28 protein-coding genes and 2 tRNA genes are annotated in these 41,693 nt (G+C 50.8%); 18 read left to right on the top strand and 12 right to left on the bottom strand.

Features of this window, described 5'->3' with window-relative positions:
• Nucleotides 1-709 (bottom strand): CocE/NonD family hydrolase (locus AACZ40_RS09730; RefSeq protein ID WP_339674256.1); only part of this gene is annotated, 709 nt, incomplete at its 3' end.
• Nucleotides 710-1,087: 378 nt separating this feature from the next.
• Here AACZ40_RS09730 and AACZ40_RS09725 point away from each other — a divergent pair.
• The 5 genes from AACZ40_RS09725 (at nucleotide 1,088) to AACZ40_RS09705 (ending at nucleotide 7,919) form a co-directional block, all read left to right on the top strand.
• A tRNA-Thr gene (locus AACZ40_RS09725) sits at nucleotides 1,088-1,160 on the top strand.
• Between the two features lie 869 nt (nucleotides 1,161-2,029).
• Nucleotides 2,030-3,469: an efflux RND transporter periplasmic adaptor subunit gene (locus AACZ40_RS09720; protein ID WP_291168741.1), complete on the top strand. Its 1,440-nt coding sequence runs from the start codon at nucleotides 2,030-2,032 to the stop codon at nucleotides 3,467-3,469.
• Nucleotides 3,470-3,478: 9 nt separating this feature from the next.
• Nucleotides 3,479-6,919, top strand: a complete 3,441-nt coding sequence (locus tag AACZ40_RS09715; RefSeq protein WP_339674252.1) for an efflux RND transporter permease subunit — start codon at nucleotides 3,479-3,481, stop codon at nucleotides 6,917-6,919.
• Nucleotides 6,920-6,951: 32 nt separating this feature from the next.
• The gene (locus AACZ40_RS09710; RefSeq protein ID WP_291168739.1) at nucleotides 6,952-7,449 is read left to right on the top strand and encodes a hypothetical protein; all 498 of its coding nucleotides are present in this window, start codon (nucleotides 6,952-6,954) and stop codon (nucleotides 7,447-7,449) included.
• Between the two features lie 125 nt (nucleotides 7,450-7,574).
• Nucleotides 7,575-7,919, top strand: a complete 345-nt coding sequence (locus AACZ40_RS09705) for a DUF3147 family protein (RefSeq protein WP_291168738.1) — start codon at nucleotides 7,575-7,577, stop codon at nucleotides 7,917-7,919.
• A 228-nt stretch (nucleotides 7,920-8,147) separates the two neighbouring features.
• Here AACZ40_RS09705 and AACZ40_RS09700 read toward each other — a convergent pair whose 3' ends face one another.
• Together AACZ40_RS09700 and mgtE are read right to left on the bottom strand one after the other, a co-directional pair.
• Complete coding sequence (locus AACZ40_RS09700) at nucleotides 8,148-8,528, bottom strand: hypothetical protein (protein WP_291168736.1); 381 nt, start codon at nucleotides 8,526-8,528, stop codon at nucleotides 8,148-8,150.
• A gap of 175 nt (nucleotides 8,529-8,703) precedes the next feature.
• Nucleotides 8,704-10,095, bottom strand: a complete 1,392-nt coding sequence (mgtE, locus tag AACZ40_RS09695; protein ID WP_291168734.1) for a magnesium transporter — start codon at nucleotides 10,093-10,095, stop codon at nucleotides 8,704-8,706.
• A 703-nt stretch (nucleotides 10,096-10,798) separates the two neighbouring features.
• Here mgtE and AACZ40_RS09690 point away from each other — a divergent pair.
• The gene (locus AACZ40_RS09690; RefSeq protein ID WP_291168732.1) at nucleotides 10,799-14,554 is read left to right on the top strand and encodes a chemotaxis protein CheB; all 3,756 of its coding nucleotides are present in this window, start codon (nucleotides 10,799-10,801) and stop codon (nucleotides 14,552-14,554) included.
• Nucleotides 14,555-14,756: 202 nt separating this feature from the next.
• On the opposite strand, the gene AACZ40_RS09685 is transcribed toward AACZ40_RS09690, so the two are convergent.
• The 3 genes from AACZ40_RS09685 to AACZ40_RS09675 form a co-directional block, all read right to left on the bottom strand.
• Entirely contained in the window at nucleotides 14,757-15,509 is a 753-nt protein-coding gene (locus tag AACZ40_RS09685) for a response regulator (RefSeq protein WP_291168731.1), read from the bottom strand.
• A gap of 379 nt (nucleotides 15,510-15,888) precedes the next feature.
• On the bottom strand, nucleotides 15,889-18,987 hold the full coding sequence (locus tag AACZ40_RS09680) for a redoxin domain-containing protein (RefSeq protein WP_291168728.1): 3,099 nt from the start codon (nucleotides 18,985-18,987) through the stop codon (nucleotides 15,889-15,891).
• A 137-nt stretch (nucleotides 18,988-19,124) separates the two neighbouring features.
• On the bottom strand, nucleotides 19,125-22,172 hold the full coding sequence (locus tag AACZ40_RS09675) for a hypothetical protein (RefSeq protein ID WP_291168727.1): 3,048 nt from the start codon (nucleotides 22,170-22,172) through the stop codon (nucleotides 19,125-19,127).
• A 414-nt stretch (nucleotides 22,173-22,586) separates the two neighbouring features.
• Here AACZ40_RS09675 and AACZ40_RS09670 point away from each other — a divergent pair, with 414 nt between their 5' ends.
• From AACZ40_RS09670 to AACZ40_RS09655, 4 genes are all read left to right on the top strand, one after another.
• Nucleotides 22,587-23,510 carry a DUF1559 domain-containing protein gene (locus AACZ40_RS09670; protein WP_291168725.1) on the top strand — a complete coding sequence of 308 codons (924 nt, stop codon included), beginning with the start codon at nucleotides 22,587-22,589 and terminating at the stop codon, nucleotides 23,508-23,510.
• Nucleotides 23,511-23,567: 57 nt separating this feature from the next.
• On the top strand, nucleotides 23,568-23,981 hold the full coding sequence (locus tag AACZ40_RS09665) for a hypothetical protein (RefSeq protein ID WP_291168723.1): 414 nt from the start codon (nucleotides 23,568-23,570) through the stop codon (nucleotides 23,979-23,981).
• A gap of 92 nt (nucleotides 23,982-24,073) precedes the next feature.
• Nucleotides 24,074-25,684 carry a hypothetical protein gene (locus tag AACZ40_RS09660; protein ID WP_291168722.1) on the top strand — a complete coding sequence of 537 codons (1,611 nt, stop codon included), beginning with the start codon at nucleotides 24,074-24,076 and terminating at the stop codon, nucleotides 25,682-25,684.
• 118 nt (nucleotides 25,685-25,802) lie between these two features.
• Nucleotides 25,803-26,906: a GntR family transcriptional regulator gene (locus AACZ40_RS09655; RefSeq protein ID WP_291168721.1), complete on the top strand. Its 1,104-nt coding sequence runs from the start codon at nucleotides 25,803-25,805 to the stop codon at nucleotides 26,904-26,906.
• A gap of 26 nt (nucleotides 26,907-26,932) precedes the next feature.
• On the opposite strand, the gene AACZ40_RS09650 is transcribed toward AACZ40_RS09655, so the two are convergent.
• Nucleotides 26,933-27,424: a hypothetical protein gene (locus AACZ40_RS09650; RefSeq protein ID WP_291168720.1), complete on the bottom strand. Its 492-nt coding sequence runs from the start codon at nucleotides 27,422-27,424 to the stop codon at nucleotides 26,933-26,935.
• Between the two features lie 471 nt (nucleotides 27,425-27,895).
• Between AACZ40_RS09650 and AACZ40_RS09645 the strand changes: the two genes are divergently transcribed.
• A complete protein-coding gene (locus AACZ40_RS09645) occupies nucleotides 27,896-28,963 on the top strand; it encodes a DUF1559 domain-containing protein (protein ID WP_339674243.1) in 1,068 nt (355 codons plus the stop codon).
• A gap of 232 nt (nucleotides 28,964-29,195) precedes the next feature.
• Here AACZ40_RS09645 and AACZ40_RS09640 read toward each other — a convergent pair whose 3' ends face one another.
• Nucleotides 29,196-30,041, bottom strand: coding sequence for a DUF4062 domain-containing protein (locus AACZ40_RS09640; protein WP_291168716.1), 846 nt, complete (start codon nucleotides 30,039-30,041; stop codon nucleotides 29,196-29,198).
• Nucleotides 30,042-30,356: 315 nt separating this feature from the next.
• Here AACZ40_RS09640 and AACZ40_RS09635 point away from each other — a divergent pair, with 315 nt between their 5' ends.
• From AACZ40_RS09635 to AACZ40_RS09625, 3 genes are all read left to right on the top strand, one after another.
• Nucleotides 30,357-30,695: a hypothetical protein gene (locus AACZ40_RS09635; RefSeq protein ID WP_291168714.1), complete on the top strand. Its 339-nt coding sequence runs from the start codon at nucleotides 30,357-30,359 to the stop codon at nucleotides 30,693-30,695.
• A 444-nt stretch (nucleotides 30,696-31,139) separates the two neighbouring features.
• Nucleotides 31,140-31,337, top strand: a complete 198-nt coding sequence (locus AACZ40_RS09630; RefSeq protein ID WP_291168712.1) for a cold shock domain-containing protein — start codon at nucleotides 31,140-31,142, stop codon at nucleotides 31,335-31,337.
• A gap of 320 nt (nucleotides 31,338-31,657) precedes the next feature.
• Entirely contained in the window at nucleotides 31,658-32,002 is a 345-nt protein-coding gene (locus AACZ40_RS09625; protein WP_291168710.1) for a cupin domain-containing protein, read from the top strand.
• A 294-nt stretch (nucleotides 32,003-32,296) separates the two neighbouring features.
• On the opposite strand, the gene AACZ40_RS09620 is transcribed toward AACZ40_RS09625, so the two are convergent.
• Nucleotides 32,297-32,370, bottom strand: a tRNA-Val gene (locus AACZ40_RS09620).
• A gap of 275 nt (nucleotides 32,371-32,645) precedes the next feature.
• On the opposite strand from AACZ40_RS09620, the gene AACZ40_RS09615 reads away from it, so the two are divergent.
• The 4 genes from AACZ40_RS09615 to AACZ40_RS09600 all read left to right on the top strand — a co-directional run bounded on the left by AACZ40_RS09615 (nucleotide 32,646) and on the right by AACZ40_RS09600 (nucleotide 39,234).
• A complete protein-coding gene (locus AACZ40_RS09615) occupies nucleotides 32,646-33,623 on the top strand; it encodes a GDP-mannose 4,6-dehydratase (RefSeq protein WP_291168708.1) in 978 nt (325 codons plus the stop codon).
• Nucleotides 33,624-33,811: 188 nt separating this feature from the next.
• Nucleotides 33,812-34,141: a hypothetical protein gene (locus AACZ40_RS09610; RefSeq protein ID WP_291168706.1), complete on the top strand. Its 330-nt coding sequence runs from the start codon at nucleotides 33,812-33,814 to the stop codon at nucleotides 34,139-34,141.
• A 373-nt stretch (nucleotides 34,142-34,514) separates the two neighbouring features.
• A complete protein-coding gene (serS, locus tag AACZ40_RS09605) occupies nucleotides 34,515-35,795 on the top strand; it encodes a serine--tRNA ligase (RefSeq protein ID WP_339674236.1) in 1,281 nt (426 codons plus the stop codon).
• A gap of 301 nt (nucleotides 35,796-36,096) precedes the next feature.
• On the top strand, nucleotides 36,097-39,234 hold the full coding sequence (locus AACZ40_RS09600) for a hypothetical protein (RefSeq protein WP_291168702.1): 3,138 nt from the start codon (nucleotides 36,097-36,099) through the stop codon (nucleotides 39,232-39,234).
• Nucleotides 39,235-39,241: 7 nt separating this feature from the next.
• Here the strand turns inward: AACZ40_RS09600 and AACZ40_RS09595 are convergent, their stop codons facing one another.
• The 3 genes from AACZ40_RS09595 to AACZ40_RS09585 all read right to left on the bottom strand — a co-directional run.
• Complete coding sequence (locus AACZ40_RS09595) at nucleotides 39,242-39,550, bottom strand: putative quinol monooxygenase (RefSeq protein WP_291168701.1); 309 nt, start codon at nucleotides 39,548-39,550, stop codon at nucleotides 39,242-39,244.
• Nucleotides 39,551-39,555: 5 nt separating this feature from the next.
• Nucleotides 39,556-39,966 carry a hypothetical protein gene (locus AACZ40_RS09590; protein ID WP_291168699.1) on the bottom strand — a complete coding sequence of 137 codons (411 nt, stop codon included), beginning with the start codon at nucleotides 39,964-39,966 and terminating at the stop codon, nucleotides 39,556-39,558.
• Nucleotides 39,967-40,001: 35 nt separating this feature from the next.
• Nucleotides 40,002-41,693: hypothetical protein (locus tag AACZ40_RS09585; RefSeq protein WP_339674231.1), on the bottom strand; the 1,692-nt coding region annotated here is incomplete at its 5' end.

Genomic DNA, 41,693 nt, shown 5'->3' with positions numbered 1-41,693 from the left:
CGGTAAAGCAGGGAACATTCATCTTGTCGAAATGCAGAGAAGCATCTTCCGCTCTCCAGTAGTCATCGTAGTCGGGATGCGAGAACCATTCTTTCATCAGCGCCCGGTTGTGGGCGGGTACGCGGCTGACCGCATCCATCCCTTTGAAGCGATTCGGTTTCGCAGCGCCGCCGATGAAATAACCTTCATCGTACAGACTGAGGCCGGTATCGATCATGAACTGACAGACCAGGTGAGGTGGCTGGGTGACCGCCAGATAATTCTGTGCATAACCGGCCTGCGAACTGCCGAAGGTGCCGATCTTACCGGTCGACCAGGGCTGTTCTGCCAGCCACTCGACGACATCGTAGCCGTCCCGTTTCTCGCCCCACTGCAGATCGCGATAGCCGACCCAGGTTCCTTCAGACAACTGCGAGCCACGGAAGTTGACGCCACACACGACATAACCGTGCGAGGCCATTTCAGCAAAAGAGAGCCGCCCCCCTTTACTCCGCAGGCTGGCATACCGTTGTTCCATCAACACCGGCCAGGGGCCTTTCCCGTCGGGAAAATACAGATACGCTGAGAGCTTGACGCCATCCCGCATGGGGATCATCACATGTTTTTCGGTGACGCCTTCAAATTCGAGCGGGGGATCGGCGGCTGACAGGAGGGCAGGGGACAGAAGCAGTGCAGTCAGTAGCAGGCAGGCAGTCGCCAGTTTGTGCATGGGTTTTCTCCGGCTGGATAATCTGGGTAGGAATCATTCTCCTTCGATTGTGGCTAACCCCCGCGCAGACAGCAAGGATAAACACGCATCGATCTGAAGTCTTGTCCCTGAACCGATTTCAGTTGCTGACAGCATTGACAGACTTTGCGGTCGCTCTCACAGCAGGCTGGCAGTCATTACAGGCGTCAAACCTGCCTGAGAATTCAGGTTTTCGGAGACGAAAAACGGGTCGAATCCTTTCGTAAACCGAAAAAAGGGGGTATGCTACCGCCAGAGCCCGGTTCGGGAACCCATTTCCGGAACCGGCTCCCCACGATTCCCGCCCGGCGAACCTCTGCCGAGGCTGAGGAATCTATCAGTGACAAGCTGAATCTCAACGCCGCCGTAGCTCAGTTGGCAGAGCAACGCATTCGTAATGCGTAGGTCAGGAGTTCGACTCTCCTCGGCGGCTCTTTTTCTTCCCCCGAATTGTTTGCTGTCAGCCCTTCTTTTCAATTCCGCCACAGCTTAAGTGTGTTTAGATTGTTGTGACTGGATCTGGACTTTACTGATCTGAATGCTAGAATCAGTGTAAAGTCTCGTCTTTCTCGGAATCCATGAATATGTATCGTAGAATCGTGTCCCTGCTCCTGATGCCGTTTGTGTTGCTGACGCAGTCAGTTACATTCGGGCACTCGCACGCTGGTAACGAACCTGCAGGGCACAACTTACGCCCTCATATTCATATTAATACACCTTCCGCTGAGGGACAGCATGGGCATGTTCATTCACATGGAGGTCACTGCCACGCACATGAGAATCACTCTCAGCAGAATCGTGACAGGCAAACTTCCGATCAATTGGAATCCCCGTTTCATCACGATTCCTCTGCCGTTTATCTGAACAGTTCGGATCTCACGACTGGAACACGATCCAACATCAGGATAGATATGATCGTCCCGTTCCAGTGGAACGAAACCGGGACCGATCTATTTTCAGAAACGCTTCCCGCTTCCGGACCGGATTGGCTTGGGCAGGACTGCGCGCCTCCCGATCCCGATTCGCCACTCTTTCTCCGCCATCATGCAATTCTGATCTAAGCATGACTTAACAGGCGGCAACAGTCTTAATCCAGAGACTGGTTGTCCTGCCTCTGCTTCTGGCGTCAAGTCTTTTTCACTGCTATCCGGGGCATTTTTCCCGTAAAGCAGCGAAAAGTTCTCACAATCCATTGTCCACTCTGTCGTCGGAAAATATCTCATTTTCTGATGCCAGCTGATCTCGCGACACGGAGAAAACGGAAAATAACCGTACCGAGCCGCGAACGCATTAAGGACAGTCATGAAGATATCTGGTCAGTCGATAAAGCCCACTCTGGGGATCGCTCTCGTTGTGTTGATCGTAGCAGGATTTCTATTGCGCGATCACTGGATGCCGCTGCTAATGCAAAAACCGTCTGATAATTCGCGCCGTCAGGCAGCGGCTACGAAACAGGCCGATAATAAAAAAGCTCCAGATCAGGAAAAGATCGTCCTCTCCGATCAGGCGATTTCCAATCTGGGGCTGCAGGTCAAATCTGTTCTGCCCGAGACCTACTGGAAAACACTACAGGTTCCGGGAATGGTTGTGGATCGGCCCGGGCGCAGTGATCGGGGAGTCATTTCACCCGTCGACGGTGTTCTGGAAAAAATGAATTATTACCCGGGTGATACCGTCCTCCCAGGAGAAGTGCTTTATACCATCCGTATTCTCAGTGAAACGTTACAGCAGACTCAGACCAATCTGTTTAAAGACACTCAGAACATCACGTTGGCGGAAGCCAAAAAGAAGCGGCTGGAAGCTTCCGCAGGGGCTGTTCCCGGCTCGTTGATTATTGAAGTCGCCAATGAGATAAAGCGACTGAATGCAGCCATCAAAGGCTATCGACAGGAATTGCTGAGCCGGGGGTTTACAACTCAGCAGTTGAGCGAAATCGCGACGGGAAAATTCGTCAAAGAGCTAAATATTATTGTTCCCGATCAAACTGATAAAACCGGCTCTCCGAAAGCTTCTGTCGAGATGCAGTCAACAGGGGATACAGTCAAACGGGAAGAGTCTCTGACCTTCGAGGTCCAGGAGTGCAAGGTTGATCTGGGACAGCAGGTCAGAACAGGCCAGATGTTGTGTCTGTTGGCAAACCATCGGATGTTAGCGATCGAAGGGCGTGCATTTCGGGATGAAACGCAACTGCTGGAACGAAGTGTGGAAGAAGGATGGCTGGTTGAAGTCGACTTCCAGGAACACGCTTCTTCTGACTGGCCCGCCGTCAATCAGCGGTTTCCGATTCAATACCTCTCGAATGTGATCGATCCGGTAAATCGTACTTTTTCATTCCGCATGCCATTGGAAAATCAGTCCCGCGTTGTGAATCAGGATGGACAGACTCAGGTTCTCTGGCGTTTTCGTCCCGGTCAGAAAGTCCGTCTGTTGATACGTATAGAAAAACTGGACAACGTATTCGTTCTTCCGGCAGACGCCGTTGCCCGGGAAGGCGCAGAGGCCTATGTCTTCACCCAGAATGTCAACACCTTCAATCGGAAACCGGTACGGGTGCTGGAGCGAGATCGACGGCATACCGTTATTGCCAATGATGGCTCGCTCACTCCCGGTTCGTTTGTTGTCCAGGGATCTGCCGAACAGTTGAACCGCATGCTGAAATCATCTTCCGGGGATGACCTGCCGGAAGGCTACCACATCCACGCGGACGGCAGTCTTCATAAAAACGAAGATGAAGGGAAATAGGGGAACGCCGTGCTTAATTCCATTATCCGACTTTCGTTGACCCATCGCAGCCTGGTGCTGGCTGCCTGTATTGTCATCCTGGCATACGGCGGTTACCTGACCACCACATTGCCCATCGACGTTTTTCCCGATCTTGATCGCCCGCGCGTCGTTATTCTGACAGAGTGCCCCGGCATGTCGTCGGAAGAGGTCGAAACCCTGATCACTTATCCCATCGAAACAGCCATCCTGGGAGCAAACGGAGTCGAAGATGTTCGCAGCCAGTCCAGCCAGGGCATGAACGTCATTTATATTGAGTTCAGCTGGCAGACTGAACCACGCTATGCCCGGCAGATTGTCTCGGAACGCCTGGCAAACGTCCCCATGCCACCGGGCATCCGCCCGATCATGACTCCCCAGGCCTCCATTATGGGGCAGATTCTACATGTAGGAGTTCATCGTCGCAAAGGACCGCAAGGAGGAACGCTGACGCCGATTGGACAGACAGGCTTATTGGCGGAACGTACCGGTAAAGAGGGAAAGCCTGTCCTGACTGTCTGGAATCCAGTGAATCGCAACGATCCCGACTTGTGGCAGAAAGTGCAGGTTCAGAATCCAGATTGGGAACCGGCAGATCTCGGCAGGCAGGTTTCATTTGTCTGGAATAAACGATCCTATGACGTCGTGTTCCCGACTCCCCTGGAAGAACGGATGGACCTGCGTACCACGGCAGACTGGCTCATCAGACCGCGATTACTCAAATTGAGCGGCATTGCAGAAGTCATAGTCATGGGAGGCGATGAAAAACAGTATCAGGTTCTGGTAGACCCCATCAAGCTGCAGGAATATAACGTTTCGCTGCAGCAGGTAGAGGCTGCGGTCCAGGCAAACAATCTGAATACCAGTGGCGGATTTATCCTTAGCGGCCAGACAGAACGTCCGGTAAGGGTCATTGGACGCTTGGGGGCGCTGACGAATGATGTGCTGGAAGAATTGCGCAAGGCTCCCGTCAAAATGAACGGGGATCGTGCCGTATTGCTGAATGACGTGGCGCGAATCGAAGAAGGACCTGCTCCGAAACGGGGTGATGCGAGTATTGATGGACAGGCAGGAGTCGTCATTACGATTGTCAAACAGCCCCACGCAGACACCAGAAAACTGACTGACGACGTGATGGCTGCGTTACAGGATGCGGAGGTGTCACTGCCCGCTGACATCGTCATCAATACGAAGCTGTTCAAACTCAAAAGCTTTATTGACCGGGGCATTTACTATGTCGAAGAAGCCCTGGTGATTGGTGCTGTGCTCGTGGTGATCGTGCTGTTCCTGTTTCTGCTGAATCTGCGTACGACGTTCATCACACTGACGGCCATCCCTTTATCGCTGGTTATCACAACTCTCGTTTTCCGGATCGTCGGTCTGATCACGGGCGTCGAACTCTCGATCAATGTGATGACTCTGGGAGGAATTGCGGTCGCCATTGGTGAACTCGTCGACGATGCGATTGTAGACGTAGAAAATATTTTTCGCCGCCTGGGAGAAAACAACTTAAGTCCTGATCCGAAACCTGCCATTGTTGTCGTTTTTGACGCCAGCCGGGAAATCCGTTCTGCGATTATCTTTGGAACCGCAGTAGTAGTGCTCGCTTTCATGCCCCTGTTTGCCTTATCGGGAGTGGAAGGGCGTCTGTTTGTCCCTTTGGGAGTGGCCTATATTGTTTCCATCCTGGCATCTCTGCTGGTCTCGCTGAGTGTGACACCCGTGCTGTCCTATTACCTGCTGCCCCAGGCCAAAGCTACCCACGATCATCAGGATGGGCGTCTGTTGCGAATACTGAAATGGGGCGCCGGTTTTCTGATCCGGTTCAGTATGCGGCGGGCAGGAGTCTTACTGATTCTGACCTGGGCCCTGGTTGGCGTCAGTGTCTGGGAACTCTCCAAACTGGGAGCAGACTTTCTTCCGAAATTCGATGAAGGCAGTGTGCAGATCAACGTTACCCTGCCGGGAGGATCTTCGTTGAAAGCTTCAAATGAAGCGTCTTCACTGATCGATGCCCAACTGGTGAAAATGCAGAAGTCAAAGAACAATCCCAGCGGTCCGATTTTACACTTTTTCCGCCGCACCGGTCGTGCTGAACGTGATGAGCATGCCCAACCGGTCAACGTCGGAGAATATATCCTGACAATGAATCCGGAGGCAGATTACCAGCGGGACAAATTTCTGGAGACGCTGCTCTCCGATCTGAAAACGAATGTCCCCGGAGTGGGGATTGAAGCGGAACAGCCGCTGTCTCACCTCATCAGTCATATGCTGTCCGGAGTCAAAGCACAGGTCGGAATCAAGCTGTATGGAGACGATCTGGATAAACTCCGCGATCTGGCAGGAGACGTCCGCGATGCGATCACCGACATTCCCGGTGTGACACCGCCCATTATCGATCCCCAGGAACGGGTCGATGAACTGCATGTCGTTCTGAGGCCGGACGAGCTGGCCTTCTTTGGGCTGAGTCGCGAATATGTTGCTGATTTTGTGGAGACCGCATTAAAGGGGGAAGCGGTCTCGCAGGTACTGGAGGGACAGCGGCGATTCGACCTGGTCATCAAACTCGACGAACCGTATCGATCTGACCCGTATAATCTGGGGGAGTTGCGACTCGAACTTCCCGATAACAGAGGACAGATCCGTTTGCGGGAACTGGCAGACTTCCCTGCTTCCGCCAGTGGACCCAATCTGATCAACCGCGAAAATGTCCGCAGGCGACAAACAATCCGCTGTAATGTATCAGGACGCGATCTGGCCAGCACCGTGGTTGAGATTGAAAAACAGGTGCGTGAACAGGTTAACTTGCCCACCGGCTATTTTGTGGAGTTCGGGGGGCAGTTTGAAGCACAGCGTTCTGCCACACTCCTGATTACGATTCTGGCTGCCGTCTCTGTTGCCGGTATCTTTATTGTACTGATGATGCTCTATCCCTCTGCCCGGATCACGTTTCAGATCCTGAATGCCATACCCATGGCTTTCATTGGAGGGGTCTTCGCGCTGGTCATAACAGACCAGACTCTCACGGTTGCCAGCATGGTCGGCTTTGTGTCGCTGGGCGGCATTGCCGTCCGTAACGGTATTCTGCTGGTAACACATTATTTCCATTTAATGGAAGCAGAAGGCGAAGCATTCTCACCCGAAATGGTACTGCGGGGCAGCCTGGAGAGGTTAGCTCCGGTGCTGATGACTGCATTGACAGCCGGGATCGCACTCATCCCGCTGGTGGTTGGTGGCAATAAACCGGGACTGGAAATACTCTACCCGGTAGCGACCGTCATCCTGGGAGGACTGGTGACCTCTACTTTCTGTGAATTTTTTATCCACCCCGGACTGTTCTGGAAATTCTCGGGCAAGGACGCCGAACGACTGGTCCGCAGTGAATGTTCTGACGAAGAACTGCTGCTGGCTGCTTCACAACAAAACTCTTGATTGATTTCTCTGAAGAAGAAAAGGAAAACAAAATGAAGAACTTGAAAATCTCTGGCTTACTGTTTGCTGCTCTGTTTGTGACAGGCTGTGCAGATAAAGGCAGCACAGACTCTGCTTCGAAGGAGACAACTCCACCGCCAGCAGCACAGACAGAAGAGAGCCATGCCGATGCTCATTCGCATGGGACCGGCCCGAATGGCGGGGTCGTCTTTGATCTGGGTAAGTACCATGCGGAATTCACAGTCGATCACCCCAGGCATGAATGTACGATTCTCTTTCTGGGAGCAGATGAGAAATCTCCTGCACCGGTTGCCGCGAAAGAGCTGACACTGTCGATCAAGGAAACAAAGACCGCAGAAGGAAAAGTAGTGCCTGCGATGACCGTGAAAATGGTCCCTCAGGATCCGACAGATGGGAAAGCTGCCAAATTTGTCGGAACTGACCCCGGGATTGGCAATGTCGCTGACTTTGCCGGAACCGTGCTGGGCGAAATTGATGGTAAACCCTCACAGGGCGAGTTCCAGGAATAATTTGCCCCGTAAGTATCTGGTCTCCTGGCTGGTCATCGCTTTTGTAAATCACTCTAGCGGTGGCCAGAGGGGGCACAGAAGGACTTGAGCGCCACGCATCAACAACTGAAAGGGGATAGCAGGCCATGTATTATTTTTTTAAGATTGCTTTAACAGCGTTACTGGTGGTCGCGGTATCCGAAATCTCCAAACGCAGTTCTCTAGTAGGCGGTGCCCTCGCTTCTCTGCCGCTGGTCTCCTTCCTGGGCATGATCTGGCTCTACATCGATACGGGGAATACTGACAAAGTCTCTGAACTGTCCCGAAATATCTTCTGGCTGGTCCTGCCTTCGCTCTCCTTCTTTGTTTTACTGCCGATCCTATTGAAAAAAGGCGTCGGCTTTAGTGCGAGCTTCGGGATTTCGACTGTGGTGATGGTCGGATTTTACCTGGGAATGATATTCTGTCTGAAGAAAATCGGCATTCAATAATTAAAATAGTTGTGTGAATAGTGAGTGTCTCCAAAAACGTCACCTGCACCCGCATCCAAATGCCAATCAACCACTCATTAACAGTCAGCCGGACAAAAAGAAAAGACACCAAACGCCTGTATAATTAGCGGTTGGTGTCTGGTTGGTTTATAGTTGGCGCGTCTTCATCCATTCGTAATGCGCAGGTCAGGAGTTCGACTCTCCTCGGCGGCTCTTTTTCTCTGCTGTTTATGAACCCTGGTTGCGGTGCTCCAGGAACATCAGTTCGCTCTCAAGAAAAATTTGGGCCATGGAGAGGGCTTCGGGCCAGTTGTTTTCAATAGGGTGCTTTTCCAGATCGAGTTGAAAATACAGGACCCAATATGCCTGGTAGGCGGGAGGAACAAAATCTTCCCGGCATGGATTGGGAATGCCATTGGGACGCCGAACCGCTTTACCTGCTTTGGCGTCTATTTCCAGATCGATCAGCAGGCTCCTGGTCAACTTACGGATGTGATCAACTTCAGCTTCGGAATTGCTGAAACGGGTTCCCAGCAGATCCAGGATTTCTGTGATCCGCTGATTGCGATCGTTCAATTCCTGAATGGCTTTCCGGACTTCTTCGTTCACACTGGTGATCCAGATTTAAAACCGCGATGTTTTGGATTCGTTATGTTCTCGAGAACATTCAGAACAACAGAACAAATTTTATCTGGACTCAGAACGAAAAACAAATCTTTCTGGATGTTGAGATTGTGATCGGGATTTCTTCCGACTTGCTTGTATTCAGCCTTTCTTCTGCTTCTCAAATCAGCCAGGGGAGCAGGGCCTGGGCGAAGGAGAGGACGAGGAAGAAGCCGCACATGTCGGTGAGGGTGGTCAGGATCGGGCCGGAGGCGAGGGCGGGATCCATTTTGAAGCCTTTCAGCAGCAGGGGAATCAACGCACCCAGGCAGACCGCCATCAGCGTGTTTAACGCCAGCGCGCCGCCGATGACCAGGCCCAGGTAGGCATTGCCTTTCCAGATATAAGCGACCCCTCCCAGTAAAATGCCGAGTGCGAGGCCGTTGACAATTCCCAGTCCGAATTCCTTGCGGAAGACGTGCAGCCAGTCGCTGGGGCGAATGACGCCGAGCACGAGTTCGCGCGTGCTGACCGCGATGGCCTGGTTACCGCTGCAGCCACTCATGTCGGATACGATGGGCAGGAACACCGCCAGCGCGATCACGCTGGAGAGCGTCTCTTCGTACATGGCGATGATACTCGCGGCGACGATATTCAACAGGATATTAATACTGAGCCACGACAGACGCCGCGCGCTGCGCGTTTTGAGAGGCAGACTGCGGAGTTCTTCCCCGCCCATAATCCCCGCGAATCGCAGGAACGTTTTTCCAGCCAGTTCTTCGCTGGCGGCTTCGACATCTTCGCGACGGACGACGCCGACCAGGACCTTGTTTTCATCGACGACAGGCAGACCAAACAGCGGGTGGGCATCGAAAAAATGCAACAGGTCCTGAAGCGGGGTCATATCGGGAAAACTGTGTGGATTGGCGATCATCATTCTGGAAAGCTTGCGGCCCGGCGGTGCCATCAGCAGATCGCGGAGTCGCAGTACGCCCACCAGTTGCAGATCGGCGTTGATGACATAAATATATTGCACGTTGTACTCGGCGTACTTCTCGGCATTCTTACGGAGATCGGAAACGACATCGTCCACCGTTTCCGTCTCCTGGAAGGAGAGCAGTTCGGTGATCATCAAGCCCCCGGCACAAAGCCGATTGTACTTGGACAGAAAACGAACGTTCTCGGCTTCTTCCGGATCCATCTCTTCCAGGATGGCTTCCGACTGGGCTTCGGTGAGCTGATCCAGCAGGTCGACCTGCTCGTCACTGTTCATCTCGTCAAAGATGTGAGCGGCCTGTTCGGGAGGCAAGCTGGAAAGCAGTTGACCGGCCTGCATCTCCGGCAGCGACTCCATCAGCCGTGCGGCGTTTTCATCATCCAGCAAAGCGATAAACTCATGCTGCTCCGTCTCCGACAGCTGCGCCATGATTCGCGCATCTTCGCCGGGAGGGAGTTCCTTCAGAAACGTATGGGCGGCATCCGGGTCTCCGGCGGCGACGATCTGCTCCAGCTGTTCCCAGGCATCAGGCTGTTCGACTGCCAGGTTTTCTGTTGGTTCATCCGGCTGATTCATCTGATTGTATCCATTCCATTCAACGGAATTCAGATGCGCGGGGATCTGTTTCCGGCTGATAAACAGTTAATTTCGTCTGGTGTTCGCTGTCATCCCGGAGTGAAAAACGAGGCACTCTCCCGGGATTCTGCACGCAGTCTACACTATTTAAGTAGAAGCGACAAATCCTGCGGAACGGGATTCTGTTACAGAATCGTGTTAAGTCAACGGTTGCATTCCAGTTCCTGTTCGGTTGTTTCATGATCAGCGGAATGTTGCACTTGCATGAAATCTCAGTGCGTTGTTGCACCTGTGAGGTATGAGAACAGAGAGAAATCAGTTCCGCGGTGACATCTTAGAACGCATCGCATTTGACCTTCGTGTTTCTCGAACGAATGTATTCGGTCCAAATGGCTTTGGACATATTCCCGTAAAACGGCCAGTCTCATTGTCGTGATCAGACTCTGGTTGTTCGCAAAATCAGGATACGGTGCAGTGCTGAATACAGGGACTAAACTGAATCGAAGGGGCTTTCTCTCTACGGGTGCGACAAAACTGCATAACGATCCGACAGATTGGCCTGCTATATGTGGAAATGATCTGATTTGCTGAATGAATCAGAATATTTACATGACAAATGGTCGGCTTGACGCTTGGGGAGTCAGTGTAACAATCATAACAGAGCGGGTTTATATCATCGACTCAGAGAGATGGGACAGAGGTTATGGATATCGAAGACAGTTCCAGGCTGGAAGAGGGTGTCAGGGATGCGAAACCAATCAATGAAACTCTCGGATTTCCCATTGTCGGTGTAGGCGCTTCGGCAGGCGGTCTGGAGTCGCTCGAAGAATTATTTGCAAAAGTCCCGGTCGACAGCGGGATGGCTTTTGTGGTAGTGCAGCATCTGTCTCCCGATTTCAAGAGTGTAATGGATGAACTGCTGGCCCGCCGCACGCAGATCCCCATTCAGCAGGCGGAAGATGGCCTGGCAATTTCGCCGGATCGGATTTACCTGATCCCCCCGAAGAAAGAAGCGATTCTCGCCGATGGTCGTTTCCGCTTGCGTGATAAAGAGCCAAAAGAAACGCTGACGTTACCCATCGATCATTTTTTTCGTTCCCTGGCACAGGAAGCGGGAGCACAGGCAATCGCGGTGGTTCTCTCCGGCAGTGGCAGCGACGGATCGCGGGGAATTCGCAATGTGCATGAAGCCGGTGGCCTGGTGATCTGTGAAAGTGCCGAAACAGCGAAGTTCGATGGAATGCCCCTTTCCGCGCGAGAAACGGGAGTGGTGGATCTGATTCTGAAACCCGGTGAAATTTCCGATGCGATCCTGCAGCATGTGACGTTTAAAGATGGAAGTGGCAATTCAGACTCCACGAAGATGAAGCCGATTGATGAAGGCGTGGAGCTGATCTTCGGTTTGTTGCACAGTGAATATGGTATCGATTTTTCCCACTATAAAGCGAGTACCGTGGGCCGGCGGATTCAGCGTCGACTGCTGATGCAGCAGTTCGATTCCATTAATGAATACGCAGAACATCTTCGCAGCGATCCGCAGGAATTGAATTCGCTGTACCTGGATCTGCTGATCGGAGTCACACGGTTTTTTCGGGACCCGGAAGCCTACGAAAAGCTGGAGAAAACAATCATCCCGGATATCATCAGCAAGCGGGGGCGGGATGAAGAAATTCGCATCTGGGTCGCCGGCTGTGCAACCGGGGAAGAAGCTTATTCACTGGCGATCCTGTTTCATGAGCAACTGGAAGCGTTGAATCGCCCGGTGAATGTCAAGATTTTTGCAACGGATGTGCATAAGGCATCATTAGAACTGGCAGGAGCGGGGAAGTACAAGGAAGAGTCTTTTAAAGAGGTGTCCGAGTCGCGTCTCAATCGTTATTTCATGCGGACCCGGAACGGTTTTGCCGTGGATCCGGATCTGCGTAAAATGATCGTCTTTGCCCCGCATAACGTGTTGCGGGATGCCCCCTTTACAAAACTGGATCTGATTTCCTGCCGAAACCTGCTGATCTACTTTCAGCCCCGCGCACAGAAACGGGCATTGTCGCTGTTTCATTTTGGATTGAAAACCGGGGGGATTCTGCTGCTGGGGCCCAGTGAATCCCCGGGAGAACTGATCGATGAATTCGATGTGATTGATGGTCACTGGAAGCTGTATCATAAGCGGCGGGATATCCGTTTGCCGGCGGACATTCGAGGTCCTTTGACGCACACCCATCTGACCTCCACCAAAATTGATGGCATGCAGGGAAACGGCAATCCACTGAAGTCACGAGACCTGCCGGATGCCAGTCTGATGGGGGCTTATGACTGGGTTCTGGCGAATCATATGCCGGCGGCGATCCTGTTTAATGATCGACACGAATTACTGCATGTCTTTGGTGAGGCCGAGCAGTTCATGAAGATCCGCAAAGGTCGCCCGAGCCATGATGTGCTGGATCTGTTTGAAGATGATTTACGGACGGCCCTGCTGGGAGCCATTCAGAGCACTAAAAATGAACTGGTCCCGGTGCGTTATCGAGGTCTGCGAGTCAATTCAGGAAGTGCAGAGGGGATTTATAACGTCACGGTCGAGCCCGTGGAAAACAAACATGCCAGTAGTCAGCAGTTACTGGTGACATTTCAACGCATGGGTGTTACGAGTAGTACACAACAGCCCGTCCAGGAAGTCTCGGCGGAAGAGATTGGTTCGCAGCGTCTTTCACAGGATCGAATCAATACTCTTGAAATCGAACTGCAACACAGCAAGGAGAATCTTCAGGCCACGGTGGAAGAGCTGGAGACGTCCAATGAAGAACTGCAGGCGGCTAATGAAGAGCTGATTGCCTCCAACGAGGAACTTCAAAGTACCAATGAGGAATTGCATTCCGTCAATGAAGAGTTATACACGGTCAATGCAGAATACCAGAATAAGATCAATGATCTGACGGATATGACTTCGGATATGGACAGCCTGATGGAGAGCACCGACGTGGCGACCATCTTTCTGGACCAGGAGCTGTGTATTCGTAAATTTACGCCGCAAATCGGTCAGGTGTTTAAACTGATGTCCCAGGATACAGGGCGATGTATTGACAGTTTTGCGCATCATATTGATCGGCCAGGGCTGATTCGTGACATCCGTGGTGTGCTGAAGACCGGAGAAGTCCTGGAGGAAGAGGTTCAGGATCATACAGGTCGCTGGATGTATATGCGTGTCCTGCCCTACCGCTCAAAGCGGGAAATGAAAGGGGTGGTGCTGACATTAATTGACATCAACGTCATTAAGCAGGCCCAGCATTCCCTTTCAAAGGCGGTGAAAAATCGAGAGCAGTTCCTGGCCATGTTGTCGCACGAATTGCGCAACCCGATCAGCGCGGTCTATAGTGCATCGCATTTACTGAGCACAAAGCAGAATGATCCGGAGGTCGTCAAGAAGACAATCTCGGTGATCTTAAGGCAGGCTGCCCACATGGCTCATCTGCTGGATGATTTGCTGGATGTTTCACGGATGACGCAGGACAAACTGGAGCTGCGCCGACAGAGAATGAACCTGCGCAATTCCATACAGGAAGCAATTGAATCCATGCAGCCTCTGATTGATCGTCAGGGACAGAACCTGGTCGTGGAACTGGATCAGGGGCCGTTTCCCGTTTATGGAGATCCTGATCGCCTGCGACAGGTCATCATTAATCTGCTGGACAATGCGATCAAGTATTCGAATCCGAATGGAGAAATCAGGTTGAAAGTCTCGTCCGAAGGTGATTCCGCCTTGTTGCAGTTATCTGATGAAGGGGAAGGGATTTCCGAGGAGATGATGAAAACCATTTTCGAACCCTTCAAACAGTCGCATCAAACGCGGGTCCATCATGATGGCGGCATGGGCGTGGGGCTGTCGCTGGTCAAATTTATCATTGATGGCCACGATGGTCGGATTCAGGTGAAAAGCGAGGGGATCGGAAAGGGGAGTGAGTTTACTATCTGGCTCCCTTTACTTTCCGGTAGTCCGAAAAAAACGGTGGATGAGGAAGTCGAATCCGAGGTCCAACTTCCCGGCGGTTCAAAAACGCTCAAGCAGAAACCGTATAAAAAAATTGAGCAGGTAGTCGTCATCGAAGATCAGCAGGACAATCGTGAGATGTTACAATCACTGTTGAAGGTAGAAGGCTACGATGTGAGGACAGCCGAAGATGGTGAAGCAGGTTTGCGGGCGATATTGCAGTCTCCCCCTGATGCCGCGGTGATTGATCTCGGCTTGCCAATCATGCATGGCTACGATATTGCCCGTCAGGTGAGGAGCAAACTGGGTGAGGAAATATTTCTGATTGCGCTCACCGGCTATGGTCAGACCGACGACATCGAGGAGGCCTGTCAGGCAGGTTTCAACGAGTACCTGGTCAAACCGCTCAATCTGGATCGACTGCTAAGTCTTCTGCAGGGGACACCAGACGATGAAGACAAAGACAGCGATCAGGATTGAATCCACGCGGATTATCGCACAACTTCAGGATCCCTGAGACGCAGGTTCCCTGTTCCCTGCGTTGATTTCCGGCTCGCTTTCAAGAGCGTTGCCAGTGCTTTGCCTATATATAAGTTGAGGGTTGGGGTTGTTGTTTACGTGCTCCGTTGTCGCACGCTCGTGATAGCTATCAACCCAAAATTTAAAATGCCACTCCACCAGGTTAGAGTGTGACCGATGCGGAAAGATTGGCAGACCGGATACAGCCCAGCAGTTCTTCCGGATCGAGGGGTTTCATGAACCAGCCATCCACGCCTGCAGGACCGACTGACACACCAGAGTCTCTCGGTTCTGTGCCACTGACTCCAAAGACTTTCAGTTCCCGCATTTTAGGAGTCTCGCGAATCGACTTGATCGCAGTGGCACCATCGCAGACAGGCATCACCATATCCATCAGGACGACATCAGGTAATGCATGGTTTTCCAGGTAAGCTAACGCTTCCGATCCATTGCCCACTGTCTCAACCTGAAAGCCGAATGTTTTCAGATATGCTGCCAGCAGTTCTCGTTCGTTGCAGTCGTCATCTACCAGCAGGGCTGATTGGCGTCGGGTCTGCATGGCGTACATCAGATCGTCTGCTTTGCGAAAGCCGTCGATCACGAAGTCGAGTGTATCAGCTGCTTTCTCAGTATCGCCGGAATGAAGTTGACGACGTGCGAGATGCACGCCCAGTTTGGCTGCATTCAAACGGTTTCGTAATTCATGGCGGTCTGAAGCCCTGGTCGAACCAGCCGAGGCATCAGCATGCGGCGATGGTAATTTGGTGTGAGGGATTTCTTCACGAAGAATCTGAAGATCGCGTGGGGCGTCAATTCCGACTTTAGCGACTCCCCGATTGATTTTGAGCAGTTTGACTGTGACACCGATTGAGGGGAACACAATTTTCTGATCTGCGCGGCGTGATAACACAAGCATTCTGGGTTTCCTTTCCCAAATGTGAAATCTGAATCCGATCCTCTCGCGATTCCGATTTCGATTGAAGCCTGGTTCACCGATGGTAGATATCGAGGCAAGTGGCGACGTCCTGTCGGCTTACTCGATCTCAGTGAGATAATTTGTAAAGGCATCCATGCCATAGCACTTACCTTCGGTGCGATCTTATTCGTCAGAAATGGATTGTCAACCGGGATCAATCGAGAAAAAACCAGAACGACAGAATGGCTCTGTATCGACTCGAATCGGGATGAGAAATTGCGAAATCAGTTGAAGGTTACATGAAATCTACCGGACCTGTATGTCGGCTTCATGCACATCACGCCACATGATTCCCGGGTAAGGTCATGTCACCGTTAGATTATTTCTGTTCGCCCTTTTTGAGCAGACGATCCACGGTGCGCAGCGCTTCTGAAAAATATCCTACATAGGAGAGGTTTCCCTGCTGGTCGATGACCGCAGCATGGGGGATGCCACGGACACCGAAATTGAGCATGGTCTGACCAAACCAGCCTTTCTCGGTTGATGGCTGGTCGATGGCGAGTTGATAATTGATGTTTTCTTTCTTTGCAAATTTCTGTAAGTCAGAAACAGAAGCATAACTGTCATGTATACCGATGAGAACAAGGGGGGCGTCAGCATAGTAGCGGGCAGCGGTGCGGACTTCAGGCAGTTGTGCAATGCAGGGGCCACAGCGAGTTCCCCAGAATTCGATGAGTACGACTTTATCTTTTAAGTCGGGTGCTTCAGTCTCCCCATTTGAAGTGAACCATCGTGATACTTTTAACTCGGGGGCCGGTTTTCCATATTCGATAATACTTTCCTGTTTGGGGATCCGGGGAGGATGACGTTGCATATAGGCAGCGAAGTCACTCACAGGTCCATTCAGGACAGACTGAATTCTTCGTACGGGCCTTGATCGGGATGCATTACGTGTAATGTGACGAGAATCGACAATCATTGTTCCCGGCAGTAATGGAATGGAGAAAGCGTCTGCAGCCAGTTGAAGGGGGATTTCGACTTTTTCAATTTTAAATATTCTCAGAAGACGCAGTTTACCGTTTGAAGTGGTCCAACTGAGAAACATGCGTGGTAGTATCAGCCCGTTTGCGTATTTTTGAGGTGCAAAAGATAGCGAGACACGTTGATAGTTGGATGAACGAATATCAGTGGAGTCCTCAAAGATGAAGCCAGTCTCCTGATCGCAGACACGACGTTGGGAATACCGCTCTGACTTGATTTCATAAATGGTCCGCTGGCCTTTCTGGTGAATATTAAATTCAGGCTTTTCTGTTTCACCGGATTCAGTATGCCGACGCCGGAGAGCGGGCCAGTTACAGAGATCGTACGGCGAATCGATGTGAATCATACTATGGCGAGAGATGTTTGCCTGACTGTTGTTGATATTATATCTCTGGGTGTTCCAGCCATCCGTCAGGTTGATGGATTGGGGCAATGGAGTTCCGTCTCGACTGGAGAGTATCGTTGGAGTGACTTCAGGCGAATAATAGTTTTCCTCCCGATAAATCTTTCCCTGGGCTGTTAACCGTTTCTTAGACCAGTTCACATTTTCCACCTGGTGTTGCTTCAGCAGTTTTTCAATCTCAGGCAACTGGTAAGAATCCAGGGCACGCAGATCTTTCAGTAGCGAGTCAGGGTCGATCGGTTTTCGAACGATCAGAGTATATTGCGTGGCAATCTGCAGATTAGAATTTCGGAGTAATTCAGATTGATGATGCCATTTAAGTTGCAGGTCTGGAGTGTAGATAGAGTCCTGGTCGGGCTCTGGTTCACCCGCAAATACGTGGTCAGGCAGAAACTGAGGTGGAGTCAGCTTGAACACGACTTCGACAACTTCGCCTCCGGTAAGATCCAAAATCGCTCCACGACTGTTTTCCGCCTGTGCCAGCGTGAGCGGTTCCGCGACAATAAACCGTTTCCTGCCGGGAGCAACAAATGCCTGCAGTTCACCGGCTGAGTTGGTTTGAGGGTAGTCAATGAAAACGGTTTGGGTGGAAAGCGGAAACTGCTGGCTGGATGAATCGGTTTCATAGAGAAAGCGTATGCCGGAAATCGGTTTCCCGGTTTCTGCATTGACGGTTTTGAGTTTCACAATCGCCGCGGATTTTAATTTGAGCGTCAGCTGTACTTCACCTGGATCTTCCGGGATTGAAATCTTCTGCTCCTGAAAGCAAAAAGGTTGAATCGGAGTTGGCTCTGCGATGAGCGTATATTCGCCTGTTCCGAGTTGCAGCAAGGCATTCCCCTGGCTGTCCGAACGTGCCTGCAGTCCGCCTCGTCGAATCTGGCGAAGGGGAGAGGCTGTCACCAGTACATCCGCAACAGGCCTTCCTGTTTTTTCCTCAACGACCTGCACTGTGATCTGTCGAGGTGCATCGAACTCTTTGTTTAAAATACCGTCATATTCCACGTAGATTGTTCTACTGTTATCGATCTTCTGTTCCCCGGTAGTTGCCAGTCGAAGCTGCCAGGGGGTGAAAGTGGGACCGGGGTCAATGTTTGTCAGATAGCTGGTATCACGACGAAGCCCGGTTAATTCGTAATAGCCTTCCGCATCGGTCCTGGTTTCCCGGAATTCTGCAGGGAGCATATGAACTGCAGCAAAGGTAACAGGTTTACCGACGGGTTGATTTTCATTTCCGAGAAAACGACAGGAACGGATTCCTGAGCTATTGGGGTTGCGCAGGCTATCGACCAGCCCCAGTTGGACTTTAGTATTGGCCAGGGGATTCCCCTGTTTGTCTGTGATGCGACCTTTGATTTGAGCGGGAGGTTCAAACAGCAGATCCACTTTAATTGGTTCCCCCTTGTAAAACGCCTGGTCCGTCACGTTAGCGTTTTTATCTCCCAGTTCTGTTCCCTGCGGTCGTACGTCGGGACGATACTGGCATGTTGCGTGCCAGGTGAAGCCATATCCATTACAGGTACCAAACACCACAAAGCCTCCTTCCGCCTGCCTGGGGATCGGGTTAGGCCGCTCTCGGTTGACGAGCAACTGGATATCTTTCAGTTCATAATATCCAGTTTCATCTGTGCGAGTCTGACCTCGCAATAATTCAAAATTACTGGGGTGGTGGCTGGCAGAGGTCCCTATATAAATCTCAGCGTTTTTGACTGGCTCTCCCGCCGTATTTCGAGCGGTTCCCGTGATTGTGACTCGATGTAATTCAGTGCCGTGCCCGGCTCCATCCTCTAACGATCTTAGAATTTCGACTTCTGGTGGCCGTGAAGCCGGTGGCTGCTGCTGCCGGGAGTTTTCTGTTTTGACTTTTTCAGGAGCCAGGGCCACTTGATTTATGGAAATCTTCTTCGGGTTATATTGCTCTGCAGCCGCAAGATGAGAGGAAAAGCAGAAAACCAGATTCAGTCCTGCCAGCAGGTATATTGTTCTTTGAAAGTTGATGAGCGATCCCATCCCAGTGGTGAAAAGTTGAATCATTCCAGATCTCCTCGAAGTCACTTCAATTAGACTTTGTGCAGTTTTACTGTAGCGTCTCCAGGGTCATCAGGACCAGGTATAATAAATTGAAAGACGCTATGGTTCATTGTGATGTGCTATAGAATCTGGTAGTGCGCTCAATCGCGTTCCAGCAGCTGCTCTACTTTCTGCAGAGCCTGTGGAAGATCGCCGATGAAAGTCAGATTCCCCTGTTGATCAATGACTGCAGCCTGGGGCAAGGCTCGTATGCGAAAGTGCTGCATGGTTTTGCCGAACCAGCCTGCTTCTTCAGGACGTTGATCAATGGCCAGTATGTATTTCAGGTCCTGCTGTTCCGCAACAGCCTGCAGTTGAGAGGTTGAGGTAAAGGAGTCATGCAGGCCGATGAGAACCACAGGTTGATCTACATATTTTTTATATGCGGTTTTCATTTCAGACAACTGGTCCAGGCTGTTGGCATTCCGGGTTCCCCAGAAGTGAATCAGAGCTACTTTTCCATTTAAGATGGGTGCTGCTGATTTTCCTTCCGCCGTCAACCAGAGTGCTGGTTCCAGAGTGGGGGTGTGTCTGCCGAGTTGCGGCTCCGTTTCCATTTCGTGGCTGTAGTAGGGATTCCGTAGCAGGTAAGCGGCGAAATCGCTGACCGGTCCATACAAGATCTTCTTAGAAGCATGATTGCCTGCGATATAGCTGATATTGTCAGGCAGGTGGCGGGAATCAACGACCTCCACTCCCGCGGGCAAGGCAATCGAAAAGGCGTCGACGGGAACCGGCGAGAGGATTTCTGCCTTTTCGATCAGAGTTGCATCCAGGTGCTGTAATTTTCCCTGATACGTCTTCCAGTTGATATGCATTCCAGGCAGGATCAGGCCGTTGGCCAGCGTCTTCGGGGCGAAGGACAGTTTGACTTGTTCGAACTGATGAGACGGGGACCCGTGAAACGTTTCGAAAATAAAACCGGTTTCCTCATCCAGCACGCGACGGTAAACGGTTTTCTCGCTTTCTCCACTATAAAAGATTCTCTGTCCTTCGCGGCGAATATCGGCCTCGGGTTTTTTGCTGTTGGGCGGGGCAGGAATCCGATTGCGCAGGGAAGGCCAGTCGCATATATCGTAGGGAGATTCAACATGGAAATGGATTTTTCCTTTTCTGATCGGGTTAATCCGTGCCTGATTACTCATGCTCTGGTGGTGAATGGTTTTCCAGCCGTCGGTCATGCTGGTGATACTGGGCAACGGCTGACCTGACAGATTGAAGTAATGTGGGGGCTTTGAATCTGTGTTCGTATAGCGGGCTTCATGTTTGAGAGTGCCATGGGCTGTGAGCACCTGTTTGTTCCAGGCTGTTTCACCAGAGTAATACCTGTTAAGCAACGCTTTGATATCGGGAACTTCGTAAGGATCCAGTGCGCGTAAATCTTTGAGCAGGTTATCTGTATCCACGGAGCCTCGATAGATTGAGGCTTTGCGTGTGGTGATCCGCAGGGGAGTGAGCCGCAGCAGTTCTGACTGAATGTGCCACTTCTTCTGAATCTCGGGAGCGTAGAGCGAATTTTTACGAGGCTGTATCTCGCTGGCGACCAGATGTGTGGGCAGAAAATCTGCTGGCGTCAATTTGACTGTGACTTCCGTGACCTGACCCGCTGTTAGTTTGACGCGTTCAGAGCGACTGCCTTCTGCCTGTGCCAGCGAGAACGGTTCGGTGACAACAAAACGTCGCATGCCCGGTTCCATGAAAGCCTGGATTTCTCCGGCAGCGTTTGTAAAAGGATAATCGACATAAACGGTCTGTGTGGAGACCGGGGTCTGTTCTCCCGCGTCATAAGTCTCGTAATTGAAGCGGACTCCCGGAATGGGGGCACCCGTTTTGGCATTGATGGCTTTCAGTTTGACAATCGCCGCCGGGTTGAGTTTCATAGTGACGTTGGGGGTGTCTTTCCCTCCAGAAGCTTCTCGTTTCGGAACAAAATACTGCTGGCTCAAATACAGAAAGGGCTGGTCCGGATTGGGCTCGGCCACCAGTTTGTATTCATCGGGGATGAGCCTGAGCTGTGCGTTTCCCTGGCTGTCTGTGCGTGCCTGGATGCCACTGCGTAGTACTTCTCCGATATGATGTGCTGTTACCAGGACATTTGAAAGCGGTCGCCCTGAATCACTTTGAACAACGTGAACAGTGACATCGCGGGGAGAAGTAAACTGATGGTTCAATTCACCATCATAACCAGTGGCGACTGTATCCGGGGAGGTGCGAGATTGATCAGCCGTCATCAGGGTGAATTGCCAGGGAGCAAATTCAAGCCCCGGATCAATATTCGCTGCATAACTGGTGTCGCGGCGGAGTTGTGTGAATTCGTAGCGTCCTTGTGCGTCGGTATAGGTTTCACGCACTGAGGAAGGGACTACGGAAAAGTTGAGGAATGAATCGATCTGTTTTAAATAAGGGTTTTCCTGTTTGAGATATCGGCAGAAACCTGTTCTGTTCGGAGTGGGAGTGAGTGAGCGATCAACGTGTCCCAACTGCACTTTCGCGTTTGCCAGGGGATGTCCCTGCTTGTCGGTGATGACGCCTCTCAGTTTTGCCGGCGCATCAAACTGCAGATCGATGACAATGGGTTCATTCTGATAGAAGGCATTTCTCGCGGCGTGACTGTTTCGATCCCGACCATCGATTTTTTCAGGACGCGCGGCGGGGCGATAATTGCGGGCAGGATGCCAGGTGAGGCCATAATTCTCTTTCGTGCCGAAGACGATGAAGTCACTCTCGTCGGGTCGCGAGTGGGGATCGCGATTGTTGATGACAAACAGTTGAACGTCTTTGAGTTCATAATGTCCGTTCGCATCGCTGCGGGTATGACCGCGCAGCTGTTCAAAATCGCCTGGGGTAATCCAGCCTCGACTGGCAACATAAATGTCAGCATCTTTGAGCGGTTTACCGTCCGTATTCCGCGCCGTGCCTGTAATCGTGACGCGATGCAGCGAGGCACCATGTCCGCCCAGCCTTCCCGGCTCATACAGCGTTATGACTTCGGGGGGGCGACTGGTCTCTGGCTGTTCTGGTTCCGCTGCCGTCAGGGGAATCAGGCAGAGACTCAACTGGAGAAATCCACTGAGAGAAAGCAGTCTCCCTCTGTGCCATAAACCCTCGTCATTCCCTGTTACCGAATCACAGGCACATACCATCGCCATTCCCCCGCTTCCTTTTCCTTCCATTGTTCATGTCTGAAGCAATGGATGATGCAGATGTATATTTGTGGGTGTGAAGGAAGTATACACGATTGCAGTTTGGCATTGCAAAGAGAAACTCCGGGAGGCGAGCAGATCCCAATGCAAAGGCATGTTTCCGAATTTCAATCCCGGTGATGTGAACCGACAAGATCCGCCTGAAAATCGAAATTGATAAAATCAGTTGATATAAAATTCTATATAAGTAAAATTATTTCTTGTTATTAGAAATTAAATAGGTATGCTGAGGAAACAGTGTGCTGGCCTGTGAGGGCTTTAATACAGAAATATTACGTAAGTGTTAATTATATAGAGGGATGCGTTTTTGGGTCTGTTGCTGTTTTCGTGTACTTATCTTTAATCTTTCCGGGAGTGCAAATGTCTGCTCATAAAAAACAAGGTAGGAATCGTGGCTTTACTCTGATTGAGTTGCTGGTGGTGATTGCCATTATTGCCATATTAGTCGCCTTATTATTGCCGGCCGTGCAGCAGGCGCGTGAGGCTGCCCGTCGCTCTTCATGTAAGAACAATTTCAAGCAGGTCGGACTGGCATTTCACAATTATCATGAGACGCATGGCGTGTTTCCTTTTGGATGCTCGCTCCCTCGCGGCGGCTGCTCGGGAACGATCCCAGGCAATCCGGCCAAATTTTCCTGGGGCACGCATCTGCTGCCTTATCTTGATCTGGCGAATGTTTACAACGGATTTAATTTTTCACTCAACTACAATGTTGCTCCCAATGGCGGTTTACAACAGGGCGGTTACAAGGTTCAAACATTTCAATGTCCGAGTGATCCGCAGGGCGATGATCGCACGAATCATACGGGAGGCATTACCAATCCAGGACCAGCTGGAGGTAAGGACGATATTGGAAAAACCAACATGGCCGGGGTTGCGGATTCCGTGAACTGGCTCTGCGATATTTCTAATTACCGACCGACGGTTGCCGGTGACGGTGTTCTGTTTAATCATTCCCGCGTCAAGATTCGTGATATCATCGACGGCACAAGCAATACGCTGATGGTTGGCGAAGTTACCGGAGGCAGGACAGGCTCTTATGATGGGCAGGGATATACCATCTGGAATGTTCTGGATACGGCAGGTGGCATCAATGGACCGAATTCCATTCCAGGCGGTGGTTACTGGGATAAATGGGATATGGAATTCTCCAGTTATCATACGGGTGGTTGCCACTTTCTCATGGGCGATGGTGCCGTCCGGTTCTTCTCTGAAAACATGGATCAACAGACACTTTCAAAACTGACCACCCGCCAGGGGGGAGAAGTGGTTGGCGAGTTTTAAACTGAAACGCGTTATGAATCACCCGTCAGAAAAATGTGCTAACCAGGGATTTCGATTATGAATCGACTGCGGTTTTTACTGATACTATCAGTCTGTATGTTGAATGGCTGCGGCGGAACTGACGATGGGCCCGCGCGGCGTTTCGTGACAGGGAAGGTGCTCTATCAAAATCAACCCGTCGAGAACGGGATGATTCGTTTTATTCCCCAGCCCAGCGGTCCTGTTGCCTCAGCGCGGATTATTGATGGTACGTACCGGGTTGAAAATAAAGGAGGCGTGCCGCTGGGAGAACACCGCGTTGAAATCACTTCTACTGCCGGCGGTACGGAGTTAGTGGAAGCCGAAGTCATGCCGGATAAAAACGCTGCGCCGGTGATTGAGATTCCTGAAAAGTACAATACGAACAGTGGGTTAACAGCCGACATCGAAGCCGGAGAGTCCGCACAGAAAGTGGATTTTTCTTTAGACTGAGTTGATTGAATACACTATCCTGAATAGTTTGAAATTGATATGACGAAAACAAGCCGCAACGGATCAACAGCGCTTCAAAGGACATGCCCTGGATGAAAAACATAAATCTGCGAACTCAAGTCGTATTAACAGTCCTGACTCTGTTGCTGCTGGAAAATTCTGTCTGTCCGGCTGCTGAGAAAGCTGCGGAGGCAAAGCAGGATCAACAGCAGGCCATGAAAGCGGCGCGCCAGAAAGCGGCCTGGAAAAAACGACGAATCATTTTCAATAACGATGGAAATGAACCCGTGTATTCTCTGAAGGAAGCCACGCCTCAGGCACTGCTGGATGTCCGCACGAGCCCCTTGAAGGGGAGCCAGGTCGACACGATTTTTTATTGCACGTGGTCTTCGGGGTTCAGTTATTTTACACATGACACCAAAGTAGGCAACGTATTTACGGAAACCGCAGATAAGCTTTCGAATAATAAAACGGCGGAATTGATAAAGAAGGGACATGATCCTCTGACCGTGATGTCCGACTGGTGTCAGGAAAATGACGTCGAACTGTTCTGGTCGTTTCGAATGAATGACACGCACGATGCCTCGACTGCCTGGTACGGTCCCTTACTGTTCCCGCCTTTGAAAAAAGAGCATCCGGAGTGGCTGGTTGGATCTGCAGAGCAGAAGCCCAAAAACGGTCGCTGGACTGCCGTCGATTTCACGCATGAGGAAATCTGTGATCTGGCCTATCGCTATGTGGAAGAAGTCTGTCGGAATTATGATGTGGATGGTGTCGAACTCGATTTCTTTCGTCATCTGAATTATTTCAAACGCGTTTCCCAGGGAGAGCCAGCCGGCGAACTGGAGCTGAGTCGACTGAACGATCTGATGCGGCGGATTCGTGCCATGGCGGATGAAGTGGCTCGGCAGCGGGGACGTCCGATCCTGGTTGCGATTCGTGTGCCTGATTCGGTGGAGTACGCGCGGGTGCTGGGCCTGGATGTAGAGACCTGGCTCAAAGAGGACCTGGTCGACATCATGACGGTCACTGGTTACTTCCGCTTGAACCCCTGGAAAGAATCCGTGAAGCTGGGACACAAATACGATGTGCCTGTCTATGCGGGGCTGAGTGAATCGCGTGAGAAAGATCAACTGGCGCGTAAAGTGTATGCCTCGACTGAAGGGTCTCGAGGCCGTGCGATGAATGCCTGGTCTCAAGGCGTTGATGGCATCTATTTATTCAACTCGTTCAATCCGCGACATCCTCTCTGGCGCGAGCTGGGTGAACCAACGCAATTGAAAACACTGCCGAAGGTCTATTTCACTTCAGCCCGCGGCTATGCCAGTGTGAATGCCTGGTGGAAACAGGGGAGTTCCTATATGAATCGTGATATTCTGACGCCGAAGCATCCCCGCGTCGTTTCACCGGGCAAAAGTGTCAGCGTGACGTTACCTGTAGGCGAGAACCCGCAGGAAACCGGCGCCGCGCTGGAACTGAAGGTTCGCTTGAAGACAGAGCCGCAAAACAAAGAGGTTTTGCTCGTTAAGGTGAATGGAGAAGCCGTTCAACTGGATTTGAACGAGAATCATTTTCTCTCCGGCAGGATCAATCCGGACCTGGTGACTGAAGGAGAAAACAGGATAGAATTCGCACTCGCTGCCACAGCAACCAGGCCTGCCGTCGTTGAGGATTTACAATTGTGGGTGACTTATCAAGAATAGTGTCTGGTCCTGGTATGCCAAACTCAGTTGAAACGACATGCTATCGGGTTGAGAGGGGCGCAGGATGGTTCGCGTGTCTGCATTCAGTCAGGTTTGAGGAACATGAAAACCGAACAACATGAAAACCGAACGTAGAAAAAATGCGCGGCTGCCGATCACGGAACTGGCGGCACTGATCGAAAGTGATATCAAGTCGCGGCGGCTGACGAGCGGTGATCCTTACCTGGGACTTTCTGAAACAGCGCGGATGTTGAAAACCAGTAATGCGGGAGCAAATTCGGCATTACAGCTGCTGGTCAAAAAAGGGGTACTCGAACGCAAGCAGCGCCGGGGGACTTTTATCAGTGAGCCTGGCAATGAGGACGCGCAGTTGATTCGCCGCGTTCACTTTCTGTTGAATGAAGATTTCCTGAAGAAGGAAGGCGTCCTTGCGGATGGGCAGGTGATTGGAATTCAGTCCGTACTATCGCGAGCCGAAATCCAGTTTAATTTTCTACCTCAGCATGATCAGCGGGAATATGTTGAAAAAACCGTAAATGAAGCACTGGGAACTGAAGGGCTCGATGCTTTCGTATTGTATTCGACGTCCTTGGATGCGCAGCGGATTCTCGTGGAAAGCGGTTTACCGACCGTGGTGGTGGGCTCGCTCTATCCTTCGATCACGGAGTTGCCCTGGATCGATCAGGATCAACAGGCAGTGGCACGAATCTCGTTTGAGCATCTGCATCTTGAAAAACAATGTCAGCAGTTTCTGGTGCTGATGCGCGAGCGGGCTTACCCGGGCGATTTTCTGTACCTCGATTCCTTACAGGAATGTTTCTGGAAGCACAAAATTTCGCAGAAGAATATTTATTACCGCTCTCTGCCATCAGATGCGAGTGCCATTCAAGCGGAGGTCAGCCGACTGTTACCCCAGTTTCAGTCGACGGTCGGCATTATCGCGCGCAGCATGCCTTTAGGGATTGCTGCGAAAGCCAGTCTAAACCATCAACAATATCAACTGCATAAAAATGTGTTTATGATGGTCACCAACGTATTCGGAAAAGAACGGGAGGAACTCAGAGACTTTGCCTACATTCGTCCTCAGCCGACTCCCGAAGAAGTGGGAATCTATATCGGCAAAGTATTGAAGCAGTTTGTCCTGGACGGCTTTTCCGGCAATGCAGCCTGGCAGATACCCATTAAACTGATCGCCGCACAGCAGTCCGCCCCGGCTGAGTGAATGAGATTCGTCGCGCAGGGAGTTTTCTATTCAGATAACTCAAATTTGAGATCTGAAATTTCTTTTCCCTCTGAAACAGTAACCGTTAATCCGGAGGTTTCCGCGTTGGAATATTTTTCGGGCAGCAGATTTTCTGGCGGTGGCTGCGGTTTGGGATTGGGATCGTAATTGGGGTCATCCTCGGGTAAGACTTCAGCGACCTCCTGCGATTCGAGCTTGGAAATCATGACGGTGTAATCGCCGGCGACGACACCATCGGTCCCTTCATAAGTTCCCATCTGAAAGACTCCCTGTTCGTCGGTGCGACCATTGGCAGTCTGTCCCGATTCATCAACGGGTCTGAATGTGATGCTGGCATCTTCGACAGGTTCGCCGTCAAACGTGATGACACCTGAGACGGCCGTACGCTGGGGACGATCATCGTCTGTTCCACCACATCCCTGTAAAAAAAATATTGACAGAAACAGAACGACTGCTGCGGAACTTGGCGGCAATTTATTTTCAGGAGAGAGTGACATGCTAAAATCCAGTTCTTTTAAAGTACTTATCTTTTAATGAACGAAGTTTAATAAGCTTGTTGCATTAAAAAGTTGAGAAATTAATTCACCTGTTATGGAGGTAAATCACTGTTTCGAAAATTGATGATGCTACGTTATCGTAGTTGAAATCTCGCAGAAATCAACTATCATGAATTTTGGATGTTGTTTAAGTTGAGTTTTAAATTAAACCAGATTGACAACACCTTAGTTTCACAGTCGCGTCAGCTGTAGTTTGAAATTCATTTCTTTAAGACTGAAATATCCGACGAGAATTTCAGTTGGAATCTTTTGTAGCTCCCGCCATACAAAAGAAAATTTATCAGTCAGCACACAACTCGGAAGTTGAGAGAGAACTTTATAAAAAGCTTATGTCTCAACATACCTGATTCTTTATAAACTGACTCGCTCGGCTCAGTTTTGTTTCTGTTTTTTTTCAAGGAGTATCCTTTGGTGAGGAATTTAGAGAAAGACAAGCGAAAAGGTTTCACGTTAATTGAATTGCTGGTGGTGATTGCGATCATTGCCATTTTAATTGCATTGTTACTACCGGCCGTTCAACAGGCACGTGAAGCAGCCCGCAGATCCACGTGTAAAAATAATTTAAAACAACTGGGCCTGGCGCTGCATAATTATCATGATGTTTATGGAATGTTTGTTTTGCGCAGAGGGGGAACAGGTGGCAGTAGCTCCAGTTCAAACGCGTCTCGTTTGAGTGGATTTGTTGGACTCCTGCCTTATATGGATCAGGCTCCCCTGTTCAATAAAATTTCTGCTGGAGATCCCTCCGCCTCCACGCCCATAAATCCCATGGGGCCTTGTGCCTGGTGTGGCTGGGATGTCTGGAATGTGAAAATTCCCATGCTGGTCTGTCCGTCAGACGGGCGAAACAAACAGTCGACTCGCGTGAATAACTATGTCTTCTGTATCGGCGATACCGCGTCCAGCATTAATGGTACGAATTCACGCGGCATGTTTCCCTATCGTTATGGAACCCGGATCCGGGATATTACCGATGGGACGAGTAACACGATCGCCATGAGCGAACACATCCGTGCCAACTACGGTGCCAGTACCAGCAACGCCGGAAATCGACACAATGAGGGTGTTGCTCTCGGTCAGGATCCGGTAAACAATCCGGGGGCCTGTATGAGTCTGGCTTCAGGCGCGAACTGGGTCAGTGGAACCAATGTCAAAGGCAGACATGGAACCTCGCTGTGGGACGGGCAGGCAGAACGTTGTGCATTCAATACGATTCTTCCGCCGAATGCTCCTTCCTGTGCAGCCGGAACAAACAGCAATGCGGATTCCGTAGACGCGGCACTGTCACCGTCCAGTCTGCACGTGGGGGGCGTCCATGTCCTGATGGCAGATGGCGCAGTGCGCTTTGTCTCTGAAAATATCGACACCGGCGATCTCAGCCAGCCCAGCCCGGGAACGACCTCCACGGGGATCAGTCCTTACGGCACCTGGGGCGCACTGGGAACAAAAGAGAGTGGAGAAATCGTAGGAGAGTATTAAATTACATTGCAAGTTCGTAATGTAACAGATCAATTTTCAATCCCTCTTCGCTTTTCAATAAGCGAAGAGGGATTTTTTTGTTGGTGTCAGCTGGATGCAATAAAAAAAGCACCTTGCAATAGCTGCAGGGGGCTTGATAAGTGGGCGATGAGGGACAGGAACCTTTACCAAAAACCAACTAGAAAAGGGACAATTTCAGTTTAATCGCTGCAGACTTGTGTGAAGTTCGGAATTACTCAGGGTATGGATTATCGTCTTTACCATTCTTGTAATCGGGTTCTCTACCATTCAGGAAAGAGCCAATGTTGCTCCCATATCGTATCAGGTCTGACGACATATTCTTTCTAGCGCTTTCGGGAAAATTAGATAAGTATTTATTCTCAATTTTATCGATTAAAATCTGAAGTTGATCACAGGCAGGTAGATGTTCCAAATTCAATTGTTTCATGTGGTAAATTGCTTGAAACAATGAATGTTGGATTGATTGTGGCTTATCACCTCTTACTAGATTAAACGCGGTTTTAACAATATCTCTTCCAAGCCAGTAATGATGGGCTCGACTTTGGGTTAAACTTGATCCTGAACATCTTTCCCAGCCAGGGCGGGGGGATGTTTGAATCAGCTTGTTTAATGATAAAGTAAAGTTTTTGGCAATGTCTTTCTTATCTTCCCATTCCATTATCATTTTAGTCTTGATTTTTGCTTTGAATTTCTGCAATGCTTCGAGATCTTCTGGTTCCTTGTCCATTGAGTTTGGGTTCCAGTTGGTGTCAGGATTAATCACCAGACCCATGACCGGTATGCCTTTCGAAGTGGCATAGTCATATTCCATTTCGGTATAAGAGGGTAAGTTTTTATCTGGCCTTGATCCGTATCTATGTGCAACTAGTGATACGAAATAGTCAACCTGTTCTATCTGTTGTTCGATGACTTCCCATTGAGCTTGATTACCCGCGACAAACATCTCCATACCAACTGGAATATGTTCAAAGTCAAGGCATGCTTTGATAAGAGTTGCTCTCTCCTCAATTAAGTCTGTGTAAGTAGATGAAATGAAAATCTGATATTTCTTAATCATTACTCAGTATCCGTTATAATGAAGTGAATGTTGTACGTTAATGTACATTTAGACTGAGTATAGAAAATCTAATTCAATTGATAAACATTGATTCAAGTGAGGTGTTTGAAGTTCCTTGTTGGAATGTGATTGTCGACAGGGCTACCATTCCAGCACCAGGCAGTATGCTTATAGAGAACTGAATATGAGCGAAGATAGAAACTAATCAGCCGAGGAAATACAATAGCGATTAAATGTTCTTGAAGAGTGGTTCTATGTTACAATCTTTTCGTTAAGGATATCGACTTTAATACTAAATGGGAGATATCAGAAGAAATGACCACAGCCCGTTCAAAACGTTTTAAGGGGAAGGTTCGAGATGATTACCTCGAACTGGTGATGAAGTTCCCGCTGACGTCAGTTCATTCGGAAGAGGATCTCGTGGCAGCCCAGGAAGTTATGGACGGATTACTGGCACAAAGAAAACTCTCAGCCGGTCAAGAACTCTATCTGGATGCTTTAAGTGATCTGGTCGCCGCGTATGAAGACGAGCATTATCGGATTCTACCAGCATCCGATGCAGAGATGTTGCGTCACCTGATGAATCCCGAGGAATCAATCAGTCCGATCTTGCAAAACATAATCGCCCAAAACTTATCAACACATTACCAATGACAAACCGGCAACTCTATCCCAGGAAGCGCCCAAAGCCGAAACCGGCAACTTCAGAAATGCCGGTCTTCCAGCCATATCAGCCAGCGAATCTACCTCAATTTGTTCCTTACAACCCAGTCCAGCCAGTCAGGATCACAATGCAGAAGCGGCGGCTGGCGATGAAGAATCAATTGCAATTATGGCACCGAGCTATATGAACGAGGCTGAAGCATGACTTGCATCGTCAAACTCGCTTGCGAAGGCAGAAACATGGTCTAAATCCTGCCAATCAAAGGATTAAAGGACATGGTTTAACCGACGACAGCGATCATTGACCTTTTTTGATGGTCGCTTCCTTGGTTTTGTCGATGTTTCTGGCTAGACTCAATCTTTATGAGAATGAGCAGCCTGAACCTGTTGTGTCGGGCGACTCCACAAAGATAATTTTTATGAATCGGATTGAAGATGGCAGAAGGTACGATCAAGAAGCTGACAGACAAAGGTTTTGGTTTCATCGACTTGGGGAATGGCGAGGACATGTTTTTCCACAATTCGAACCTCCAGGGGGTGAGCTACGATGATCTCCAGGAAGGACAACGAGTGTCTTTCGATAAGGGGCAAGGACCAAAGGGACCAAGAGCGGAAAATGTCAAGGTGATCTAAACGCCGAGTCATTTCAAAAGATACGAAGCCGACGAATCTCGTCGGCTTTTTTAATGAACATGTCTTTGTTCTGCAAGCCGATCAAACAATCAACTCCAGTTCTTCAACCGGCGACTGACAGAAGGTCGCTCAAGAAGGTTGAAAACACTTGACCGAATATTCTCTGGAAACTTCTGTTCCTGATGGGGGCTTTGGCTCCTGCAGTGGAAAATTGCCGGGTCTTTCAGAGCAAAACGTGCTGTCGAAGCTTGACGAAGTCATCAATGGTGGAATCCAAACCACCAATCCATCATCACCAAACTAGAAAAGTAGTGGCATTTATGGCTATTCCCCACGCACAACCCGGCGACATAATCGATGTGCGGCCTCTGGCGGACCAGTTGGTGGCGTCCAGAACCAGGACGCTCCTTAAGACACCACACATCGAAGTGATTCGCATGATCCTTCCGGCAGGTAAAATCCTGTCAGAACACAAAGCCCCGGGCGAGATTATCGTGCAATGTCTGGAAGGGGACATCACGTTCACAACAATGGGAGAGCCCAAAAAGTTGCGGGCGGGTGACATGCTCTATCTGGCGGCAGGAGAACCACACAAGCTTGAAGCCGTCGCAGATTCTTCCTTCCTGCTGACGATTGCCTTACAGAGCGGTGAGGCGACGACATAAAACGAATCGAACGTGGATTGGCGAACGGGGCGGGGCATGGACTCGCTGCCTGTTTGTCAAAAGTAACACGCAATTGCTCACGCCATTACCGAGACCATTTCGAGAACAGTGCGTCCCAGGGAATCGTCACCATTTATCTCGATCTCCGGGAACTGTTCGAGGATCCGACCGTTTCAGACGCTTATCCGAACAGTGATCCGAATTTTGCCGTTGTCGTAAGCTGTGGATGGAAAGGGAGATCTTCTTAAGTGCAATAAAAAAAGCACCTTGCATACATGCAGGTGCTTGATTAAGTGGGCGATGAGGGACTCGAACCCCCGACCCTCTCGGTGTAAACGAGATGCTCTAGCCAACTGAGCTAATCGCCCGGATTTTCATTATACATCGGAAATTCCAATGTTTTTCTTGCGTCTTGTTGAATGACACGTACGTATTATGGCAGGTTCGTAGCGAAATGCAACTCTAGCGTGTAAACTGTTTTAAAGCCTTTTCCGACTTTGGACCAAATTTAACGGTGTCCAGTTTTACTGTAGCGTCTCCCAGGCCATTTGGACCGAGTATAATAGATTGACGCGCTATGGCTGAATATAGTTCGCTCTAGTTGTTCTGCGGTTTTTTTCCTTTCTTGAGAAAGATTTGATTTATGTCTCATTGCCTGGTCACCGGTGGTGCCGGATTTATTGGCAGCCATTTATGTGAGCAATTAATTCAACAGGGACAAGAGGTTACTGCCGTCGATGACCTGTCCACCGGCTTTCTGCAGAACCTGGATGGCATCATTGATCATCCCAATTTCACGTTTCGCACGGGGTCCATTACCGATCCTGTCTTGATGGCGGAAATGGTGCAGGGGGTCGATACAATTTATCACCTGGCCGCTGCTGTCGGCGTGAAACTGGTGGCAGATAACCCCGTCCGGACAATTGAGACCAATATTTATCCGACGGAAGTCCTGTTGCGTCATGCGGTACAGGGGAAACAGAAATTCTTTCTGGCATCAACGAGTGAAGTCTACGGAAAAAATCCCAAAGAGCGGTGGACGGAAGAAGATGACCTGCATTTCGGTCCCACAACGCGCCCCCGCTGGGCCTATGGTGCTTCCAAAGCCATCGATGAATTTCTGGCCCTGGCTTATTCGCAGAAATATGGCCTGGATGTTCGCATTGGTCGTTTTTTTAATGTCGTCGGTCCCCGTCAGGTCGGGCAATACGGGATGGTGATTCCGCGTTTCATTGATCAGGCTCTGGATGGAGGGCCGGTCGTCGTCTTTGATGACGGCAGTCAGGTGCGCTGTTTTGGGCATGTGAATGAAATCGTGGACTGCGTGATTGATCTGACCAACCTGGATTCAGCAAAAGGCCAGGTTTATAACATCGGCAGCGATGAGCCGGTTTCGATTCGTGAACTGGGGGAAGCCATCATTGCCAAGGTGAATCCGGACGTCAAAATCGAATATCTGCCTTACAATAAAGCCTATAATGAAGATTTTGAGGATGTGCAACGGCGGGTTCCCGATCTGGGACGTCTGGAGAAAACCCTGGGACGCAAACCGCAGGTGAAACTGGATGCCATCCTGGATGACATCATCGCCTCGAAAAAACGGCTTCGCGGCCTGGACTGACAGTGAGATATAACTGACAAAAGCCGTATAACCCGGATAATCTGTCTGCGAATCTGTTGGGGAACCGGATCGGAGCGATGCCGCTCTTATTTCTCGGGTTCCCAACACCCGATGATGAATGTGAAGTGTGGTTTTCTAGAAGTGTGGTTCTCTATCTACCATCACACACAACACGCAGAATCAAGGGAATGGAGCGTACGATGAAGGGATTCCGGAAGACTGTTTTTGTTTCTACTGTCTTAATGGGAATGTTCGGGACCGGCTTGGCCGTGCAGACAGCACAGGCGGGCGGCGGGCGGATGTTTCTTTCCTTCTGTGAACTGTGTGAGGAAGAGAACCGGGGACGCCAGTTTAAAGGCAACACATATCCCTGGCCCCGCTATTCATATCACCTGTATCGGGGCAAACGCTGTGATGCCCGCATGAATACAGGCCTGTATCAACGTTATGAATACGATCGTTATCAGGTCAAAAGTACACAGCCGATTCACGGCGAAATGCTGCCTCTGCCTGAATAAGCTGCCCCAGCCCCGCGCTCCCCACTGCCGTTTGATTTTGGAAATGATGCTCCTGCGAGTCGTTTGAGAGATGGGTTTCTGCCCCGCCTTTCAACATTGCAGGAGTTTGTTTCGTTTACGGGCTGGTATGTTGCAGGCAGACGCTGCGCGGGGAGATCATCTGTGACGCGGCGGAGTCGGGGCGCGAGTAATCGCTGTAACAGGCAAATTTGCATTATTCCGGCTGCATCAGCCGTTTTTTGCTGCGAAAAAGCGTTACCCTTGGACTTTAAAATTGTCATCAGATATGATGCGTGCTCCCCGTCCGGGGAATGTCACCCAGGTACCGTTTATTACACTGTTTCTGAACTCTGCAGGGAGTAATTGATTTCTTATGTTGGATTTGCAGTTCATCTGTGAGAATCAGGAAGTCATTCTTGAAAATTGTCGCAATCGTGGAATCGAAGTCGATCTGGCGCAACTGAGCAAACTGGACCAGCGCCGTAGAGAGCTGATTGTGCAGGGTGACAATTTAAGGCAGGAACAGAAAACCGTCTCCTCGCAAATTCCCAAAGCAGCAGACAATGATGCCCGACAGGCATTGATCGCGCAGGGAAAAGAATTACGCGAACAGGTCTCTGCCATCGATATCGAACTGCGCGAAGTAGAGACGCTGCTGAAGACGGAGCAGGCACGCGTGCCCAACCTGGCACACCCCGATGTGCCTGTGGGGAAAGAAGACAAGGCGAATTCCGTCGTGCGGATGTGGGGCGAGAAACCTGCGTTTGAATTCACTCCCCTCGATCATGTGGCGCTGGCCGAGAAGCATGACCTGATTGATTTCGAAGCGGGCACACGGGTTGCCGGTCACGGATTTTATTATCTGAAAAACGGAGCGGTACTGCTGGAGATGGCCCTCTGTCAGTATGCGATGCAGAAACTGGTGCAGGAAGGATTCATTCTTCACAGCACTCCCGATCTGGCCCGCAAGGAAATTCTGGAAGGGATCGGTTTCAATCCGCGGGGAGACGAAACCCAGATTTATTCCGTCGAGAATACCGATCTCAGCCTGGTGGCGACCGCAGAGATCACGCTGGGGGGCTCCATGAAAGATCAGATCATGGACCGCGAAACGCTGCCTTACAAGATCGCCGGACTGTCTCACTGTTTCCGCACCGAAGCCGGCGCTCACGGGAAGGCGACACGTGGTATCTATCGCGTGCACCAGTTTACAAAAGTGGAAATGTTCGCTTTCACGGAACCCACCAATGCGGCTTCCGATGAAATGCATGAAGAAATCGTGCGGATCGAAGAAGAGATCTTCCAGGGGCTGGGCCTGCATTATCGCGTGGTCGATACCTGCACCGGTGACCTGGGAGCACCCGCTTATCGTAAATATGATCTGGAAGCCTGGATGCCCGGCCGGGGCGAAGCAGGCGAATATGGTGAAGTCACTTCCGCATCCAACTGCACGGATTATCAGTCAAGAAGGCTGGGGACCCGCTGCAAGTCAAGTGGGCAGAAGGGAACGGAATACGTCCATACGCTGAACGGGACCGCCGTCTCAATTGCGCGGGCGATTATTGCCGTTCTGGAAAATTATCAGCAGGCGGACGGATCAATTCTGGTTCCCGATGTGCTGCGTCCCTGGATTGGAAAAGGTCAGATTGGTTAAAAGTTCCGATTTGCGGCAAACGGTGGAGATCGGGAACTCGTAGTAGAATGTGGGAGTGTTGCATTTCAACAGATCCCTCCAAAAGAACTGATCTCTCCTGTTTTCAGTTACTTTGCAGCGTCTCAAAGACTATTGCTATCGATTTTAATCGTATTGAAGAAATTATAGTTCCACGGGACGCACTCTCGTGCAGATCCTGTTTATTACTGGTTTTAGCTGGACAAGATGAACGTGGTCCCGCCAAAATTGGATGCGGTGTCCTTTTCTTTTTTCGTCCCCGTTTCAGATCTTGAGTATTTACGTGAACGATCATCCAGACAAAGATTTGCCTGACGAGAACTCTCCCGATCCTTCTGAATCGAATCCCGAAGCAAACAGGTCTCCCGAAGATGCCGCGGGAGATCAGGCGGGTACAGATCAGTCTGAAGCGGCACTGGTGAACCAGAGCGCCGAAGAAGAAGGTCTGCCGGAGTGGGAGCCGTTGACACCCGAACTGGTCGAAGACGAAGCCATTCGTGGCGACTTCATGTTGCGCTGGGCGGCGATCCTGCTGGCCTGCCTGTTTGCAGCCACCTATATCTCGGATACCGAAACCCTGGTGCATGTCAAAACCGGGCAGTACCTGGCCAGCCATGGTTTCTGGCCTCCGGCGAACGATGTGTTTTCCTATACCGCCAATGATCGCCCCTGGTACAACAATGCCTGGCTGTTCGATTTAACACTGTCGGGCGTGTATGGCGTTCTGGGTGATACCGGATTGACGCTGTTCAAGATCCTGCTGCTGGGGATTACCTTTTATGTCATCGTCCATCTCTGTCAGCGCGAGATTTCCACCTGGTGGGGATCAATCCTGGCGGTGCTGGCTTTGATTGCCTGTTTTCCGCAACTGAATGTGACTCCCGAAATCATTACGATTCTGGGCGTGGTGTTGACAATGAGCTGTCTGCACCAGTGGCAGGAAAAGAATTCGGCGCGGGCGCTCTGGCTGCTGGTTCCCCTGTTTCTGGTCTGGGCCAATCTGGATCCGCGCGTCTTTCTGGGCATCGCTTTACTGGGACTGTTCGCGCTGGGAGAAACCGTTGCCTCAATGCTGGATCGTTCGGTATTGAACGATGACACAGATTACCAGACGCTCTGGCTGGTTCTGGGGGGTAGCCTGGTGGCGACCTTGCTGAATCCCGTAGGCTGGCATTCGTTGACAACCGGCCTGAGTTACTACGCGGTTGATTATCCTCTGATGCGTTCGATGTTTTCCGGCGGAGTCCGGCCGGAAGAGCTGGGCTATTTTTCCATGACCTCGCCTCAGTTCTGGGAGTCATTGAATCATTATGCAGTGGCTGCCTTCATCCTGATCCTGTTGACGCTGGTCAGTTTTGTGCTGAACCAGTCAAAGATGAGCTGGGGGCAACTGTTTGTCTTTATCGGTTTTTGCGGTTTATCCGTCCTGGCCAGCCACGAACTGGTCGTGACCAGTGTGCTGTGTGCCATCTTTGCCAATCGGAATTTTCAGATCTGGTATCGCGATAATTTCCGGCAGACCTATAGCGTGGAAACTTCTGAATTGCTGTTTTCGCGTGGCGGGCGGGCATTGACGGTGCTGACCTTTTTCGTACTCGCTTACCTGGTGGTCTGTGGACGATTTCAGGGGCAGGATTCGACACGGCATGCGGTGGGGATTGGCTTCAGTCCTTCCCTGTCGCATACCATTGAAGGATACCAGGCAGCGTTAACCGATTCTCTGGATGACCGCCCTTTCCATTTTGTGCTGGAGCAGGGGGACCTGTTAATCTGGCTGGATCAGAAGTCATTTGTGGATAACCGTCTGGCCTTGTTCGTGGGAACCGGTAAAGACGACCTGTTTGATCTGCATGATCAGACGCGGCGTGCATTGCGGGTGCAGCGCGAAGATCAGGTCGGCAGCGGTCTGCCTGAAGTCTGGAAGCAGACGTTTAATCAATATCAGGTCACGCATGTGATTCCGCGGCTGTCGGGAATGAATCCGGATTACCGTACTTTTTTTGATCTGTTGACCACTGCCGACTGGCAACTGACCGAATTGAATGCCGCAACTGCTGTCTTTTACCGGACAGATAACGAAAGCGAAACCACAAAGAAATTCCTGGCAGAACATCAACTCGATTTCAAAAAACAGGCGTTCCGCGAAGAGAAAGACTTTCCGGAAATCCGCAGCGACTGGGCGCGCCCCAGATCATTTTACAGCCGCTATCTGCTGCCGCAGAATACAACTATGGGCAATGATGTGCAGACGGCCCGCCATTATCTCGGACTGATGTCACAGTCAGGCGGGAACCATGAGTTGACCTCCTGTTTTGCCATTCTGGCAATTCAGCAGGCGAACCGCGGGTTAATTGAGAATCCCAACAGTGCCGAAGCCTACCGCATTCTGGGAAGCGCTTACGGTTACCTGGCGAACCTGGAAGCACAACTGCTGGCACCTCCGGTTGAACGAAATCAGCAGCGGCCTCCCGTCAGTATTGATCGGATGCGTTACTTCCAGATCTTACATGCTTACAATCAGTCTCTGATTATCGAGCCGGAATTCGCGCCGACCCACCTGATGTTATTCGACCTCTATTCCAATATGGGAAAGATTGATCTGGCCCATCGTGAACTGAAGACTTACCTGGAAATGGTCGAAAAGCAGGCAGATCTGTCGGACGATGCTTTCGCCCGACTGCGAGCGTACACTGACCACCTGGAAAAACTGAATTCGCAAATCACTCAGGTCACTCAGGAACTCGATGCCCAGCAGGAAAAAGGCGCCGAAAGGCTCCAACTGGCCAGCCAGGCTTATCAGAACGGGTTCGTGTTACTGGCCCAGCGCTATCTGGATGATCCGGTTTACCTGGCGCAGAATCCCCTGGCGCAGAATCTGAATGCGAGCATTCTGATGGAAACAGGGCAGTCGGAAGAAGCGGACAATCAGATGGCGCTGCTGGAGCAGAAAGCGATGCAGAATCCGCAGATTCCCTGGCGGGCACAAGCCGCATTTGTGAATCTGGGGAACGGGAATTATCGTGGCTCCTTTGATTTATGGCGACAGGAAATCCAGGCTCATGAAGAAGCCCGCATTGCCGGTGTGCTGCAGTCGATGCCTCTGGTCCAGCCGGTTTCGAACAGCTTCTGGCCTACCCAGCACGCGGTTTCGATTGTGAACTATCTCTACGGGCTTTCGCAGCAGCAGATCCCATTGCTGCTGAACCTGGCCCGCTGCGAAATCGAAGCGGGGCAACCCGAACTGGCAACCGGTCATTTGCGCGAGATACTGGAAGCAGAACCAGCGACCCCTTATCGACCGCTGGTACGATTCTATCTGTATCAACTGACAGGAGAACTGATCCCGGCTCTACCGGAAGCACCCGTCGGCCAGACAGAACCGGAAACAGAGGAACTGCCCCTGGTCGCTCCCAAACCGTAAGCTGCGCTTAAGCCGGTTTCAGAACTTTGATCTTTGTCCCTTTGACAAGCTCGGCAACCTGTTCGCGGTAAGTCAGCATGTGGGGCGCTGCGAGGTGTGCTTTGAGTGCTTCCACGCTCTCCCATTTTTCCATGACAGTGACGATCTGACTGCCGTTCTTCACCTGGACCGGGATGTCCGTCTCTTCGTCGACCGCGGGGCCATATTCAATACAGCCATCTTCTGCGTGAACCAGGGGAACCAACTGGTGAAAGGCTTCCAGGAAGGCGGCCTGTTTTCCCTCTGCGATTTCAATATCTGCAATGACGAAGATCATGTTTTTTACTTTCTGCTTTTGGTTTCGAATGCCTGCAGGCGTCGTGCTAACTGACTGGCTTGAATGATTCGGCGGGAATGCAGACCTTTCGCGATTTTTTCATCACCGGCATACGCTTCCACTTTGAAGCGATAGACGGGACCATCGTGATAGATCAGCTGCGCGGTACAGTCGACGGTCGCACCAACGGGAGTGGGAGCGAGGTGCTCCACGTCCACATGGGTGCCGACACTGATCGACTTGTCATCCTGCCACGGTAGCAGAAATTGTAACGCCGCCTGTTCCAGAAACCAAATCAGCGACGGCGTGGAGAGTACCGAAATTTCTGTTTCGTACGAAAAAGAGATTGTCTGGCTCTGTTCCACCTCGAATGAAATCGAATGTTGTGCCCCGATACGAGGCTGTTGATCCTGCATGAAATCTCAGTTCCTGCCTGAACGTGATTGCCGGGTTACTGTGTGATCTCAATCGGGATTGAATCGGAAATTCGGGAATCACTGGTCGAAATACTGATGGTCGATCGAATCAGCTGTTTCGCAAGCGTGGATTTCACATCCGGTGTCACCGTCACCGGTAGTGTGACCTTGATCTTGGAGATGCCATTGATTTGAGTGGGAATTTCCAGAATCGCTTGCGAGGAACTACTGTGATTCGTCTTGGCGGCGGAGGCGTCAATCAGTTTCTGTGGTCCCTTGATCTGCAGAATATAGACATCGGGTCTGCCAACCGTGAGGACTTTCAGATCGATCGAACCTTCCATTTTGACCGGGATTCCCGGGAATGCGGCGTCAAGGGTGATGGTACCCTGGCTGTCTTTCAAACCTTCGTCATAGGGAACCGTGAAATAGGTATCGACGGCTGCATAAAGTGTTTCGTAAGGTTTGCCTGGCTCAGGGCGTGGAATATTGTTGAACGATTTACCACGTCCAAAGAACATCCCTTTATGGGCTTCGACCATTTTGCCATCTGGGCCTTTTTTGTAGAGCCTGTGGTCAATGCGTCCGCTGAAACCTTCATATTTTTTATCATCGGGAGGGAAGGTGAGCCGCACGCTGGTCGTCTGGCTTTCACCACTTTCCGGTCTCCACTCAGGAATGTCCAGCTTACGGAACGTGCGATAGTTGGCCAGGATTGGAAAATTATCCTGCTGCACCACTCGTGTCAGGCTTCCCAGGCTGGCGGACATACTGTGGACCTGGTTGGAAGAGTTGGAATACGTAATCAGTTTTTCGGCTTCTTTCCCCGAGTCAACAGTACCCAGCGCAAGATCGTCTGTCGAAGCGCGGAACCGCTGGGCTTCAATCAGCAGATCATACTTGGATTCACTCAACCAGTTTCCGCTGAACGTACTGACGACCACTTCGTGGATGCCTTCCTCTTTGGTGGAGACAGTCAGAGACGCGTTGGAACGGTCTCCCCCCAGTTGGGCGGTCTGCTGAACCACGCGATAGCCGATTTCTTCACCATCAGGGTCGAACACACTCACCAGTAATCGACCTGAACTGCTGGCAACAACACCGAGCATCACGGTCAGGCTGCTGTCGCGGCGGGTGACGGCGATTGGATAGCGATGATAGGCACCGGCAGTGATCGTCTTTTCAGAAACTACATAAGCAGCGACCCGTTCCGAATCCTGCAGGTTCAGGCTGGGAAGACTGACTTCTGTATTCAGGTCTGAGAGTTCGATCGGTTTATGGACGACATCCAGGAAACTGAATTCCCGTTCGCCATGCTGTGTGACGGTGTAATACGCGAGATAGGTTTTGCCCGTCTCCATCAGGTTTCGTTTGCGGGTACTGTAGAAGTAGGATTTGCTGCTGTTGGACAGCACCAGTGAAATCTGGTTGCCCTGTGCTTCTTCTTTTCCAGGCAATGCAATGGAGAACGGGATTTTATCGTTCTTTCCATTAACATCCAGAATGGTGACATTCCCCTCGCTGTCCTGAATTTCCACTTTTTCCAGTTTGACGATGGACGGGGTGTTCTTGAGTAACAGGCTGCCCTGGTCAGACACTTCGCCGTCAATATTCAGATCCAGGTCAACGCGTTTGTGCGCTTCGATATTATTCGAGCGGTCATACAATCGATTGAACTTGGAGTAGTGATTGATGCTGAATTCCGCAGTCTGCATTTTGGGGTCCAA

The sequence above is a fragment of the uncultured Gimesia sp. genome (genome assembly GCF_963972345.1).
In the GTDB taxonomy this organism is placed as follows: domain Bacteria; phylum Planctomycetota; class Planctomycetia; order Planctomycetales; family Planctomycetaceae; genus Gimesia.
Note: the sequence above shows the minus strand (reverse complement) of the source record. Positions and strands in the feature narration are given on the sequence as shown.

What these genes read in the sequence shown, in the direction of transcription:
- AACZ40_RS09720 (WP_291168741.1), top strand. Translation starts at nt 2,030, where the DNA reads ATGAAGATATCTGGTCAGTCGATAAAGCCCACTCTGGGGATCGCTCTC.
- AACZ40_RS09710 (WP_291168739.1), top strand. Translation starts at nt 6,952, where the DNA reads ATGAAGAACTTGAAAATCTCTGGCTTACTGTTTGCTGCTCTGTTTGTG.
- AACZ40_RS09705 (WP_291168738.1), top strand. Translation starts at nt 7,575, where the DNA reads ATGTATTATTTTTTTAAGATTGCTTTAACAGCGTTACTGGTGGTCGCG.
- mgtE (WP_291168734.1), bottom strand. Translation starts at nt 10,095, where the DNA reads ATGAATCAGCCGGATGAACCAACAGAAAACCTGGCAGTCGAACAGCCT.
- AACZ40_RS09690 (WP_291168732.1), top strand. Translation starts at nt 10,799, where the DNA reads ATGGATATCGAAGACAGTTCCAGGCTGGAAGAGGGTGTCAGGGATGCG.
- AACZ40_RS09685 (WP_291168731.1), bottom strand. Translation starts at nt 15,509, where the DNA reads ATGCTTGTGTTATCACGCCGCGCAGATCAGAAAATTGTGTTCCCCTCA.
- AACZ40_RS09680 (WP_291168728.1), bottom strand. Translation starts at nt 18,987, where the DNA reads ATGATTCAACTTTTCACCACTGGGATGGGATCGCTCATCAACTTTCAA.
- AACZ40_RS09675 (WP_291168727.1), bottom strand. Translation starts at nt 22,172, where the DNA reads ATGGCGATGGTATGTGCCTGTGATTCGGTAACAGGGAATGACGAGGGT.
- AACZ40_RS09670 (WP_291168725.1), top strand. Translation starts at nt 22,587, where the DNA reads ATGTCTGCTCATAAAAAACAAGGTAGGAATCGTGGCTTTACTCTGATT.
- AACZ40_RS09665 (WP_291168723.1), top strand. Translation starts at nt 23,568, where the DNA reads ATGAATCGACTGCGGTTTTTACTGATACTATCAGTCTGTATGTTGAAT.
- AACZ40_RS09660 (WP_291168722.1), top strand. Translation starts at nt 24,074, where the DNA reads ATGAAAAACATAAATCTGCGAACTCAAGTCGTATTAACAGTCCTGACT.
- AACZ40_RS09655 (WP_291168721.1), top strand. Translation starts at nt 25,803, where the DNA reads ATGAAAACCGAACGTAGAAAAAATGCGCGGCTGCCGATCACGGAACTG.
- AACZ40_RS09650 (WP_291168720.1), bottom strand. Translation starts at nt 27,424, where the DNA reads ATGTCACTCTCTCCTGAAAATAAATTGCCGCCAAGTTCCGCAGCAGTC.
- AACZ40_RS09640 (WP_291168716.1), bottom strand. Translation starts at nt 30,041, where the DNA reads ATGATTAAGAAATATCAGATTTTCATTTCATCTACTTACACAGACTTA.
- AACZ40_RS09635 (WP_291168714.1), top strand. Translation starts at nt 30,357, where the DNA reads ATGACCACAGCCCGTTCAAAACGTTTTAAGGGGAAGGTTCGAGATGAT.
- AACZ40_RS09630 (WP_291168712.1), top strand. Translation starts at nt 31,140, where the DNA reads ATGGCAGAAGGTACGATCAAGAAGCTGACAGACAAAGGTTTTGGTTTC.
- AACZ40_RS09625 (WP_291168710.1), top strand. Translation starts at nt 31,658, where the DNA reads ATGGCTATTCCCCACGCACAACCCGGCGACATAATCGATGTGCGGCCT.
- AACZ40_RS09615 (WP_291168708.1), top strand. Translation starts at nt 32,646, where the DNA reads ATGTCTCATTGCCTGGTCACCGGTGGTGCCGGATTTATTGGCAGCCAT.
- AACZ40_RS09610 (WP_291168706.1), top strand. Translation starts at nt 33,812, where the DNA reads ATGGAGCGTACGATGAAGGGATTCCGGAAGACTGTTTTTGTTTCTACT.
- serS (WP_339674236.1), top strand. Translation starts at nt 34,515, where the DNA reads ATGTTGGATTTGCAGTTCATCTGTGAGAATCAGGAAGTCATTCTTGAA.
- AACZ40_RS09595 (WP_291168701.1), bottom strand. Translation starts at nt 39,550, where the DNA reads ATGATCTTCGTCATTGCAGATATTGAAATCGCAGAGGGAAAACAGGCC.
- AACZ40_RS09590 (WP_291168699.1), bottom strand. Translation starts at nt 39,966, where the DNA reads ATGCAGGATCAACAGCCTCGTATCGGGGCACAACATTCGATTTCATTC.